The 41,482-nt window shown below is 71.3% G+C and carries 31 protein-coding genes and 1 pseudogene (1 of these 32 only partly in view); 28 read left to right on the top strand and 4 right to left on the bottom strand.

Annotation, left to right across the window (positions count from 1 at the left end):
• Positions 1–396, bottom strand: partial view of a transaminase gene (locus ACGFY5_RS17725; protein WP_392721028.1) — the start only. The gene continues 954 nt to the left of window position 1, outside the view; 396 of the gene's 1,350 nt are visible here — the first part of the coding sequence; the start codon lies at positions 394–396; the stop codon falls past the left edge of the window.
• A 347-nt stretch (positions 397–743) separates the two neighbouring features.
• Here ACGFY5_RS17725 and ACGFY5_RS17730 point away from each other — a divergent pair, with 347 nt between their 5' ends.
• From ACGFY5_RS17730 to ACGFY5_RS17770, 9 genes are all read left to right on the top strand, one after another.
• Positions 744–1,163 (top strand): hypothetical protein, encoded by a 420-nt coding sequence (locus ACGFY5_RS17730; RefSeq protein ID WP_392721029.1) that lies wholly within the window; start codon positions 744–746, stop codon positions 1,161–1,163.
• Positions 1,164–1,222: 59 nt separating this feature from the next.
• Positions 1,223–1,669, top strand: a complete 447-nt coding sequence (locus ACGFY5_RS17735) for an SAV_6107 family HEPN domain-containing protein (RefSeq protein ID WP_392722506.1) — start codon at positions 1,223–1,225, stop codon at positions 1,667–1,669.
• Between the two features lie 263 nt (positions 1,670–1,932).
• Positions 1,933–2,967 carry a hypothetical protein gene (locus tag ACGFY5_RS17740; RefSeq protein WP_392721032.1) on the top strand — a complete coding sequence of 345 codons (1,035 nt, stop codon included), beginning with the start codon at positions 1,933–1,935 and terminating at the stop codon, positions 2,965–2,967.
• On the top strand, positions 2,964–4,538 hold the full coding sequence (locus ACGFY5_RS17745; RefSeq protein ID WP_392721034.1) for a DNA polymerase Y family protein: 1,575 nt from the start codon (positions 2,964–2,966) through the stop codon (positions 4,536–4,538). The genes ACGFY5_RS17740 and ACGFY5_RS17745 overlap by 4 nt, the downstream gene beginning before the upstream one ends.
• Positions 4,538–7,882, top strand: a complete 3,345-nt coding sequence (locus ACGFY5_RS17750; protein WP_392721035.1) for an error-prone DNA polymerase — start codon at positions 4,538–4,540, stop codon at positions 7,880–7,882. Before ACGFY5_RS17745 ends, ACGFY5_RS17750 begins: the two co-directional genes overlap by 1 nt.
• Before the next feature lie 46 nt (positions 7,883–7,928).
• Positions 7,929–8,636 (top strand): class I SAM-dependent methyltransferase, encoded by a 708-nt coding sequence (locus tag ACGFY5_RS17755; RefSeq protein ID WP_392721036.1) that lies wholly within the window; start codon positions 7,929–7,931, stop codon positions 8,634–8,636.
• On the top strand, positions 8,633–9,769 hold the full coding sequence (locus ACGFY5_RS17760; protein ID WP_392721037.1) for an alkaline phosphatase family protein: 1,137 nt from the start codon (positions 8,633–8,635) through the stop codon (positions 9,767–9,769). Before ACGFY5_RS17755 ends, ACGFY5_RS17760 begins: the two co-directional genes overlap by 4 nt.
• A gap of 9 nt (positions 9,770–9,778) precedes the next feature.
• The gene (locus ACGFY5_RS17765) at positions 9,779–11,083 is read left to right on the top strand and encodes a DNA polymerase IV (protein WP_392721039.1); all 1,305 of its coding nucleotides are present in this window, start codon (positions 9,779–9,781) and stop codon (positions 11,081–11,083) included.
• A gap of 182 nt (positions 11,084–11,265) precedes the next feature.
• Positions 11,266–11,682 carry a DUF3040 domain-containing protein gene (locus ACGFY5_RS17770; RefSeq protein WP_392721041.1) on the top strand — a complete coding sequence of 139 codons (417 nt, stop codon included), beginning with the start codon at positions 11,266–11,268 and terminating at the stop codon, positions 11,680–11,682.
• A 221-nt stretch (positions 11,683–11,903) separates the two neighbouring features.
• Here ACGFY5_RS17770 and ACGFY5_RS17775 read toward each other — a convergent pair whose 3' ends face one another.
• The 3 genes from ACGFY5_RS17775 to ACGFY5_RS17785 are packed head-to-tail and all read right to left on the bottom strand — an operon-like array spanning position 11,904 to position 16,680.
• Entirely contained in the window at positions 11,904–14,237 is a 2,334-nt protein-coding gene (locus ACGFY5_RS17775; RefSeq protein ID WP_392721042.1) for a transglutaminaseTgpA domain-containing protein, read from the bottom strand.
• Complete coding sequence (locus ACGFY5_RS17780; protein ID WP_392722507.1) at positions 14,234–15,694, bottom strand: DUF58 domain-containing protein; 1,461 nt, start codon at positions 15,692–15,694, stop codon at positions 14,234–14,236. The genes ACGFY5_RS17775 and ACGFY5_RS17780 overlap by 4 nt, the downstream gene beginning before the upstream one ends.
• Positions 15,694–16,680 carry an AAA family ATPase gene (locus ACGFY5_RS17785; RefSeq protein WP_392722509.1) on the bottom strand — a complete coding sequence of 329 codons (987 nt, stop codon included), beginning with the start codon at positions 16,678–16,680 and terminating at the stop codon, positions 15,694–15,696. The genes ACGFY5_RS17780 and ACGFY5_RS17785 overlap by 1 nt, the downstream gene beginning before the upstream one ends.
• A 467-nt stretch (positions 16,681–17,147) precedes the next feature.
• On the opposite strand from ACGFY5_RS17785, the gene leuS reads away from it, so the two are divergent.
• From leuS to ACGFY5_RS17880, 19 genes and pseudogenes are all read left to right on the top strand, one after another.
• Complete coding sequence (gene leuS / locus ACGFY5_RS17790) at positions 17,148–20,015, top strand: leucine--tRNA ligase (protein WP_392721044.1); 2,868 nt, start codon at positions 17,148–17,150, stop codon at positions 20,013–20,015.
• A gap of 299 nt (positions 20,016–20,314) precedes the next feature.
• Complete coding sequence (mraZ, locus tag ACGFY5_RS17795; protein ID WP_392721046.1) at positions 20,315–20,746, top strand: division/cell wall cluster transcriptional repressor MraZ; 432 nt, start codon at positions 20,315–20,317, stop codon at positions 20,744–20,746.
• Between the two features lie 186 nt (positions 20,747–20,932).
• Positions 20,933–21,925: a 16S rRNA (cytosine(1402)-N(4))-methyltransferase RsmH gene (gene rsmH, locus ACGFY5_RS17800; RefSeq protein ID WP_392721047.1), complete on the top strand. Its 993-nt coding sequence runs from the start codon at positions 20,933–20,935 to the stop codon at positions 21,923–21,925.
• Complete coding sequence (locus tag ACGFY5_RS17805) at positions 21,925–22,716, top strand: hypothetical protein (RefSeq protein WP_392721049.1); 792 nt, start codon at positions 21,925–21,927, stop codon at positions 22,714–22,716. The genes rsmH and ACGFY5_RS17805 overlap by 1 nt, the downstream gene beginning before the upstream one ends.
• 779 nt (positions 22,717–23,495) lie before the next feature.
• On the top strand, positions 23,496–25,271 hold the full coding sequence (locus tag ACGFY5_RS17810; protein ID WP_392721051.1) for a peptidoglycan D,D-transpeptidase FtsI family protein: 1,776 nt from the start codon (positions 23,496–23,498) through the stop codon (positions 25,269–25,271).
• A gap of 22 nt (positions 25,272–25,293) precedes the next feature.
• Positions 25,294–26,841 carry a UDP-N-acetylmuramoyl-L-alanyl-D-glutamate--2,6-diaminopimelate ligase gene (locus ACGFY5_RS17815; protein ID WP_392721052.1) on the top strand — a complete coding sequence of 516 codons (1,548 nt, stop codon included), beginning with the start codon at positions 25,294–25,296 and terminating at the stop codon, positions 26,839–26,841.
• Complete coding sequence (murF, locus tag ACGFY5_RS17820) at positions 26,838–28,286, top strand: UDP-N-acetylmuramoyl-tripeptide--D-alanyl-D-alanine ligase (RefSeq protein WP_392721053.1); 1,449 nt, start codon at positions 26,838–26,840, stop codon at positions 28,284–28,286. Before ACGFY5_RS17815 ends, murF begins: the two co-directional genes overlap by 4 nt.
• On the top strand, positions 28,283–29,359 hold the full coding sequence (gene mraY / locus ACGFY5_RS17825; protein WP_392721054.1) for a phospho-N-acetylmuramoyl-pentapeptide-transferase: 1,077 nt from the start codon (positions 28,283–28,285) through the stop codon (positions 29,357–29,359). Before murF ends, mraY begins: the two co-directional genes overlap by 4 nt.
• Entirely contained in the window at positions 29,356–30,735 is a 1,380-nt protein-coding gene (gene murD, locus ACGFY5_RS17830) for a UDP-N-acetylmuramoyl-L-alanine--D-glutamate ligase (RefSeq protein WP_392721056.1), read from the top strand. The genes mraY and murD overlap by 4 nt, the downstream gene beginning before the upstream one ends.
• Before the next feature lie 3 nt (positions 30,736–30,738).
• Complete coding sequence (gene ftsW, locus ACGFY5_RS17835; RefSeq protein ID WP_392721057.1) at positions 30,739–32,067, top strand: putative lipid II flippase FtsW; 1,329 nt, start codon at positions 30,739–30,741, stop codon at positions 32,065–32,067.
• Positions 32,064–33,176 carry a glycosyltransferase gene (locus tag ACGFY5_RS17840; protein ID WP_392721059.1) on the top strand — a complete coding sequence of 371 codons (1,113 nt, stop codon included), beginning with the start codon at positions 32,064–32,066 and terminating at the stop codon, positions 33,174–33,176. Before ftsW ends, ACGFY5_RS17840 begins: the two co-directional genes overlap by 4 nt.
• Positions 33,173–34,600, top strand: a complete 1,428-nt coding sequence (gene murC, locus ACGFY5_RS17845; RefSeq protein ID WP_392721061.1) for a UDP-N-acetylmuramate--L-alanine ligase — start codon at positions 33,173–33,175, stop codon at positions 34,598–34,600. Before ACGFY5_RS17840 ends, murC begins: the two co-directional genes overlap by 4 nt.
• Positions 34,601–34,646: 46 nt before the next feature.
• Positions 34,647–35,423, top strand: coding sequence for a cell division protein FtsQ/DivIB (locus tag ACGFY5_RS17850; RefSeq protein WP_392721062.1), 777 nt, complete (start codon positions 34,647–34,649; stop codon positions 35,421–35,423).
• Between the two features lie 349 nt (positions 35,424–35,772).
• Positions 35,773–36,942, top strand: a complete 1,170-nt coding sequence (ftsZ, locus tag ACGFY5_RS17855; protein WP_392721063.1) for a cell division protein FtsZ — start codon at positions 35,773–35,775, stop codon at positions 36,940–36,942.
• Positions 36,943–36,964: 22 nt separating this feature from the next.
• The gene (locus ACGFY5_RS17860; RefSeq protein ID WP_392721064.1) at positions 36,965–37,663 is read left to right on the top strand and encodes a YggS family pyridoxal phosphate-dependent enzyme; all 699 of its coding nucleotides are present in this window, start codon (positions 36,965–36,967) and stop codon (positions 37,661–37,663) included.
• 70 nt (positions 37,664–37,733) lie between these two features.
• Positions 37,734–38,342 carry a cell division protein SepF gene (locus ACGFY5_RS17865; RefSeq protein WP_392721066.1) on the top strand — a complete coding sequence of 203 codons (609 nt, stop codon included), beginning with the start codon at positions 37,734–37,736 and terminating at the stop codon, positions 38,340–38,342.
• A gap of 15 nt (positions 38,343–38,357) precedes the next feature.
• Positions 38,358–38,657, top strand: a complete 300-nt coding sequence (locus ACGFY5_RS17870; protein WP_035857056.1) for a YggT family protein — start codon at positions 38,358–38,360, stop codon at positions 38,655–38,657.
• Between the two features lie 43 nt (positions 38,658–38,700).
• The gene (locus ACGFY5_RS17875) at positions 38,701–39,540 is read left to right on the top strand and encodes a DivIVA domain-containing protein (protein WP_392721069.1); all 840 of its coding nucleotides are present in this window, start codon (positions 38,701–38,703) and stop codon (positions 39,538–39,540) included.
• A gap of 1,369 nt (positions 39,541–40,909) precedes the next feature.
• Positions 40,910–41,482: pseudogene (locus ACGFY5_RS17880) on the top strand (hypothetical protein); the annotation flags it as partial.

Genomic DNA, 41,482 nt, shown 5'->3' on the forward strand with positions numbered 1-41,482 from the left:
GCTCCACTGCGGGAGACCGAACCGCCGGGTCAGCTCCGCGCCGACCCACTCGGCGTCCTCGGTGGGCAACATCGCGGTGACCCCGCCCAGCTCGGCCAGGCGGTGGTGCACCGCCTCCACGACCGGAGCGGGGGAGTGCCCGGCCATCGCGCCGGTGTCGCCCAGGCAGAGGTCGATGTACGTGTGCCCGTCCAGGTCGGTGACGCGCGCTCCGCGCGCGCTCGCGAGATAGAGCGGAAACCCTCCGGCTTGCTTGGCCATCCACGTCATGGGGGTGCGGCCGAACAGGTGCTTTCCGTTCGTGTAGGCCGACGCCGAACGCGGGTGCGCGTCGGCGTAGCGGGCCCGTTCGCGGCTGAGCAAATCGGCGAGACGGCGACGATCAACGGTGTTCACCCGAACAGTCTGCCTGAGGTGACCAGGGGGTGAGTCGGCGTTGCGCCTGGCCCGGGGCGGGGTTACTGTTGGGCTAGTTCGAACACTCGTTCGAACACTCGGAGCGGGTGTCGCGACCCGCCTCCGGGGATCCTTCACCGCCGGTGGACCGACCCTTTCTACCGGCGATGAAGGCTGCTGCCGGCTCGGGTAAGGCGAGGGGAAGCGCCTTGCCCGAGTCGGTGGTGCCGCTCACCTTCCCCTCGAGCGGCACCGGGTGTCCGTCCGGGCATTCGGTGGTACGGCGTGGAGGGGAAGCAGTGGCCGAGGAGACCGAGGTCCGGCGCGGAGCCGGCGCGGACGCTCCGGTGGAGTTCCGCTGGAACGGTCAGATCCACCGGGTGCGGGTGGTGCTCACGCATCACCGCATTCGCAACTCGCCCCGGCCGGGCTCCTCCACGCGCCCCGATCTCCCTCCTTCCCCGCCCGTACTGGATGAGCTGGAGGCCCGTCGCGCGGCTCGTGCGGCTGAGCCCTCCGAGCTACCGGACTCTCCGGCTGCCGGGCCTCCCGACGAGGAGATCTGGCGAGTGACAGCGAGTTCGTCGGCATCGAATTCTTTTCGACCGAGCTCTGCGGACGGCGTTCAGCCTGCGGGGATCGCTGAGGTTGAAAAGAGTTCGCCGCAGCCGGCGCCCGCTCTCGCCGGCGTTTTCGACCTGCGTTTCGACTGGGTGGTCGGGCGCTGGACCGTCACCAGGATCGACATCCTCGAGGAGGAGCAATGACTTATCCGGTCCCCGTCTCGGTCCGGCCGTCCACGGCCGTCGGTGACGCGTCCGGCGGGATGCCCGTCTCCGTGCCGGCGTCCGCGCTGCCGCACCGCACTCCGCGGGAGCTGCTCGCGCTGGCGCGGCACGGGCTGGGTGAGGCGGCGGTCACCCGGTCGCCCGGTCCGCGCTACGCCACCGCACACCTGGCCGCGCTGCGTGCCGCCGCGGCGGTGCTCGCGGTGCGGGCGCGGCCGTTGCCGCCGGGGGTGCGGCGGCCCCGGTCGCGGCCTACCAGTGTGTGGGTGCTGCTCACCCAGGTTGCTCCCGAGCTGGGGGAGTGGGCGGCGTTCTTCGCTACCGCGGCGGTGAAGCGGGCGGCTGCCGAGGCGGGGTTGCCCCGGGCGGCGAGCTCGCGGGAGGCCGATGACCTGCTGCGTGATGCCGAGCGCTTCTGCACGTTGATCGAGACCATGCTCGGTCTCCCCACCCAACTCCCCGCCGAGACACCCCGAGCGGGCTGACCGCGCCGCACGTTCCGCGCGAGGCGCGGTGCACGCCGGCGGGGCCGGCATCAAGCTGTTCCGCCACTGAGTGGCTTTCACCGGCTTCGCCGGTTCCGGGCGGTGACGACAGGGGGCGTTTGCGCGATGGGTGCGCGACGGGGGAGAGGGCAGGCCGGTCGGCTCTGCGCGGATTGCCAGGAAAGCGTCCGGCGCGGAGGGCGCGGCGCGACGGCTTCCTGGCAATCCGCGGAGCGCGGTCGTGCGCGACGGGGGTGGGTGCGGTGAGCGCCAAGGCGGCGGCGCGGGCTGCGCTGGCGGAGACGGTTCGGGCGGCTTCGACGCTGACCGAGAAGCATCAGGTCACCGACCTGTTGCCGGCCCCGGAGCCGTTGGCGACGCTGTTCCCGGCCGGAGGACTGGCACGGGGTTCGACGCTCGCGGTCGGGCGTTCCAGCAGCCTGCTGGTGGCGCTGCTGGCCGCGGTGTCGAGCGGTGGTTCGTGGTGCGCGGTGGTCGGGCTGCCCGCGTTCGGCGTGGTGGCGGCGGCCGAGGCCGGGGTCACCGTCGACCGGCTGGCGCTGGTCCGGGATCCCGGGCCCGACCCGGCCGGGGTGGTGGGTGCGCTGCTCGACGGGTTCGACCTGGTCGTGATCGGTGATCCCGGCGTTCTCGGGCTCGCCGAGGTGCGCCGGTTGACGGCGCGGGCCCGGCAGCGTGGTTCGGTGCTGATCGGGATGGGGTCCTGGCCGAGCGCCGATCTGCGGCTCTCGCTCACCGACGCGCTGTGGCAGGGCGCCGGGCGCGGAGACGGGCGCCTACGTCAGCGCCAGGTGACTGTCGTCGCGGAGGGCCGCGGCAGTGCGTCCCGCCCCCGCCGCGTGGTGGTCCTACTCCCCACCGTCGAAGGCCGAATAGCCCCCCTCCACCCCCGCCCCCTACACGCCCTACCGGAACCCGCGGCTCCGGCCACGCGCCCCGAACCGGCCGCGCCACCGGAGCGGACCGAGCGACCCGCCCCGGCACGCCCCATCAGCCCTATCAGGCCCACCGTCCCCGCCGCGTCAGCGGTCAGCGCCGCGCCCGCCGTCGCCGCCGCGCCAGCGGCTGCCGGAGCGCCTGCGGCCGCGCCGGCCGCTGCCGCGCCCGCGTCCACCGCCGGTGGGCGGGCGCCGGCGGTGCGGATTCGGGCGGTGGTGCCGGATCTGCCGGGGCTGGTGCCGGCGTCGGCGCTGCCGCAGCCCGCGGCGCGGAAGCGTGGTCCGGCGCTGCCGCAGCCCGCGGCGCGGAAGCTTCGAGCAGCGTCGGAGGCGGGATGAGCGGGCCGGCTCGGGTGGCGGCGGTTTGGGCGCCGGATTGGCCGGTGGTGGCCGCGGCGGTGGCGGCGGACGTTTCGCTGCACCTGCCGGTCGCGGTGCTGTCCGCGAACCGGGTGGTGGCCTGCTCCGAGGTGGCCCGCGCGGACGGCGTCCGCCGGGGTCAGCGCCGACGCGACGCACAGGCGCTCTGCCCCGAGCTGGTCCTCCTCGACGACGACCCGGACCGCGACGCCCGCGCGTTCGAACCCGTCGTCGCCGCGATCGAAGAGCTCGCCCCGGGCGTCGAAATCGTCCGACCAGGGCTGTGCGCCTTCCGCGCCCGCGGCCCGGCCCGCTACTTCGGCTCCGAACCGGCAGTCGCCGAACGCGTCGTCGACACCGTCGCCGAGCGGACCGGCGTCGAAACGGCGGTCGGCATCGCCGAGGGCACGTTCGCGGCCGCGCTGGCCGCCCGCCACGGCAACATCGTCCCGCCGGGCGACACCCCGGCCTTCCTCGCCCCGCTCGACCTCGCGGTCCTGGCGTCCGCCGGCCCGGCCGCCGGCGACCACCTCGACCTCGTCAGCCTGATGCGCCGCCTCGGCATCCGCACGGTGGGCGCGTTCGCGGCCCTCCCGTCCCAGGACGTCCTGGCCCGCTTCGGCCCCGACGGCGCAGCCGCCCACCGACTGGCCCGCGGGCTCGAACCCCGCCCCCTGGTGGCCCGCCTCCCCCCGGTCGACCTCTCGGCCCGCCGGGAGATCGACCCCCCGGCCGAACGCGTCGACACCGTCGCGTTCGTGGCCCGCACCCTCGCCGAGGAGTTCGCCGAGCAACTCGCCGTCCACGGACTGGCCTGCACCCGCCTGGTGATCGAAGCGGTCACCGCCAACGGCGAGGAACTGAGCCGCACCTGGCGGCACGACGGTGTCCTCACGGTCGGCGACATCGCCGACCGGGTCCGCTGGCAGCTCGACGGCTGGCTCACCGGCCGGTCCCGCGAAGACAGCCCCACCGCCGGCGTCTCCGTGGTCCGGCTGGCCCCCGAGGACGTCGTCGAGCACGGCGGCGCACAGCTGGGCCTCTGGGGCGACACCGGCGCCGACGACGAGCGTGCGCACCGGGCGCTGACCCGCGTGCAGGGCCTGCTCGGTCCGGAAGCCGTGGTGACGCCGGTCCTCGGCGGTGGCCGCGACCCGGAGAGCCGGGTCCGGTACGTCGCCTGGCGCGACGCGCGCGAGCCGTCGCTGCCCCTCGAACCACCGTGGCCGGGGCAACTCCCCCCGCCTGCTCCGGCCACGGTGCCTGCTACGTCGCCGCCGGTCACCGTCGTCGGCCCGAACGGCGAGGCGGTCGGCGTCACCGGCCGTCACGCCCTCACCGGCCTCCCGGCGCGGGTCAGCCTGGGGAACGGCCCGGGCCGTGGCGTCCTGGCCTGGGCCGGTCCCTGGCCGGCGGACGAACGCTGGTGGAGCCCGGTGCAGGCCCGGCGGCGCGCCTGGATGCAGGTGGTGCTCGACGGGGAGGAGCCGTCGGCGTTCCTGCTGGCGCTGGAGAGCGGCTCCTGGCTGCTGGCGGGGGTGTACGACTGATGGGTTTCGACAACCCGGTCCTGCCGTGGAAGAACCTGGAGCGGGCGCTCTCCGGCGAGATCCCCGACGGCGGTGACGCGCCCGCCTGGTCGCGCAAGCGCGAGGCTTACACGCCGCCGCCGATCCACGCGGGAAAAACCACCCCGTACGCCGAACTGCACTGCCACTCCAACTTCAGCTTTCTCGACGGTGCGAGCCACCCCGAGGAGCTGGTGGAGGAGGCCGTCCGGCTGGGGCTGACCGGCCTCGCGCTCACCGACCACGACGGGATGTACGGGGTGGTCCGGTTCGCCGAGGCCGCTGCGGCGCACGGCCTGGCCACGGTGTTCGGTGCCGAGCTGAGCCTCGGGCTGTCCGGCCCGCAGAACGGCGTCGCGGATCCGGAGGGGAACCACCTGCTGGTGCTGGCCCGCGATCCGGAGGGCTACCACCGCCTCTGCTCGACGATGAGCGAGGCGCACCTGCGCGGGGAGGAGAAAGGCAAGCCGGTCTACCGCCTCGACGACCTGGCCGAGGCCGCCGACGACCACTGGCTCATCCTCACCGGCTGCCGCGAAGGCACCGTGCGCACCGCGCTCACCGCCGGCGGCGGTGAGTCGGGCCTCGGCGGCGCCGACGGCCCGCACGGCGCGTTCGACGATCCGCAGGGCGCCGATCAGGCGCTGCGCGCCCTCGTCGAGCGCTTTGGACGCGACAACGTCGTCGTCGAGCTCATCGACCACGGCAACCCGCTCGATTCCGAGCACAACGACGTCCTCGCCGCACTCGCGGCCGAGCACCGCCTGCAGCTGATCGCCACGAACAACGTCCACTACGCGACCCCGTCGCGGCGCAAACTCGCCACCGCCCTGGCCGCGGTACGGGCCCGGCGCAGCCTCGACGAGATGGAGGGCTGGCTGCCCGCCGCCGCCACCGCGCACCTGCGCTCGGGAGCGGAGATGGCGCAGAAATTCGCCCGCTACCCGGGCGCGGTCGCGAACGCCGCGAAACTAGCGGCCGAGTGCGCGTTCGACCTCCAGCTGATCGCCCCGAAGCTGCCCGACTGCGAGGTGGGGTCCGGCCACACCGAGATGAGCTGGCTGCGCCATCTGACGGAGATAGGCGCGAAAACCCGGTACGGCACCCGCGAGGAGTTCCCGCACGCCTACGCCCAGATCGACCACGAGCTCGCCATCATCGAGCAGCTCGGCTTCCCCGGCTACTTCCTGATCGTCGAGTCGATCACCACCTGGTGCAAACAGAACGACGTCTTCTGCCAGGGGCGGGGCTCGGCGGCGAACTCCGCGGTCTGCTACGCGTTGGGCATCACGAACGTGGACGCGGTCCAGTACGGGCTGCTGTTCGAGCGGTTCCTGGCTCCGGAGCGCGACGGGCCGCCCGACATCGACCTGGACATCGAGTCCGGTCGCCGCGAAGAGGTCATCCAGCACGTCTACGAGAAGTACGGACGCCGGCGTGCGGCCCAGGTCGCCAACGTGATCAGCTACCGCCCGAAATCGGCCATTCGTGACGTCGCCAAGGCTTTTGGTTTTTCACCGGGTCAGCAGGACGCCTGGAGCAAGCAGCTGGAGCACTGGGGGAAGATCGGCGACGCCGAGATCCCGGCGCCGGTCACCGAGATGGCGGAGCAGCTGCTGCACTTCCCCCGCCACCTGGGCATCCACTCCGGCGGCATGGTGCTCTGCGACCGGCCGGTCACCGAGGTCTGCCCGGTGGAGTGGGCCCGGATGGAGAACCGCACGGTGCTGCAGTGGGACAAGGACGACTGCGCGAGCGCCGGCCTGGTCAAGTTCGACCTGCTCGGGCTCGGCATGCTCACCGCGCTGCACTACTGCCGCGACTTCGTGCGTGACTTCCACGGCGTCGACGTCGATCTGTTCCGGATTCCGCTGGACGACAAAGCGGTCTACGAGATGCTCTGCGAGGCCGACTCGGTCGGGGTGTTCCAGGTGGAGAGCCGGGCCCAGATGGCGACACTGCCCCGGCTGAAACCGCGGAAGTTCTACGACCTGGTCGTGGAGGTCGCGTTGATCCGGCCCGGCCCGATCCAGGGCGGCTCGGTGCACCCGTACATCCGCCGCCGCAACGGGCTGGAGAAGGCCCGGTACGCCCACCCGCTGCTGGAGAACTCGCTGAGCAAGACGCTCGGCGTCCCGCTGTTCCAGGAGCAGCTGATGCAGATGGCGGTCGACGTGGCGGGGTTCAGCGCGACCGAGGCCGACCAGCTGCGCCGGGCGATCGGCTCGAAGCGGTCACCGGAGCGGATGGAGGCGCTGAAGGAGCGGTTCTACGGAGGCATGGCCGCGAACGGCATCACCGGTGAGCTGGCCGACCAGATCTTCGGGCAGCTCGCCGCGTTCGCGAACTTCGGCTTCCCGGAGAGCCACTCGATGAGTTTCGCCGCGCTGGTGCTCTACAGCTCCTGGTTCAAGCGGTACTACCCGGCGGCGTTCTGCGCCGCGCTGCTCGCCTCCCAGCCGATGGGGTTCTACTCGCCGCAGTCCCTGGTCGCCGACGCCCGGCGGCACGGGGTCACGGTGCGGGGACCGGATCTCAATCTGAGCCTTGTACAGGCGACGCTGGAAGGTATAAACCCGACGTTTTCCGGCTGGCCGTCGCCGGGAGCTGATCCGAGGCTCGACCACGCCGTGCGACTCGGGCTCGCGTCGGTGCGGACGATCGGCGACGACCTGGCCGAGCGATTGATCGCCGAACGCGACGCCAACGGCCCGTACACCGACATGACGAACCTGACGCAGCGGATCGCGCTCACCACCGCGCAGGTCGAGGCGCTGGCCACGGCGGGGGCGTTCGAGGGGTTCGGGCTCTCCCGGCGGGCCGCGCTCTGGGCCGCCGGTGCGGTCGCGCAGGGCCGACCCGATCGGCTCGCGGGGGTCGTGGTGGGGGTGGAGGCCCCGATGCTGCCCGGCATGACGGAGGTGGAGGAGGCGATCGCGGACGTGTGGGCGACCGGTGTCTCGCCGGACAGCTACCCGACGGAGTTCGTCCGGGACCAGTTGGCAGCCCGGGGCGTGCTGCCGATCACGGCTCTGCGCGACCTGCCCGACGGAGCCCGGGTGCTGGTCGGGGGCGTGATCACGCACCGGCAGCGGCCGGCCACCGCGGGCGGGGTCACGTTCGTCAACCTCGAGGACGAGACCGGCATGCTCAACGTCGTCTGCACGCAGGGGTTCTGGCAGCGCTACCGACGGATCGCGCGGGGTTCGGCGGCGGTGCTGGTGCGCGGGCGGCTGCAGAACGTCGAGAAGGTCGTGGGGGTGACCGCCGAGATGATGGAGCCGCTGCCGCTGCGGGTGGCTTCGTCGTCGCGCGACTTCCGCTGAGGATTAGGGTTCATTTCGAAAGACCGTGAACCCCGGAGGTGGCTCAGTGCCCCGCAGTCGTACGCATGCCGGCCCGCGTTACGCCGTGGTCTGGGCCGTGCTGAACGCGGAGCTCGACCGCCGCGGTCCGGCGCACGTCGTCGACGCGGGCGGCGGTACCGGCGGGTTCGCGGTGCCGCTGGCCCAGGCCGGTCACCGCGTGACGGTCGTCGACCCGAGCCCCGACGCGCTCGCCGCGCTGGCCCGGCGGGCCGCCGAGCGGGGCGTCGCCGACCGCGTCACCGCCTACCAGGGCGACGCCGACGACCTGCCCACGCTCGTCGAGCCCGGCACCGCTGACCTGGTGCTGTGCCACAGCGTGCTGGAGGTGGTCGACGATCCGGCGCGCACGCTGGCCGCGGTCGCGGGCGCGCTGCGCCCCGGCGGCTGCGCGAGCGTGCTGGTCGCCAACCGGGTCGCCGCGGTGGTGGCCCGAGCTCTGGCCGGGCACTTCGCGGCAGCGCAGGAAGCTCTCGACGGTGCGCTGGAACCCCGCCGCTACGACCTGGACGCACTGTCGACCCTGGTCTCCAAGGCAGGGCTGGTGCCGGAGCGGTGGCACGGCGTCCGGGTGCTGGCCGACCTGGTGCCCGGTGCTGTCGTCGACGTCGAACCGGACGCGGAGGAGGCACTGGTGGCCTTGGAACTCAGCGTCGCCGAGCGTCCGCCCTACCGCGACATCGCGACCCAGCTGCACGTGCTGGCCCGCCGGTGAGACCCGCGGCGCCCGCGTACGGCCTCCGCTCGGCAGCGGATCTGCTGCCGGCGGCGGTGCGGGCGACCGGTGCACCGTGGGACGAGGGGGCGCTGCGCCTGCCCGCCGCCGACCGGGTGTGCGTCCTCATCGTGGACGGGCTGGGCGCCGCCCTGCTGCGGGCCCACACCGCCGACGCGCCGTTCCTCGCGTCGTTGGACGGCGAGGCGCCGCTGACCGTGGGCTTCCCGTCCACGACCGCGACGAGCATGGCCGGCTACGGCACCGGGCTGCCGCCTGGTGAGCACGGCATGTTCGGCTACCAGGTCCGCGACCCGTCGCGGAACGTCCTGCTCAACCTGCTGCGCTGGGACAAGGTCACGGTGCCGGAGGTGTGGCAGCCGCGGTCGACGGTGTTCGAGCGGGCGGTCGGCCTCGGGATCCCGGCGTTCCACGTGGGTCCGGCCGCGTTCGCGCAGTCACCGCTCACCCGGGCGGTGTGGCGCGGGGCGGAGTACCGGCCGGCCGACAGCCCCGGCGTGCTGGTGGCGGAGACGGCCGCGGCGGTGGCCCAGGAGCCGCGCTCGCTGACCGTGGCCTACTACTCCAGCGTCGACCACGCGGGGCACGTCCACGGGTCGCGCTCGGCGGCCTGGCGGCACGAGCTCGCGGTCGCCGACCGGATGGTGGAGCGCCTGGCCGGTGCGCTACCGCCGGACGCACTGCTGGTCGTCGTCGGCGACCACGGGATGGTGGATCCGTCCGTCCGGATCGATCTGGACGCCGATCCGGCGCTCACCGACGGGGTGGCGCTGCTCGGCGGGGAGGCCAGGGCGCGGCACGTCTACACGGCGCCGGGCGCAGCCGACGACGTGCTGGCGGCCTGGACGTCGACCCTGGGGGACGCGGCCTGGGTGCTTTCCCGGGAGGCCGCCGTCGACGCGGGCTGGTTCGGCCCGACAGTGCGACCGGAGTTGCTCGAGCGGCTCGGTGACGTGATCGTCGCCGCCGGTCCCGACACCGCGCTGATCGCCACCGAGCGGGAGCCCCGCGAGTCCCGGCTGATCGGTCTGCACGGCTCGATCGCCTCCGTCGACCTCGAAGTACCACTGCTGTTGGCGCGAGCCGGCGTTTCTGTCGTATCCGGTCGTTAGTCTCGGGGCGTGGGTAGGAGCCAGTCGCTGCCGCGGGTCGGGCCCGGGGGCGGGGACGCCGACGACACCGGGTGCACGATTCTCCACGTCGACATGGATGCGTTCTTCGTGTCGGTCGAGGTCCAGCGGGATCCGTCGCTGCGCGGGCGGCCGGTGGTGGTCGGCGGCACCGGCCCGCGCGGGGTCGTGTCGTCGGCGAGCTACGAGGCGCGGGCGTTCGGCGTCCGCAGTGCGATGCCGACGGCCCGGGCGCGGCGGCTGTGCCCGCAGGCCGTGTACATCCAGCCCGAGCACGGCCGCTACGGCGAGGTCTCTGCCGCCGTGATGGAGATCTTCCGCAGCGTCACGCCGTTGGTGGAGCCGCTCAGCCTCGACGAGGCTTTCCTCGACGTCGCCGGTGCCCGCCGGCTGCTCGGCTCACCGGCGCGCATCGGGCAGCTGATCCGCGAGCGCGTGCACGCCGAGCAGCAGATCACCTGTTCGGTCGGGGTGGCCAGCACCAAGTTCGTCGCGAAGCTGGCGTCCACCCGGTGCAAGCCCGACGGCCTCCTGGTGGTTCCCGCCGACGGCGCGCTGGAGTTCCTGCACCCGCTGCCGGTCGGCGCGCTGTGGGGCGTCGGGGACCGGACGGGTGAACAGCTCGACCGGCTCGGCCTGAAAACTGTGGGCGATCTCGCGCAACTTCCGGTGGGTGTTCTGCGTCGTTCAGTAGGGGAGGCGCAAGCCGCCCATCTGCACGCGCTCGCCTGGGCGCGTGATCCGCGCTCGGTGGTGCCCGACACCGCTGACAAGTCGATCGGGGCAGAGGAGACGTTCGACGTCGATCAGACGGATAAGGACACGATCAACCGGGAACTACTCCGCCTGTCGGAGAAGACGGCCGCGCGCTTGCGCACGTCCGGGCAAGTGGGGAGGACGGTCGTGATCAAGATCCGATTCGCCGACTTCTCCACCGTCAACCGGTCACGAACGCTGCAGTCTCCCACCGATGGAACCCAGGAGATCTACGACACAGCGCGGCGATTGTATGTTGGTTTGTCAGCCGCCATGCCGATCCGACTGGTCGGCGTGCGGGTCGAAGGGATCGGTCCGGCGACGTCCGTCGCCCGGCAACCGACGCTCGGCGAACCCGACCATGGCTGGACCGAGGCAGATCGGGCGGTCGACGCCGCGATCGCACGCTTCGGAAGCGGAGCGGTTCGTCCGGCAGCGTTGGTGCGGCCGGTGGATCGTGGGGAAAGAACTGGTCAGAAGGGCTCTAACCAGGGCCAAAGGGAGGGAAACGGAAAACGTGATCGGGTATCTGAGCAGTGAATACGAGCTCGTGACCGACACGTGTCCGGTCCCCGACTACGAGCGTGGCCGTCTGTCTTTCCGACATCGCGCGCCGCTCGTAAACTCATGGTCGGATAGCCGCAACGGCCGTTCCACGGCGGTCGCCCATGTCCGGGCTTCCGGTTCGGTTGGAGCGGCCCTGAAGAGCGGGGAGGAGTGCCGTGCCGCTCTCTGAGAACGAGCAAAGGCTGCTCGAGCAGATCGAGCGCGGCTTGCTCGCGGACGACCCTAAGTTCGCGGACAAGGTGCGCTCGACCGACCCTCGGCATCGCGCGGTTCGACGCGGTGCGCTCGCGGTCGCTCTGTTCCTCGTTGGTGTTGCGATCATGGTGTTCGGCCTGGTCAGCAAGATCGCTCCGGGTGGAGTGCCGCTGCTGGGGATCCTCGGTTTCGTGGTGATGTTCGGTGCCGCGGTCCTGGGGGTCCAGTCCTACCTGTACACCGGTCGCGGCGAGCAGAAACCACTGCACGCCGTTGGGAGCGAGCCCAAAACTCGCAACCGCAGCCGGGGACACCGGTCGTCGCTACTCGATCGGCTCGAGGAGCGGTGGCGTCGTCGGGCTGACGAGGATCGCTGAACGAAGTGAGCGGGGGAGTGCGGAGGTTCTGCTCTCCCCCGGGGTAGTACCCGCGCTGACCGGTTCGCCGGTCAGCGCACGCGTCTCCTGACGCTGCCGTCACTCTGGCCGCTGCCCTCCGGGCAGCGGCCGAAGTGTTTTACGTCACCTTTCCGCCGGGCCCCGTACACGAAAGCGCCCAGCCCGTCGGCGGGCTGGGCGCATCAGGCGGCGGGTGGGGCTCAGTGGCCGCGGGCCTTGGCGGGGAGGGCGCGGACGGCTGAGCGGGCCCTCGCCCGCGTCGACGGGGGCAGCAGCTCTGCGATGACCCGACGCCCCCGGGGGGACCGCTGGTGCAGAGCGGCTCGCACCGTCACGACCGCCTCCACCAACCCCGGCATCGCGTGCACACGCGCCGCGTACCGCGCCTGCTCCTCAGCGCTGGCGATCAGCGTCAGCGCACCCTGAGCCGACTCGTCCAACCCGTCGGCACGCAGCCGGCTGGAGAGCCCCCGTGGTGTCTCGGCGCTCTCGGAGGGGCGCCCGTCCAGGTCGACGAGCGTGTCGACGACCTCGTCCCAGGCCGCGTGCGCCGCCGCAGCGGGGTCACCCGCACCGTTCATGACCGCGAAGCGCTTGGCGCGTACGTGCCGCCGCGCCGACCCCCACACCACGAAGGCGAGCAGCAGGCCGATCGGCAACGCCGCCCAGCCGAGATACGGGATGAGCTTCTCGTACCAGCTCTTGGACTTGTCCTTGTCCTTCTCCTCGGCCGCAGCGGCCACGGCCGGGTCGCTCGCCTGCGGCGCCGCAGCTTCCTCGCTCGGCAGGGGCGCGGCCTGCTCCTCCTCGACCGGCGTCTGCTCGGTCGACTCACCGTTGTCGGTCGTGCCGTTGTCGACCCACGACAGGTCGCCGGTGTTGCCGGTGCCGGTCGGCGGCGTCGGGTCGAACGGCACCCAGCCGATGCCCGGGAACATGATCTCGACCCACGCGTGCGCGTCGTGGCTGGTGATCAGCCAGGACCCACCCTGCGGGGAGCCGTACCCGAACCCGATCGCCACCCGGGCCGGCAGCCCGGCGAGACGGGCCATGTAGGCCATCGCCGACGCGTACTGCTCGCAGTACCCCCGCCGGTTCTCCAGGAACGCCACGATCGCGCTCTCGCTGGTGCCGGCCGCGGTCTGCAGGTCGTACTCGAAGCCGTTCTCCTTGGAGAAGAAGTTGTTGATCGCGACGGCCTTCTCGTACTCCGTCGACTTGCCGGCGACGAGCTCGTCGACCTGTTTCTCCACCGTCGGGTCCGGGTCCTTGAGCTCGGTGTACCGCTTGACCGTGCTGTCACCCGGATTCGGCTGGGCCGCGGAGCGCAGCAAGTCCGGCGTGTACTCCACGCGCCGGGACTCGAACCGGTAGCGGAGGTTCTCGGTGGTGTCGACGGTGCTGAACACCGCCTCGGAGCCCCGGTCGAATCGCCAGTCCCCGTCCACGTCGACCGACGAGGGGTTCGAGTACAGCGGCAGGTACCGCGACTGGGTGAGCCCGACGATCTCGATCGACGTCTCCTGCGAGACCGTCGGCGTACCGCCGCTGATCCCGGACACGTTCGGCACACCCCGCCGAACCCGCGCCTCCTGCTTGGCGGTCATGTCGCGCAGCGTCCAGCCGCTGCCGGTGAACCGCTCGAGCGTGGCCAGCCGCAGGTAGAACGGCTGCCGGTCGTTGGTGCGGACGCGGAGCAGGTCGACGGGGTCGTCCTGGGTGAGCTGCCCGCGGAGCTCGGTGACCGGGTTGATCGCGGTGACGGTGCGACCGCCTCCGCTACCCGGCAGACCACCTTCGAACAGCGAATGCAGGCCTTCGGCCGAGAGCGCCGGAACACCGGCCGGGATGAGCACGGCCAGCACGATGCCGAAGATTGCCAGCCGACCGGCGACGAGCGACCCGCCCCCGGAGCGGGTGGGCTGCGCCTCGGGGGTGTTCCCGGCGTGGAACGGACGTCCCCAACGGCGGATCGTGGTGCCGTGCTCGGCGGCCAGCAGCCAGCAGAAACCGGCCGCTCCGAGTGCGAACGGCAGCCAGCCGATGCCGTTGCGGTCGACGGCGACCGGCACCGTGTACAGGCCCAGGAGCGGCAGGCCGGCCAGCGCGGCCCGGCCCAGTATCGACGCCAGCACGTCGACGAGAATCGCGACCAGGCCGACTCCGCCGACGGTGAGCAGCAGGATCCCGGGCCGCGCGGGCACGGGAGCGGCGAGTTCGGCGATGTCGGCGAACGCGTTGGAGACGTCGGCACGCAGGCCGACGATCGTCGCCGGCGTCGGGATGATGCCGAGGAAGCGGTCGTGGCCGAAGACGACGGTGGTGTAGAGCAGGACGGCGAGGGCGCCGACCACCGGCTGCAGCCAGGCCGGCGTCCGCAGCGCGCGGGCGCCGATGCCGGCGAGCGTCACGACGATGACGCCGCCGCCGACGACCGGCAGCCAGGACCAGCCTTCCAGGACGCCCCGCAGCGAGGTCGCGCAGAGCAGCGTCGCGACTCCGGCGACCGCCGAGACGTACGTCCGTCGGTTCATCGAGGCACTCCTGATCCGTTCGACGACCACTGGCCGTTCGGGGTCCCATGGCCGTTCGGTGCTCCGTGCCCGTTAGGCGCTCCGTGGCCGTTCGGCACACCGTGCCCGTTCGGTACTCCGAGCCCGTTCTGGGGCGGATAGCCGTTCGGCGCTCCCGCGCCGGTCGGTGCGCTCGCGCCGCCCGGGGCTGCCGGGCCGGCGCCCGCGAGCGCGGCTCCACCGTTGGCGGTTCCGGCCAGTGCCCACAGGCTGCTGATCCGCGCTCCCGGCTTCGCCGGCAGCACCTTCCATCCCGCGGCCGAGAGCCGGGTGACATTCTCCTGATAGCGACGGTCGGCGTCGGCCTTCGCCGCAGCCGGGAGCGACGCCCAGGCGGTGGAATCGATCAGCACGGCGATCGACGTCCCGCCGGTGCGCGCGGCGGCCAGCCGGGTGCACTCCTCGGGCGTGAGCAGACCGACGACCGCGACCAGCAACTGGTCACGCTCGTGGTGCAGCCGGTCGAGCGCCATTCCCAGCGACTGGATCCGGCTCGCTTCGGCCTCGGCGAGCAGCCCCAGCGCGATGTTCTCCCCGCTGTCGGGCCGCAGCTCCTGGTCGACGCCGGCATCGGTGACCAGGTGCAGATCGAACCCGGCCCGCAGCAGGTGGCACGTGATGCTGGCCGCGGTTCCGATCGCCCACTCCAGGCTGGACGCCGGGCCGGTGCCGCGGTGGGCGCTGAACCGGGTGTCGACCAGCACGGTGCCGCGCGACTCCCGCGGCTGCTCCTCGCGCCGCACCATCAGCTCACCGGTGCGGGCGGTCGACTTCCAGTGCACCCGGCGCAGGTCGTCGCCGACCCGGTACTCACGGGTGCTGGCCGCGTCCTCGCCGCGCGCCACCGTCGAGCGCGGCTGGCTCGGCGACGCACCGGACTGGTCACCTGCGAGCGGGATCGGCGAGAGCGACGTCACCTGCGGCGTCACGATGATTCGTTCGGTGCGGGTGAACGAGCGGGTCAGTTCGCACAGGCCGAACGGGTCGGAGAGACGGACGGTCAGCGGCCCGATCTCGTAGCGGCCGCGGACGTCGACCCGGATCGGGTACTCGACGCTGCTCCACTGCCGGCTCGCCAGGCGGTCGAGGACGAACCGCGGCGGCTCGCCCAGCGCGGCGGGCAGCTGCTCCTCGAGCAACAGCACGCCGGTGGGGACGCGGGACAGGTTCTCCAACCGCAGCGCCACCGAGGCGGGGTTGCCGGCCTGGATACGGCCCGGGTGCACCGCGCGGGTGCAGGACAAGCGGTAGCGGGTGCGGGCCACCGCGATCACGGCCAGGATCGGCAGCGCCGCCAGCAGACCCGCGACCTGCAGCAGCTCACGCTCGCCGAGGACGAACGCGGACACCGTCGCCGCCGCCGCGGCCGCGAGGAAACTCCGGCCCCGCGTCGTCAGCCCGCGTAGGGCGGCCCGGATCACCGCGTCCGACGCCCGCCCCGGGCGTCCGGAACCGGGACCCGGGCGACGAGGTCGGCCAGGATGACGTCTGCCGTCCGCCGGTTGAACACGGCCTCTTCGGTGGGGATCAGCCGGTGGGTGAGAACCGGCGCCGCCAGCCGCTGGATGTCGTCGGGGAGCACGTAGTCGCGGCCCTCCACGGCGGCGAACGCGCGGGCGGTGCGCAGCAGCTGGAGGCTGGCCCGCGGGCTGGCGCCCAGCCGTAGGTCGGGGTTGTTACGAGTGGCGCTCACCAGGTCGATGACGTACCACTTGACCGGCTCGGCCACGTGCACGCGGCGGACGGCCTCGATCAGCATGCGGACCTCGTTGCCGTCGCACACCGGGCGCAGGCCGTCGAGCGGGTCCACCTCGCCGTGACCGTCGAGCATCGCGAGCTCGGACCGGCGGTCGGGATAGCCCATCGCCAGCCGCGCGGTGAACCGGTCGCGCTGCGCCTCGGGCAGCGGATAGGTACCGGCCATCTGCGTCGGGTTCTGGGTGGCGACCACCATGAACGGGTGCTGCAGCGGGTAGGTGACGCCGTCGACGGTGACCTGACGCTCCTCCATGCACTCCAGCAGCGCGGACTGCGCGTGCGGCGAGGCACGGTTGATCTCGTCGCCGACGACCAGGTTCGCGAACACCGGGCCGGGCTTGAACTCGAACGACCGGTTCTCCGGGTTGTAGATGCTGACACCAGTGACGTCGGAAGGAAGAAGGTCCGGCGTGAACTGAATTCGCCGCACCGAACCGTCGATCGACCGGGCGAGTGCCTTCGCCAGCTTCGTCTTGCCGACCCCGGGCACGTCCTCGATCAGGAGATGGCCCTCGGCCAGGAGAACGGCGACCGCGAGCGTGATCGTGGAGGTCTTGCCCTCGATCACCCGCTCGACGTTCGCAACGATCCGGTCGGTGACGAGTCGGACGCTCCCGAGGTCGACCGGGGCCCCGTAGTTCTCCAGCGTGCCGTGCGTCGTCACCGACTGCCCTCTTCCTCGATCCGCTCACCGCGGATCCACATGTTTACCTGCAAGTGCGAAAGGCTCGCGAAAGCCGGGACGGAACAATCCGTCCGGCGACCATTGTTCCAGGATCCCGCCCGACCGCCAGGCGATCGGCTTTGCTCAACACATCCGTACCGGTGTGTTCCTTTTGTTCCTGGCGTAATCCGCGTCGGCGGACGAATTAACGGAGCGGTATAGTGCACGCATGGTGAGCGCCGAGGTTCGTAGCCCCGTGGCCGGTCCCTGCCGCAAGGGTGCCGGGCTCCTTATCGTGCCGTGCTGACGCGCGGCTCCGACGTCGGCCCCGGTGCCTGAAGTGCGGCCAGACTGAGAGAGCCCCCACGCAGCACGGCGACCCCTCATATGAGGGGTTTTTTCGTGTCTCGAGCCCGCCACTGTCCAGTCTTCAGTCAAGGAACCCCACGATGAGCGAGCAGAACTCCACCGACGCGCCCGCGCACCGCTATTCGGCAGCGCTGGCCGCAGCGATCGAGGAGCGCTGGCAGGACCGCTGGGAGGCCGACGGCACGTTCCACTCGCCGAACCCCTCCGGTCCGCTGGCCGCTCCGTCGCCGGGGTGGCACAACGACGGCGGCCAGCCGATGTTCGTCATGGACATGTTCCCGTACCCCTCCGGCGCCGGCCTGCACGTCGGCCACCCCCTGGGCTACATCGGCACCGACGTCTACGCGCGCTACCACCGGATGCTGGGCTACAACGTCCTGCACCCCATGGGCTTCGACTCCTTCGGCCTGCCCGCCGAGCAGTACGCGGTGCAGACCGGTACGCATCCCCGCAAGACCACCGACGAGAACATCGGCAGGTACAAGGCGCAGCTGCGCCGGCTGGGCTTCGGCCACGACAGCCGCCGGATGCTGGCCACCACCGACGTCAGCTACTACCGCTGGACGCAGTGGATCTTCCTGCAGATCTACAACTCCTGGTACGACACCGACGCCGGTAGGGCACGGCCGATCGAGGAGCTGGAGGCGGCGTTCGCGTCCGGCGCCCGGAAGACGCCCGGTAAAGCCTGGGACGAGCTGACCCGCATCGAGCAGCGCACGCTGATCGACAGCCACCGCCTGGCCTACCTGTCCGAGGCGCCGGTGAACTGGTGTCCCGGTCTGGGCACCGTGCTGGCGAACGAGGAGGTCACCGCCGACGGTCGCTCCGAGCGCGGCAACTTCCCGGTCTTCAAGCGGCGGTTGCGGCAGTGGATGATGCGCATCACCGCCTACGCCGACCGGCTGGCCGACGACCTGGACCAGGTCGACTGGCCGGAGTCGATCAAGGCCATGCAGCGCAACTGGATCGGACGCTCGACCGGCGCGTACATCGACTTCCAGATCACCGAGCCGGCCCGCGGCCGCCACGGCGCTCCCAAGGCACCCATCCGGGTGTTCACCACCCGTCCCGACACCGTTTTCGGTGCCACCTACCTGGTGGTTGCTCCCGAACACCCACTGCTGGACGCGATCGTCCCCGACGAGTGGCCGGCGGACATCCCGGCGAGTTGGACCGGGGGTGCGGGCGACCCGTCGACCGCCGTCGCCGCGTACCAGGCCCAGGCCGCGTCGAAGTCCGATATCGAGCGGTCCGCCGACGCACGCAAGAAGACCGGTGTCTTCACCGGTTCCTACGCGATCAACCCGGTCAACGGCGCGCGGGTACCGGTGTTCGTCGCCGACTACGTGCTGACCGGTTACGGCACCGGCGCGATCATGGCGGTGCCCGGCCAGGACGAGCGCGACTGGGAGTTCGCCGAGGTCTTCGACCTGCCGATCGTCCGTACCGTGCAACCCACCGAGGGTTTCGACGGCAAGGCGTTCACCGGTGACGGCCCGGCGATCAATTCCGGCTTCCTGGACGGCCTGGGCGTCGCCGAGGCCAAGGCGCGGATCATCGACTGGCTGGTCCAGAACGACCACGGCGAGGCCACCACCACCTACAAGCTGCGGGACTGGCTGTTCAGCCGGCAGCGGTACTGGGGCGAGCCGTTCCCGGTGCTGTACGACGAGGACGGGCTGCCGGTCGCGGTGCCCGAGTCGATGCTGCCGATCGTCCTGCCCGAGATCGACGACTACTCACCACGGACGTTCGATCCGGACGACGCGGACACCGACCCCGAGCCGCCGCTGGCGCGCAACGAGGAGTGGGTCAACGTCACGCTGGACCTGGGCGACGGCCCGAAGGCCTACCGGCGCGAGACCAACACGATGCCCCAGTGGGCCGGCTCCTGCTGGTACGAGCTGCGTTACCTGGACCCGTCCGACGAGCAGGAGTTCGTCGACCCGGCGAACGAGCAGTACTGGATGGGCCCCGACGAGGCCAAGCCCGCGGGTGGCGTCGATCTGTACATCGGTGGCGTGGAGCACGCGGTGCTGCACCTGCTGTACGCGCGCTTCTGGCACAAGGTGCTGTTCGACCGCGGGCACCTGCGGTCGTCGGAGCCGTTCGGACGGCTGTACAACCAGGGCTACATCCAGGCGTTCGCCTACACCGACGCCCGGGGCGCCTACGTGCCGGCCGACGAGGTGGTGGAGCAGGACGGTGCCTGGACCTGGCACGGCCAGCCGGTGAACCGCGAGTACGGAAAGATGGGCAAGTCCCTGAAGAACGTCGTCACGCCCGACGACATGTGTGCCGAGTACGGCGCCGACACGTTCCGGGTGTACGAGATGTCGATGGGGCCGCTGGACGTCTCGCGTCCGTGGGAGACCCGGGCCGTCGTCGGCTCGATGCGGTTCCTGCAGCGGCTGTGGCGCACGGCGGTCGACGAGGCGTCGGGTGAGCTGCGGGTCACCGACGACGAGGCAGACGACGCGACGAAGCGGCTGCTGCACCGGACGATCGACGGCGTCCGGGGTGACCTGGAGGGCCTGCGGACGAACACCGCGGTCTCGAAGCTGATCGAGCTGACCAACCAGGTGACGTCGGTCTACTCGGGCAAGGGCGCGACGCCTCGCGAGGTCGTCGAGCCGATGGTGCTGATGGTCGCGCCGTTCGCCCCGCACCTGGCCGAGGAGCTGTGGGCGAAGCTGGGCCACGAGGAGACGCTGACCTATCACCCGTTCCCGGTCGCCGACCCGGCCCTGCTGACCGCGGCCGAGATCGAGTACCCGGTCCAGGTCAACGGCAAGGTGCGCGGCCGGATCACGGTTCCCGCCGACGCCGACCAGACCGCCGTCGGAGCTGCGGCACTGGCCGAGCCGAAGGTCGCCGCGTTCCTGGGCGGCAAGGAGCCCCGCAAACTGATCGTGGTTCCCGGCCGAATAGTGACGGTCGTCGTCTAGTTACGTGAGTTAGTTCACTGGGCCGGTGCCCCCGAGTAATCGGGGTCACCGGCCCGAAGTGTGTTAGCGCCCGGGAACGCCTTTCCCTGCACTTCCCGCCGCACACGTGGCGCGTGGTGGAGGAGTGCTCCCTCGGAGTGCCAACCTGCCCCACCCACGCTCCACCACGCTGACCTGCGGAGACATCGGTGGGACACCTGGTGGCTACGGGTTTGAGTCGTTGACGGTGGGGGGAAGTGGAGTACAGTGGGGCGTGATGGAGCATCTGAGATGCTCCTATCCAGGGGGAGGCGGGTGCCGTGTTCCTTGGCACGCACACGCCCCGTCTGGATGAAAAGGGTCGGCTCTTCCTGCCGGCGAAGTTCCGTGACGAGCTGGCAGGAGGACTGGTGGTGACGAAAGGGCAGGAACGATGCCTCTTCGTCTTCCCGATGACCGAATTCAGCAGGGTCGCAGAGCAACTTCGCGCGGCTCCGATGACACACAAGGCGGCCCGCGCCTACAGCCGGGTGTTCTTCGCCAGTGCGCACGACGAAGTCCCTGACCGTCAGGGACGCATCACCATCCCCGCTCATCTACGCGAGTACGCCGGTCTCGACCGGGACTGCGTGGTGATCGGGGCGAGCACCAGGGTCGAAATTTGGGACCGACAGGCGTGGGACAACTACCTCGCCGAGTCCGAGGAAGCGTTCGCAGAAGTCGAGGAGGAGGTGCTGCCAGGGATTTTCTGAACACGGCGAGATCTTTCGGGGCCGGCCGAGCCCCGTGACGTGAGGTCTCCAGCCGCTTGGCGACACTCCTGGCGCACCTTCCCCGGCGCCAGGCCACGCGAAGCGGATGGGGACCTGGCGACACGGTGAGCGACCCGGCCCTTTCGTACACCGGATGCGACCGGGCACCGGATCCAAGGGGGCGGCATGGCCGAGGACGAGGAGTCCCCTTATGCCGCTATCCACGTTCCTGTTTTGCTCGACCGCTGTCTGGAACTTCTCGCGCCCGTCCTGAGCCGTCCGAGCGCGGTGGTGGTCGACGGCACGCTCGGCCTCGGCGGCCATACGGCCGCGATGCTCGCGGCCCATCCCGACGCGACGGTGATCGGCATCGACCGTGATCCCGACGCTCTGCGCCGCGCCGCCGAACGGCTGGGTCCCGACGCCGCGCGCGTCCATTTCGTCCATGCGGTGTACGACCGGGTCCCCGATGCGCTGGCCCAGGCTGGTGTCTCGTCGGTGGACGGGTTCCTCTTCGACCTCGGCGTCTCGTCGCTGCAGTTGGACGAGGACGACCGCGGGTTCTCGTACGCGCGGGACGCTCCGCTGGACATGCGGATGGACACGTCGCGCGGGATCACCGCGGCCGACGTGCTCAACACGTACACACACGGCGATCTCGCCCGCGTGCTGCGGACGTACGGCGAGGAAAAGTTCGCGCCGCGCATCGCGTCGGCGATCCTGCGCGAGCGGGAGCGGACGCCGCTGAACTCCAGCGCCCGGCTCGTCGAGCTGGTGCGGGACGCGATTCCGGCGGCCGCGCGTCGCACCGGGGGCAACCCCGCCAAGCGGACGTTCCAGGCGTTGCGGATCGAGGTCAACGGCGAGCTGGACGCGTTGCGCGGTGCGCTGCCGGCCGCGTTGGACGCCGTCCGGCCGGGTGGGCGCATCGTCGTGATGTCGTACCAGTCGTTGGAAGACCGGCTGGTCAAGCAGGCGTTCGCCGAGGTCACGCGGGATCGGACACCGGCGGACCTGCCGGTGCCGCTGCCCGAGTACGGGCCGAGTTTCCGCAACCTGACCCGTGGGGCCGAGGTTGCGAGCCCGGCGGAGATCGCGGAAAACCCCCGAGCCGCATCGGTGCGGCTGCGAGCAGTTGAACGGCTTTCGAAGGTTCCCAACGAGGGCGAGGTGACATGATGTCGAGCTCACGTGCCGGCCTGCGGTCGCGTCCAGGTGTGGTCCGAGAAGGACGCCCACTGCAGACGAAGACCGCGCCTCGGGAGGCTGCCCGGAGAGCGGCGGCTCAGCGGCGCCGGGAAGCGTTGCCGATCAGCGTGCCGCCTTCGCCGTCGACGCCGTCGCGGCGGCCGGCTGCTGGGTCGCGGGCTCCGTTCATCGTGCTCGTGCTGGTGTTGGCTGCTGGTGGGTTGATCGGGTTGGTGTTGCTGAACACCGCGGTGAACGAGAACGCGTTCCGGCTGCACGATCTGGACACCGAGCAGGCTCGGTTGGACAAGGAGGAGCAGCGGCTCGAGCAGGCGCTGCAGGATCAGGAGTCGCCGAAGAAGTTGGCGGATCGGGCCAAGAAGATGGGGCTCGTGCCGGCTGGGGATCCTGGGTTCGTCGTGCTGCCCGACGGCAAGGTGGTGGGAACCCCGGCCCCAGCCAAGGCCCCCCCGTCCCCGACCCCGTCCGCCTCGTCCCCCCGCCCGTCGTCGTCCGCGTCGGACGACGCGGACGGCAACTCGGCCGGGGATGACGCCGCTGGCGACTCGGCCGGGGATGACGCCGCTGGCGACTCGGCCGGGGACGCCGCCGGCGACTCGGATGGGGACGCCGCCGGCGACTCGGCCGGGGACGCCGCTGGCGACTCCGCCCGGTCCGCGGCTGGCGACTCCGCGAGGGATACCGCTGGTGACTCGGCCCGGGACGGGGCTGGGGAAGGTGCCGGGCGGGGCGTTGAGCCGACGCCGTCGGCGGGTCGGTGATGGCGGCGCAGCCGCCGCGCGACGGGCGCCGGAAGGCGAGTGGTTCCGACCGGTCCGCGGACGAGAACGTGGTGCCCTTCCGGCCGAGGGAGGGGCGGAGCCGCCTCTCCGAGGCGCAGCAGTACCACCCCCGCGGCCGCACGATCCGCGAGAGCGCCGAGTCCGCCCGCACCCCCCGCCAAGCCACCGCAGGCGGCCGCACCCCCCACCCCTCGGACGACGCACCCGCCCGGAACTCCGGCGCCACCGCCTCCAGCCGCAGCGCCGGGGGCCGCAGCGGAAGCGCCACCAGCGGCACTTCGAGCCGCGGTGCCTCCGGCAACAGCGGCTCCGGCCGCAGCGGCAGTAGCAGTTCCGGTCGCGGCGGCAGCAGCGGCTCGAGCCGCGGCAGTGGCAGCGCAGCCGGCCGCGGGAGCAGCAGCGCAGCCGGCCGCGGGAGCAGCAGCGCAGCCGGCCGAGGCAGTAGCAGCGCAGCCGGCAGCGGCGGCGGCAGCGGCGGCAGGGGCGGCGGTGCAGCGAGCCGCGGCGGCAGTACTTCTGGTCGCAGCAGCACATCTGGCCGCGGCGGCAGCAGCGCTGGTCGGGGTGCCTCCGGCGGTGGCCGGGGGGCTTCGGGTGGTGCTGGGCGTGGAAGCGCGGGGCGCGGCACTGGTGGAGGGACCGGGGCTCGGCGGGTCGGGGGTACCAGCGCGCGGGGGCGGGGGAGCACGGTGCGGCGTGGGGGGCGCAGCGTCACCACGCGGCACGCGGAGGGGCCACCTCCACCTCGCCGGCGGCAGGTGCACCTACCACCCCGCCCACCCCGCCGCTCCCGAGGCATCGCCCGCCTGGGCAACCCCGGAGCCCGGCTCCGAATCAGCCTCCTCGTCCTGCTGGCGATGTTCGCCGCAGTCGGCGGCCGACTCGTCCAGATCCAGTCCACCGAGGGCTCCCAATATGCAGCCCTCGCCGCCGACTCCCGCCGCGTCAGCATCGAACTCTTCGCGCCCCGGGGCGCGATCCTGGACCGCGACGGCAACGTCCTCGCCCGCGACGTCCAGGGCGCAACCATCGCCGCCGACCCCGGCTACATCAAGGACCACAACGAGGTCGCCGCAGCAGTGGCTCCGATCCTCGGCATGACCCCCGCTGCCGTCGCGGAAAAGCTCTCCCACACCACCCACCCCGACGGCACCAAGAACCGCTACGTCGTCCTCAAGAAGAAGGTGTCGCTAGCGGTCGGCGACAAGATCAACGCGCTCCGCGAAAAGGTCCCGGGCCTCATCGTCCAGGAGGACCAGGTCCGCGAGGTCCCCGGCGGCCCGTTCGCCGCCAACCTGCTCGGCTACACCGGCTCCGACGGCACGGGCCTCGCCGGCCTGGAGTCCTCCTACGACAAGCTGCTCAAGGGCGTCAACGGAAAACGCTCGTACGACGAGGGCACGGGTGGCCAGGAGATCCCGGACGGCTACCACCGTACCGAGGAACCGAGGGCCGGCTCCGATCTCACCCTCACGATCGACCGCGACCTGCAGTACCAGACCAGCAAGCTGCTCGCCGAACGCGTGGCGGCCACCAAGGCCTACATGGGCACCGCGATCGTCATGGACGCCCATACCGGCGAGATCCTCGCGATGTCCAGCGTTCCCACCTACGACGCGTCGGACCCGAAGACCGCGAAAAAGGGCACGACGCTCGACCTGGCCACCGCGGCGGTCGTCGAGCCGGGCTCGGTCCACAAGGCACTGACTGTCGCCGGCGGCCTCGACGCGGGTGTGATCGAGCCGGACTCGATCCTCACGCTGCCCGAAACGGTCACCAAGGGTGGATACACCTACCGGGACACCCACAAGCACGCCAAGCCCGACTACACGCTGATGGGGATCCTCGCCCAGTCCAGCAACGTCGGCACGATCCAGATCGCCGACAGGCTCGGCCCGAAGCGTCTGTACGAGTACCAGCGCGCGTTCGGGCTGGGCAGCAAGACCGACGTCGGGCTGCCGGGTGAGTCGGCGGGTATCGTCCAGCCGCCGTCGAACTGGAGTGGTTCGTCGGCCGGTTCGATCCCGATCGGACTCGGTGTGGCGGTGACACCCCTGCAGATGACCGCCCTCTACGCGACGCTCGCCAACGGCGGAATGAAGGTCGAACCGACGCTCGTGAAAAGCGTCGTGGGCTCCGACGGCACGGCCCGCCCGGTGGAACGGCCGAAGCCGACCCGGGTCGTGAGCAAGGAAGCCGCCGACACGGTCGTGCGTGACATGACAGCTATCGCCACCACCGAGGGCACGGCTCCGCTGGCCGCGGTACCGGGCTACATCGTCGCGGGCAAGACCGGAACCGGCTCGCGGGCCGAGGGAAACCGTTACCTGGACGGCAACGTGACGTCGTTCATCGGCATTGTTCCGGCCGATTCCCCCCGGTACGTGATCAGCGTGATCGTGCACACACCCAGTAATGGCGTGGGTGGAGCGATCGCCGGGCCGACCTTCTCCGACCTGGCCGGATTCACACTTCGCCGTTACGGCGTGTCACCATCCGGTGCCGCGGCCCCACCGATCACCCTGTACAGGTAGGTCGGCGGTAGGGTCCGTGGCTGTGTCCAACGCCAGCGTCCCGCGGCCTACGTCTCCGGCGGCCGTTCCGGTGACGGAACTCGCCGGGCTAGTCGGCGGCACCGCCACCGGTGAGGCCGTAGTCACCGGAGTTACCCACGACAGCTCAGCTGTTCGTCCCGGCGACCTGTTCGCGGCGCTTCCGGGCGCGCGCACGCACGGTGCGCGCTTCGCGTCCCGCGCGGTGGAAGCAGGCGCGGTCGCGGTCCTGACCGACGCCGCCGGCGCCGCCGTGCTCACCGACTCCGCGAGCGCCGAGGGAGTCGAGGGTCTCCCGCTGATCGTCGTCGACGACCCGCGCGCGGTGCTCGGCACGATCAGCGCGCGCGTCTACGGCGACCCCAGCGCCGCGCTCACCGTCGTCGGCATCACCGGCACGAACGGCAAAACGACAACTGCTTACCTGATCGACGCCGGGCTGCGCGCCGCCGGCCACGTGACGGCCCTGCTGGGCACCGTGGAGACCCGCATCGCGGGGGAGCGGCTCGCCTCGGCACGCACCACACCGGAGGCACCCGACCTGCAGGCCCTGCTCGCGGTCGCGCGGGAACGTGGCGTCACCGCGGTGGTGATGGAGGTGTCCAGTCACGCGCTGGCGCTCGACCGGGTGGCCGCGGTGCGGTTCGCGGTCGGCGCGTTCACCAACCTCGGCGTCGACCACCTGGACTTCCACGCGAACCTCGAGGACTACTTCCAGGCCAAGGCGCGGCTGTTCGACGGCCGTTCCGAGCGCGCGGTGATCAACGTCGACGACGCTGCGGGTCGGCGTCTCGTGAGCCCGGGAGTGATCACGGTATCGGCGGCCGGCGCACCGGATGCCACGTGGCGCGTCGTCGAGCGCGGCCCGGACGGGTTCGTCCAGGACTTCGCCGTCGACGGCCCGGATGGCGCACACACCGCCGCCCGCGTGGCGATGCCCGGCGCCTACAGCATCGAGAACGCCCTCATGGCGCTGGCTGTGCTGGAGAGCGTCGGAGTGCCGCTGGAGACGGCTGTGGCGGCCGTAGCGGAGGCCGGACAGGTGCCGGGGCGGATGGAGCGGGTCACCGGCGCAGCGGACGGTCCGGCCGGTGTGGTGGACTACGCGCACGACCCGGGTTCGGTCGCGGCCGCGCTGGCCGCGCTGCGCCCGTTCACGACCGGAAGACTGATCTGTGTACTCGGCTGCGGGGGCGACCGGGACGTCGGCAAGCGTCCGCTGATGGGCGAGGCCGCGGCGCGAGGAGCGGACGTGTTCGTCGCGACCGACGACAACCCCCGCTCGGAGGAGCCGGCGACGATTCGCACGGCCATGCTCGGCGGCGTCGCCCGGGTACCGGTCGCGGAACGGGCCGAGGTCGTGGAAGTCGGTGACCGGGCGGCAGCGATCGCCGCCGCGGTCGAACAGGCCGGGCCGGGCGACTGCGTCGCCGTGCTCGGCAAGGGACATGAGCAGGGCCAGGAGGTCGCAGGAGTGGTGCACCCGTTCGACGACCGGGAGGTGCTCGCGGCCGCGCTGGCAGCCGTCGGCACCCGGGGAGCACGGGCATGATCCCGCTCACGCTGGCCGAGATCGCGGCCGCGACCGGCGGTGACCTCCGCAACGCGGATCCGGGCACGGTGGTCACCGGCACCGTCGAGTACGACTCGCGGAAGGTGACGGTCGGCGGGCTGTTCGTCGCGCTGAACGGCGAGCGGGTCGACGGCCACGACTTCGCCCCCGGCGCGATCGACGCCGGGGTGGCGGCAGTGCTGGCCACCCGTCCGCTGGACGGTGTGCCGTCGATTCTGGTGGACGACGCGCTGGTGGCGCTGGGCAAGCTGGCGCGCGTTGTCGTCGACCGGCTGCCCGATCTGACGATCGTCGGCATCACCGGGTCCAGCGGCAAAACGTCCACCAAGGACCTGCTGGCCGCCGTCGTGGGCCGCCTCGGCCCGACGGTGGCGCCGCCCGGCTCGTTCAACAACGAGCTCGGCCACCCGTGGACCGTCCTGCGCGCCGACGCCGACACCCGGTACCTGGTGCTGGAGAAGAGCGCGCGTGGCGTCGGACACATCCGCTGGCTCACCGAGATCGCCCCGCCGCGCATCGGCGTCGTGCTCAACGTCGGCGCGGCCCACGTGGGGGAGTTCGGTTCGGTCGAGGTGACCGCGCAGGCGAAGGGCGAGCTGGTCGAGACGCTCCCCGCCGAAGGGCTCGCCGTCCTCAATGCCGACGACAGCCGGGTGCGCGCGATGACGACGCGTACCAAGGCCCGGGTCGTTCTGGTGGGCCTGGCGCCCGACGCCGACGTGCGGGCGAGCGACGTCACGCTGGACGGCATCGGCCGGCCCGGCTTCACGATCCACGCCGGCGGTGCGCAGGCGCACGTCCAGCTCAAACTGCACGGCGAGCACCACGTCGGCAACGTGCTGGCGGCCGCCGCGGTCGGGCTCGAACTGGGGCTCGGGCTGGACGAGCTCGCGGAGATCCTCGGGAACGCCGGGCCGGTGAGCCGGCGCCGGATGGAGGTCACCGAGCGGATCGACGGCGTGACGATCGTCGACGACAGCTACAACGCGAACCCCGACTCGGTGCGGGCCGCGCTCAAGGCGCTGCGCGCGATGGCCACCCCGGCGCCCGACACGGGCGAGGAGCCGCGTGGGCGTCGCAGAGTGTGGGCGGTACTGGGCTACATGGCCGAGCTGGGTGACACCAGCCGGGAACAGCACGACGCGATCGGGCGGCTGGCCGTCCGTCTGGACATCGACCGTCTGGTCGTAGTGGGCCCCGAGGCCGGCGCGATCCACGCCGGTGCGGTTCTGGAAGGGTCCTGGGGAGAGGAGTCGGTGCACGTGCCGGACGTGGACGCCGCGGTGGACCTGCTGGGCAACCAGCTGGCGCCGGGCGACGTGGTGCTGGTGAAGGCGTCCCGGTCGGCGCGGCTCGACCGTGTCGTCGACGCCCTGCTGGCCGGGTCGGTGGCCACACCGGCACCCGGGGGTGGACTGGCGTGAGGAGTGTTCTGGCCGCGGCGTTCGTGGCCTTCGTCGTCTCGATCTTCGGCACCCCGGTCGCGATCCGGTACCTGCATCGGCTGAAATTCGGCCAGGAGATCCGCACCGACGGTCCCAAGCACCACGCGTCCAAGCGCGGCACGCCCACGATGGGCGGCATCGTCTTCATCCTGGCGACGGTCATCGCGTACGTCGTCGCCCAGATCGTCATCGGTGACCACCGGGTCAGCCCGACCGCTGTCACGCTGCTCGGCCTGTTCGTGGGCATGGGCGCCGTCGGTTTCGTCGACGACTACATCAAGATCCGCAAGAAGCGCAGCCTCGGCCTCAACAAGCGGGGCAAGCTGATCGGTCAGGCCGTCGTCGCGGCCGGTTTCGCGTTCCTCGCGCTGAACCTGCCCGACGAAAAGGGCTACACGATCGCGTCCGAGAAGCTCTCGTTCATCCGGGACCTCGACTGGGCGCACCTCACCCAGGTCGGCGCCGCGCTGTTCTTCGCGTTCGTCGTCATCGCGGCCGCCAACGGCGTCAACCTCACCGACGGTCTGGATGGCCTGGCCACCGGACCGTCGATCATGGTGCTGTCGGGCTACATCCTGATCGGCTTCTGGCAGTACCGGCACATCTGCGGCGAGGTCGCCGGACCGAACGGCTACTGCTACTCGGTCCGTGATCCGCTCGACACGGCGCTGATCGCCGCGGCGGCAGCCGGTGCGCTGGCCGGGTTCCTCTGGTGGAACGCACCACCGGCGCGGCTGTTCATGGGTGACACCGGCGCGCTCGGCATCGGTGGTCTGATCGCCGGTCTGGCGCTCACCACGCGCACGACGCTGCTGCTGCTGATCCTCGGCGGGCTGTTCGTCATCGTGACGATGTCGGTCGTCATCCAGATCATCTCGTTCCGCAGCACCGGTAAGCGGGTCTTCCGGATGGCTCCGCTCCAGCACCACTTCGAACTGGCAGGCTGGCAGGAGACCACGATCGTGGTCCGGTTCTGGATCATCGCGGGCTTCTTCGTCGCGGCCGGCCTCGGTATCTTCTTCGCCGACTACCTGAACGTGCTGCAGCAGTGACCGCGCGCTCCTGGTACCCGGGCCGCCATGTCCTCGTCGGCGGCACCGGGGTGACGGGCGCGGCGGTGACCCGCGCCCTGCAGTCGGTCGACGCGCGGGTGACAGTGTTCGACCGGGTCGACTCGGACGCCCTGCAGGCGCTGGCTTCGTCGGGCGCCGAGGTGCTGATCGATCCCGCGGAGCTACCGGGCGACACCGACCAGGTGATCGTCTCGCCGGGGTTCCGCCCGGACAACCCGTTGCTGGCCGGGCCGCTCGCGGCGGGGATCGAGGTCTTCAGCGAGCCGGAGCTCGCCTGGCGCCTGCGTCCCAACGAGACTCCCTGGCTGACGGTCACCGGCACCAACGGCAAAACCACGACCACCACCATGCTGGCGACGATCCTCGCGAGCGCCGGCCTGCGGACGACCGCCGTGGGCAACATCGGTGTGCCCCTGATCGATGCCGTCCTCGATCCAGAGCCGTACGACGTGCTCGCCGTGGAGCTGTCCAGTTATCAGCTGCACTGGTCGTCGACGCTGGCCCCGGCCGCCGCCGCGCTGCTCAACCTCGCCGACGACCACCTGTCGTGGCACGGCGACTTCGCCCGCTACGCGGCGGCGAAGGCGAAACTCTGGCAGTTCCCCGAGACGATCGCGGTGGGCAACACGCAGGACCCCCGGGTCGCCGCGCTGCTCGCGACCGCCCCCGGCAAGGCCGTCGGATTCACGCTCGAAGCGCCGATGCCCGGCGAATTCGGCGTTGTCCAGACGCTCCTCGTCGACCGGGCGTTCGCGCCGGACCCGTCGCAGGCCCACGAAGTCGGCACTGTCGGCGAGGTGCGCCCACCCGGGCCGCACAATGTCGCCAACGCGCTCGCCGCAGCCGCGCTGGCCCGTTCGCACGGCGTCGAGCCGGACGCCGTGGCCGCGGGTCTGGCGGTCTATCGGCCGGAGCCGCACCGGAACGCGTTCGTCGCCGAGCGAAATGGCGTGACCTGGGTCGACGACAGCAAGGCGACCAACCCGCACGCGGCCGAGGCGTCGTTGCGCGCCTACCCGCGCGTGGTCTGGGTCGCCGGTGGTCAGCTCAAGGGCGTCGACATCGCGCCGTTGGTGGAGACGGTCGCGGACCGGCTCGAGGGCGCGGTGCTGCTGGGCGTCGACCGGGCCGAGGTCGCGGAGGCGCTGCGCCGACACGCGCCGCACGTCCCCGTGCGCGAGGTGGACAGGACCGATGATGGTGCCATGACCGATGTCGTGGCCGCCGCCGACGCGCTGGCCCACCCCGGCGACACCGTGCTCCTCGCGCCAGCAGCGGCGTCCCTGGACATGTTCCCGAGCTACGCCGCGCGCGGGCTCGCCTTCGCCGACGCGGTCGAGAAACTGCAGGACTGACGAGTGGCGGCGCCGGCGGGCCTGGATCGGGATGCCCACGTCGCACCCGGCCGGGCCACCGGCGTGGTCGCGAGCCTGCTGCGCCGCCCGATGGCGTCCTACTACGCGCTGCTGGGCAGTGCGGGCCTGCTGCTGGGCCTGGGCCTGATCATGGTGCTCTCTGCCTCCAGCATCGACTCGTACGCCAACTCCGGGAGCGCGTTCACCCAGTTCACCAAACAGTTGACGTTCGCACTGCTGGGCATCCCGGCGTTCTGGCTGGCGCTGCGCCTGCCGATGCGCGTCTGGCCGATGCTCGGCTGGCCGCTCGTCGTCGTCTCGATGATTTTGCTGTTGATGTTGCCGTTCTTCGGCAAAGAGGTGAACGGCGCGAAGCTGTGGCTGGCGCTGGGTCCGATCCAGATCCAGCCGGTCGAGGTGGCCAAGCTCGCGCTGGCGCTGTGGGGCTCGGCGGTACTCGTGCGCAAGCGCCCACTGCTGACCGAGTGGCGCCACCTGGCGGTGCCGCTGCTGGCCGGTTCGGCGGTGCTGTTCGGCCTCGTCGGCCTCGAGGACTTCGGTGGCATGATGCTGCTGCTGTTCATCCTCATCGCGCTGCTGTGGACCGCCGGGGTGCGGTTCCGGGTGTTCGCGACGCTCGGCGCGATCGCGTTCGTCGGCCTGGTGCCGCTGGTCGCGACGAAACCCGAGCGCATCTCGCGGCTGACGTGCTTCACCGACCCGTTCGCCCACCAGGACACCTGCGGGTACCAGGTCGTGCGGGGCTTCTACTCGCTCGGTACCGGCGGCTGGCTCGGTCTCGGTCTCGGGCAGAGCCGGGAGAAGTGGGGCGGGCTCCCCGAGGCCCACAACGACTTCATCTTCGCGATCATCGGCGAGGAACTCGGTGTCCTCGGCTGCCTCGTCGTCATCGTGCTGTTCGGGGTGCTCACCTACGCCGGCATCCGGATCGCCTCCCGGGTCGACGACCCCTTCCGCCGGCTCGTGGCGGCCGCCGGTACGGTCTGGCTGGCCGGACAGGCGCTGGTGAACATGGGGGGCGTGGTGGGGCTGCTGCCGATCACCGGTGTCCCGCTGCCGCTCATGTCGGCGGGTGGCAGTTCGCTGGTGCTGACCATGTTCGTGATCGGCATGCTGGCCAGTTTCGCCCGCCACGAACCCGAGGCCGTGCTCGCGCTGCACGCTCGTGGCCGCGCCTGGTGGGTGCGGTGGTCGGGCATCCCGCTGCCGGAGCTGCCCGGGCGTCCGGGCCGCGCACGCCAGGCGTTACGGTCTGGCAGGGCAGGGCGCCCGTTAGGTCATTATCGGGGGCGGACAGGAGGTCGTCGGTGACGCCGTTGCGCTCGGTCGTGCTCGCCGGCGGCGGCACGGGTGGGCACATCGAACCGGCGCTGGCGCTGGCCGAATGCATCCGCCGGTACCACCCGGACGCCCGGATCACCTGTCTCGGGACGCCGAAGGGCCTGGAGGCCGAGATCATTCCGGCCCGCGGCTGGGACCTCGAACTCGTTCCGGCGTATCCGCTGCCGCGCCGTCCGAACGCCGATCTGGCGCGGACGCCGGGCCGGGTCCGGCGCAGCGTGGCGGCTGTGACCGAGGTACTCGAACGGGTCGACGCGGACGTGGTCGTCGGGTTCGGCGGATATGTGGCACTCCCGGCCTACCTGGCCGCCCGGCGCAAACGCCTGCCGCTGATCGTGCACGAAGTCAACGATCCGCCGGGGATCGCCAACAAGGTGGGTGCCCGCCTGACGCCGTTCGTGGGGCTCGGCGGTGAGCACGTGACGTTGCGGAACGGCACGGTGGTGGGGGTGCCGTTGCGTGCTGCCATCGCTCAGTTGGATCGTGGGGCTGCGCGGGCGGCGGCTCGTGAGTACTTCGGGCTCGATCCCGGCAAGCCGGTGCTGTTCGTCTCCGGCGGTTCGCAGGGCGCCCGCTCGCTGAACCTGGCGGTCACCGCTGCCGCGCCCGCGCTGGCGGCAGCAAACATCCAGGTGTTGCACGTCATCGGGGCCCGCAACACGCTCGACATCATGCCCGAGCCCACCGGTACGAAGTACGTGACGATGCCGTTCCTCGACCGGATGGACCTCGGATACGCCGCCGCCGACCTGATGCTGTGCCGCGGCGGCGCGATGACCTGTGCCGAAGTCGCCGCGGTGGGCTTACCCGCGGTCTACGTCCCACTCCCGTGGGGCAACGGCGAGCAACGGCGTAATGCGCTACCGGTGACGCGGGCCGGTGGCGGACTGCTGGTGGAAGACGCGGAACTGTCCGCGTCATGGCTGGAGGAGAACGTGATACCGCTGTTGGGTGAACCCGACCGGACAAGTGCCATGGGGCGCGCCGCCGCCGGATACGGTCGCCGGGACGGCGACGAGGCCCTGCTCGCCCTGGTGTACCAGGCGGTCCGGGAGAACCAGCGGGAGGCTTCGGCATGACGGAGGATCTCTCGAAACTGTCCGCGGAGGACCTGGGCCGGGTCCACGTCATCGGGATCGGTGGCGTCGGCATGCTCGGCGTCGCGCGGCTGCTGCTCACCCGCGGCATCCCGGTCAGCGGCAGTGACATCAAGGAGTGGCCGGCGCTGGAGACGCTCCGCGCGCTCGGCGCGACGATCCAGCTCGGACAGACCGCGGCGAACGTCCACGGCGTCGACACGGTCGTGTACTCCACCGCGATCCCGGCCGACAACGTCGAGCTGGTCGAGGCGCGCCGGCTGGGCCTGCGGGTGCTGCACCGCGCCGAAGCCCTGGTCACCGCGATGAACGGCCGCCAGGTGATCGCGATCGCCGGCACGAACGGCAAGACCACGACGACGTCGATGGTCACCACCGTGCTGCAGCACTGCGGCGTCGACCCGTCGTTCTTCATCGGCGGCGAGTTCGCCGACGCGGGCGTCGGCGCGCACCACGGCTCCGGTCAGCACTTCGTGGTCGAGGCCGACGAGAGCGACAGGTCGTTCCTGCTCTACTCGCCGTTCGTCGCGATCCTCACCAACCTCGAGGCCGACCACCTCAACACCTACGGCGACATGGCCGGCCTGGAGGCCGCGTTCCGCGAGTTCGTCGACCGGGTGCACCCGAAGGGCTTCGTCGTCGTCTGCGCCGACGACGCCGGGGCGGTGCGGCTGGGGGAGTACGCCCGCGCATGCGGACGGCAGGTCTTCACCTACGGGCGCTCCGAGTACGCCGACCTGCGGCTCACCGAGGAGGCCGGTGACGTCGCCGGTACCTCCTACGTGGCGCGGCTGAACGGCGAGAAGCTCGGCGCGGTGAGCGTGCCGGTGCCGGGCGGCTACCTGGCGCTGAACTCCGCGGCCGCGTTGCTGGCCGCGGTGAAGCTCGACCTCGACCCGGGCAAGGCCGTGGAGTCCCTCGGCCAGTTCCGGGGGGTGCGGCGCCGGTTCGAGCTCAAGGGCGTCGCGGCCGGGGTCCGGGTCTACGACGAGTACGCCTACCACCCGACGTCGATGACCGGCGCGCTCACGACGCTGCGCACGCTGGCCGGCACGGGGCGGCTGATCGTCGCGTTCCAGCCCTACCGGATGTACCGCACTGTCGCGTTCCAGGACGAGATCGCGGAGTCGCTGGCGCTCGCGGACGACGTCGTCGTGATGGAGGTCTTCGGGCCGGGGGAGGTGCGCGAACCCGGGCAGGGTGGCGCGCCGCTCGCGCGCGCGGTGCCGCTGCCGCCGGAGAACGTCGTGTTCGAACCGTCGTGGTCGGCCGTGGCGGCCGAGGTGGTGAGCCGGGCGCGCCCGGGCGACCTGGTCGTGACGATGGGCGCGCCGCCGATCTCGATGCTGGGCACCGAGATCCTCACCGCGCTCGAGGAGCAGCCGGTGGGTCGGCACTCCAGGTGAGGACCGCGCCGGTACGCTCGTCCTTCCCGCTGCGGAGGAGGCGAGCATGACCGGCAAGGCCGATCGTCCGGCGCGTCGCTGGCGACTCCGGCGGGACGCGGTCAACACGTCGGCGCGGGCCGGGGGCCGGCGTGCGTTGCGCAAGAGCCGCCGCGGTCTCCGTGCGGTGGCGCCGTACGCGCTCGTCGCCGCTGTGGTGGGCGTCTCGTCGGTGGCGGTGTGGGCACTGCTGGGTTCGGCGCTGCTCGGCGTCCGCACAATCTCGGTGCGCGGCGAGCGGACCGTCACCACCGAACAGATCGCCCGCGCCGCGGCGATCCCGGTCGGGACGCCACTGGCCCGGTTGGACACCGCCGCGGCGGCGAACCGGATCAGGTCGCTGCCCGCTGTCGCGTCCGTCCAGGTGCAGCGGGCGTGGCCGAACACGGTCGTGGTGACGATCGCCGAGCGCAAGGCCGTGGCGGTGGCGGCCCGCGGACGGGTGTTCGTGCTGCTGGACACCGAGGGCTTTCCGTTCCGGACGGTGACGACCCGGCCGGCGGAGCTGCCGCTGATCCAGGTGCCCCGGGCGAAGGCGGGCGATCCGGCGACCCGGGCCGCGCTGACCGTCGCGAGTGCCCTGACGCCGACGCTGCGCGAACTCACCACGGTCGTCGTGGCGGGGAATTCACAGCGCGTCGAGGTGAGGTTGTCCGACGAACGGGTGGTGTTCTGGGGCACGTCGGCCGACAGTCCGCGGAAAGCGACGATCGCCACCGCGCTGCTGGAAGAATCCGGGAAACGGATCGACGTCAGTGCGCCAGATGTCGTGACGGTTCGTTAGTCGAGTTTCGGGCTATAACTAATGGGCGGAACGTCCCGGGGTGGCGGACCGTTCTCCAATTGCGTAAGGCTTGACCTCTCCAGCCGGTTGAGACCGGTCAACGGTGATCACTTTGGACATTTATCTCTTCTGGGGAACAATGTGGCATTGACGGTCAGGTAGGGGCGGGCGCCGCGATCCTCACGAGACACGCCCGCGTGGCTGCTTGAATCACTGCCGCGCAGACGCCTACCGTCCGACTACATCAACACTTGACATAATAGTAACGCTCTACTAGAGGGTGAGAGTTCGGCCACGTGACGCTGGCCTCCATCGCTCACGGGACCATGCTCACTAGGAAGGCACACCGATGACACCTCCGCACAACTACCTGGCGGTCATCAAGGTCGTCGGCATCGGCGGCGGCGGTGTCAACGCCGTCAACCGGATGATCGAGGTGGGCCTCAAAGGGGTCGAATTCATCGCGATCAACACCGACGCCCAGGCTCTGCTGATGAGTGACGCCGACGTCAAGCTCGACGTCGGCCGTGAACTCACGCGGGGTCTCGGCGCCGGCGCGAACCCGGACGTCGGCCGCAAGGCAGCCGAAGACCACAAGGACGAGATCGAAGAAGTCCTCAAGGGCGCCGACATGGTGTTCGTCACCGCCGGCGAAGGCGGTGGCACGGGCACCGGTGGTGCTCCGGTCGTGGCCAGCATCGCCCGCAAGCTCGGCGCGCTGACCATCGGCGTGGTCACCCGCCCGTTCGCGTTCGAGGGTCGCCGTCGCGCGGTGCAAGCCGAGACCGGCATCGACGACCTGCGCAACGAGTGCGACACGCTGATCGTCATCCCGAACGACCGTCTGCTCTCCCTCGGCGACCGCGACATCAGCATGATGGACGCGTTCAAGATGGCCGATCAGGTGCTGCTGCAGGGTGTTCAGGGCATCACCGATCTGATCACCACGCCGGGTCTGATCAACCTGGACTTCGCCGACGTGAAGAGCGTCATGAGCGGGGCCGGGTCGGCGTTGATGGGAATAGGGAGTGCGCGCGGAGAGAACCGCGCCGTCGAAGCCGCGGAAGCGGCGATCTCCAGCCCGCTGCTGGAGGCCAGCATGGAGGGTGCGCACGGCGTGCTGCTCTCCATCGCCGGTGGATCCGACCTGGGCCTGTTCGAGATCAACGAGGCCGCCTCGCTGGTCGCGGACGCCGCGCACCAGGACGCGAACATCATCTTCGGAACGGTGATCGACGACGCGCTCGGCGACGAGGTGCGGGTCACCGTCATCGCGGCTGGATTCGACAGTGGTGCTCCGGCGTACCGGGCGGCGACGACCCGGGTCAGCTACGCCGAGCAGCACCAGCAGCGCTACACCGACCAGTCCGGGTACGCGCCGCGGCAGCCGGCCAACCAGCCGGTCTCGGCGGCGCCGGCCCCGGCTCCGCAGCCCCCGGCGCCGGAGCCCGCTCCGCAGCCCAAGCGCGTGATCTTCGACGACGTCGACGTGCCCGACTTCCTCAAGAACGGCGCCTGAGATCTCTGACCGCCGGGCAGAGTTGAGCGCGAGCTTGGCCGACGTCAAGAAGCGCATCGACGCGGCCTGTGTGGACGTGGGACGCGATCCGGCGGATGTGACGTTGATCGCGGTCACCAAGACCTGGCCGGCTTCGGATGTGGCGGAGCTGGCCGGGCTCGGTGTGCGCGACGTGGCGGAGAACAAGGATCAGGAGGCTCGGGCGAAGGCTGCTTCGCTCGAGTCGCTGGACGTGCGGTGGCACTTCGTCGGGCAGCTCCAGCGGAACAAGGCGCGGTACGTCGTGCGGTACGCCGACGTCGTGCACAGCGTCGATCGTCCGGAGCTGGTTTCTGCGCTGTCCAGGGCGGCTGCGCAGCACCGGTCGTCTCCGCTGGACGTGCTGCTGCAGGTGGATCTGGGTGACGGTTCGTCGGCCGGGCGCGGTGGGGTGGCGCCGTCGGGCGTGGCGTCGCTGGCTGCCGAGGTCGCCGCGGCCGACGCGCTGCGTCTCGTCGGACTGATGGCGGTTGCGCCGTTAGGTGGAGATCCGGACGGCGCGTTCGCTCGACTCGCCGAGTCGAGCGTCGCTCTCCGCAGTGAGCACGTGGACGCGACGTGGATCTCGGCGGGTATGAGCGGCGATCTGGAGTCGGCTGTGCGACACGGTGCGACTCATGTGCGTGTCGGATCGGCTTTGCTCGGGAATCGAGTGTCCGGACACGGTAGTGTGAGGCCTTGAAAAAGCGGAATCACACGGGTGTCATTTAGCTTCGGTCGTTCTTACGCCGACGAGGAGGAGGGGGCGCTCCATGGGTGCATGGCGGAAGGCAGGCGTCTGGCTCGGCCTCGTCGAGGACGACCCACGCTACGAGGACGGTCCGTACGAGGACGGTCGGTATGAGTCGCGGCGTTTCGACGACCGGGATCGACGCTATGCGGATGACGATCTCGACACCTATGAGGACGAGTTCGAGGAGCCGGCTCCCCGGCCCACCCGTCTCGAGCGCACCCCGGCCCGGCCGGTCAGCCGGGTTCCGGTTACGCCGGCGCCGCCGACCCACGACAACCTGGCGCTCGCGCCGCAGCTGTCACTTCGCGAGAGGGCGGTGGTGAGCGACGTGAGCGAGCCAGAAGAGACGTCGTACCGGATCACCACGCTTCATCCGACGAACTACAACGAAGCGCGAATGATCGGTGAGCAGTTCCGCAATCACATTCCGGTGATCCTCAACCTCACCGAAATGGACGAGGCGGATGCCAAGCGTCTGGTTGACTTCGCGGCAGGACTCACGTTCGGCCTGCGCGGTAGCATTGAGCGCGTGACCAACAGGGTCTTCCTGCTCTCGCCGGCCAACGTCACCGTCACCGCGGAGGAAAAGGCTCGGATCGCCGAGGGCGGCTTCTTCAACCAGAGCTAAGGACGTCGTACTCCCGTGTTGCTCGTGTGGCAGCTTGCCTACTTGCTGCTCTATTTGTTCCTTTTGGTACTTCTTGGGCGACTTGTGGCGGAGTACGTGCTTGTCTTCGCACGGCGCTGGCGGCCGGGCCGCGCCGCGTCCGCCGCGCTCGAGGTCGTATACAGCACTACCGATCCGCCGCTCAAGGCGCTGCGCCGGGTGATCCCCCCGCTGAGGATCGGAAGCGTTAGCCTCGACCTCGGTTTCCTGTTGCTGCTCATGATCGTCACCATCCTCATGAGCGTGGTCCGACGGCTGTCCGAGACGGCATACTGACCGCACGCCGTCCAGCCACCCAGATGTGTCCGGAGGAGTTTCGATGCCGCTGACCCCCGCCGACGTTCATAACGTCGTCTTCAAGAAACCGCCGATCGGCAAGCGCGGTTACGACGAGGACGACGTCGACGCCTTCCTCGACGAGGTGGAGCGGGAGCTCGCTCGGCTGATCGAGGAGAACAACGACCTCAAGGCTCAGGTGGAGCGGGGCCGTACCGGCGGCCCGGCGGCCGCACCGGTGGCCCCGGCCGGGGGCGACCCCGACGTCCGGCGTCTGCACGCCGAGAACGGCGAGCTGAAGAACCAGGTCGAGCGTCTCCGCCAGGAGACCCAGCAGGCCAAGCAGGCCGCTGCGGCCGCTCAGCAGCAGGCGCAGAGTGCCCAGAGCCAGGTCACCAGCGGTGCACTGCCCGCTGTGGCCGGTGGCGGCGGCGACGACCAGGGCGAGAAGGCGCTCCGGGTGCTGATGCTCGCGCAGCGCACCGCGGACGACCACGTCGCCGACGCTCGTCGTGAGGCCGACAAGCTGCTCTCCGAGGCGCGCTCCAACGCCGAGGAGCTCACCCGGGACGCCCGGGCGAAGGCCGAGGCCCTCGAGCGCGACGCACGCCAGCGTCACCAGGAGGCCATGGGCGGCCTGGAGGCCAAGCGCACCGCGCTGCAGAAGCACATCGAGCAGCTCAAGGCGTTCGAGCGTGAGTACCGCACCCGTCTCAAGGCCTACCTGGAGAGCCAGCTGCGTGACCTCGAGGCGCGTGGCCAGGCCACCGAGGCCGAGATCAGCCGTGAGGGCGTCGGCACCTCCAGCCTCTCCGGTGCATTCGGCGGGCCGCACAGCGGTCTACCGCGTTCCGGGGACATCGCCGACACCCACGGTCGCTGACCCTGGGGCCATCGGGCTGGGGTTTCGCTAAGCCGTGATCGTCGTCAGCCTTCTCTTCGTCTGCGCGTCAGCCGTGCTATTGGGCGCGGGGGTCGTGCAGACGAGTGATGGCTTCGTTCTGGCCTCCATCGCTACCTGTCTGCTCGCGGGCGTGTTCCTGGCGTTCGGCATCCGCCGGCAACGCGCCCGTGTGGCGGCAGCGGCTGCGCCTGGAGAGCAGGAAGCGAGCGCCCCCGCTCCGGCGCTGTTACGGGTCAAAGCGGAGCGGCTCATTGCCGTGGAGGAGCCGGCCGATTCTCGGTCGGCTCCGGACGCGGGTTACCCGCGGGACGGCCGCCGCCCGGACGAGGCTTTCCCCCCGCCCCAACAGGGCCGCCCCGACTACGTGCCCCGCTCCGACCCGTCGGATCGGCCCGGTTTCGCGGCGCGTGCTGAGCACGAGGGGCGCTCCGAGTACGCCGGGCGGCCGGATTCGTCGGGTCGGCCCGAGTATTCGGGCCAGGGACGGCCGAACGATCGGCCCGAGTTTTCGGGCCAGGGGCGGCCCAACGAGGAGTATCGGCCCGACTATCGGGACGAGTATCGGCGGCCCGAGCAGCCTGCGGCTTCGCGGCCGGCGGCGCAGGCGGGGCCCGCGCGTTCTGCTGGGCACCCGACGAGCCCGGGTCATCCGACGAGTCCGGGTCATCCGACGAGTCCGGCGCACCCGACGAGCCCCGGGCATTCGGCGCGGCCGACGAGTCCGGCCCGGCCGGCCGCTGCGCATGCTGGACCCGGGTGGCCCGCGGCGGCACAGACGAGCCCGGCGCGCTCGGGCGGGCCCGGCCACGCGTCCCGGCCGTCGGACCCCTGGGCCGAGCCCGGTCGTCCGAGTCGTCCGCAGCAGGAACCGGGGCGGCCCGTCTCCGCGCCCCCGTCGGTGCACCAACCGACCAGCAGCCACCGCCCACCGAACCCCCGCGAAGGCGACATCCGCGACCGATCGACGCCCGGCTACGCCGAGGGATACGCGTCGGGCCGTTCGAGCAGCGGCGACCGCGCCTACGGCCGCCCGTCGCCGACCGACCAGCAGTACCCCGGCCCCGGACAACGCCCCCCAACCCAGCCGCACACTCCCGGCCCGCACTCTCCCCAGCCACACGCCTCGGGGCTCCATGGCTCCGGGCCGCACGGGTCTGGGCCGCACGGGTCTGGGCCGCACGGGTCTGGGCCGCACGGGTCTGGGCCGCATGGGTCTGGGCCGCATGGGTCTGGGCCGCACGGGTCGGGACCGCCGCGGTCCGGACGGCCGGGCGCGACGCCGCAGAACCAGCCGTATCCGGGTCAGCGCGGCAGCGTTCGGCCCGAGCGTGACCGTGACATCTATGCGATGCCCGCGGACGTGATCAACGAGGCGCGCGCCACCGCTGCCGAGCGGGAGATCTCCGAGACGGCCGAGACGGTCGTGGTCACCGACGCGGATGTCGTGGCCGAGGTCATCGACACGCCTGTCGACAGTGCCCAGTCCGACGCCGACCAGGTCGGCGAGGGCGAGCCCACCGACACGATCGTCCTGGACGCCCAACCGGTGCTACTCATCTCCTCCACCCGAGTAGAAGACGACACCCCCGACCGTCCCGTAAGCGGCCCAGGCCACACCTCACCCCCTTCCCGCCCCACAGACCCCACCCGCCGCGACCAACCACCCCGCCGCGAAGAGCCGAACCGCCGCGCAGACGCCGACCGTCACGCGGATGCCACCCGCCGCGCCGAGCCGGACCGCCGTGCCGGCGCCGACCGTCACACGGACGCCCCTCGCCGGACCGAATCAGACCGCCGTGCTGACACCGAGCGTCGCGCGGAGTCGGATCGCCGTGCGGACGCCGAGCGTCGCGCGGAGTCGGATCGCCGTGCGGACGCCGAGCGTCGCGCGGAGTCGGATCGCCGTGCGGACGCGGATCGT

It is taken from the genome of Cryptosporangium sp. NPDC048952, assembly GCF_043197895.1.
In the GTDB taxonomy this organism is placed as follows: Bacteria; Actinomycetota; Actinomycetes; order Mycobacteriales; family Cryptosporangiaceae; genus Cryptosporangium.

Excerpts from the sequence above, each read along its gene's own strand:
- ACGFY5_RS17735 (WP_392722506.1), top strand. The coding sequence starts at position 1,223 with ATGCCCGTCTCCGTGCCGGCGTCCGCGCTGCCGCACCGCACTCCGCGG.
- ACGFY5_RS17745 (WP_392721034.1), top strand. The coding sequence starts at position 2,964 with ATGAGCGGGCCGGCTCGGGTGGCGGCGGTTTGGGCGCCGGATTGGCCG.
- ACGFY5_RS17750 (WP_392721035.1), top strand. The coding sequence starts at position 4,538 with ATGGGTTTCGACAACCCGGTCCTGCCGTGGAAGAACCTGGAGCGGGCG.
- ACGFY5_RS17775 (WP_392721042.1), bottom strand. The coding sequence starts at position 14,237 with ATGAACCGACGGACGTACGTCTCGGCGGTCGCCGGAGTCGCGACGCTG.
- leuS (WP_392721044.1), top strand. The coding sequence starts at position 17,148 with ATGAGCGAGCAGAACTCCACCGACGCGCCCGCGCACCGCTATTCGGCA.
- rsmH (WP_392721047.1), top strand. The coding sequence starts at position 20,933 with ATGGCCGAGGACGAGGAGTCCCCTTATGCCGCTATCCACGTTCCTGTT.
- ACGFY5_RS17805 (WP_392721049.1), top strand. The coding sequence starts at position 21,925 with ATGTCGAGCTCACGTGCCGGCCTGCGGTCGCGTCCAGGTGTGGTCCGA.
- murF (WP_392721053.1), top strand. The coding sequence starts at position 26,838 with ATGATCCCGCTCACGCTGGCCGAGATCGCGGCCGCGACCGGCGGTGAC.
- murC (WP_392721061.1), top strand. The coding sequence starts at position 33,173 with ATGACGGAGGATCTCTCGAAACTGTCCGCGGAGGACCTGGGCCGGGTC.
- ACGFY5_RS17850 (WP_392721062.1), top strand. The coding sequence starts at position 34,647 with ATGACCGGCAAGGCCGATCGTCCGGCGCGTCGCTGGCGACTCCGGCGG.
- ftsZ (WP_392721063.1), top strand. The coding sequence starts at position 35,773 with ATGACACCTCCGCACAACTACCTGGCGGTCATCAAGGTCGTCGGCATC.
- ACGFY5_RS17865 (WP_392721066.1), top strand. The coding sequence starts at position 37,734 with ATGGGTGCATGGCGGAAGGCAGGCGTCTGGCTCGGCCTCGTCGAGGAC.
- ACGFY5_RS17875 (WP_392721069.1), top strand. The coding sequence starts at position 38,701 with ATGCCGCTGACCCCCGCCGACGTTCATAACGTCGTCTTCAAGAAACCG.